This is a genomic window from Streptomyces sp. NPDC012935 (genome assembly GCF_042900345.1).
Classification (GTDB): Bacteria; Actinomycetota; Actinomycetes; order Streptomycetales; family Streptomycetaceae; genus Streptomyces.
Genome location: NZ_JBIBBC010000009.1, coordinates 1 through 56,316, shown reverse-complemented (window position 1 = coordinate 56,316; position 56,316 = coordinate 1). Strand labels below are relative to the sequence as shown.

The following is a 56,316-nucleotide window of genomic DNA, read 5'->3' as shown; positions in this document are numbered from 1 at the left end:
CTGCTCCTTGGCGTACGCCTCGACCAGCGCGAGCTGCTGGGCGTCACGGCCGGTCAGCTTCAGGTACTTGATGGTCTCGCCGTCGATCGGGAAGATCGCGGCGGTGGAGCCGAACTCCGGCGACATGTTGCCGATGGTGGCGCGGTTGGCGAGCGAGGTGGCGGCGACGCCCTCGCCGTAGAACTCGACGAACTTGCCGACGACGCCGTGCTTGCGGAGCATCTCGGTGATGGTCAGCACGAGGTCGGTGGCGGTGGTGCCGGGCTTGAGCTCACCGGTCAGCTTGAAGCCGACGACGCGCGGGATGAGCATGGAGACCGGCTGTCCGAGCATCGCGGCCTCGGCCTCGATGCCGCCGACGCCCCAGCCGAGGACGCCGAGGCCGTTGACCATGGTGGTGTGCGAGTCGGTGCCGACGAGGGTGTCGGGGTAGGCCTGGCCGTTACGGACCATGACCGTGCGCGCCAGGTGCTCGATGTTCACCTGGTGGACGATGCCGGTGCCCGGCGGGACGACCTTGAAGTCGTCGAACGCGGTCTGGCCCCAGCGCAGGAACTGGTAGCGCTCGCGGTTGCGGCCGTACTCCAGCTCGACGTTCTGCGCGAAGGCGTCGTTGGTGCCGAACTTGTCGGCGATGACGGAGTGGTCGATGACCAGCTCGGCCGGGGAGAGCGGGTTGACCTTCGCGGGGTCGCCGCCGAGCTCCTTGACGGCCTCACGCATGGTGGCGAGGTCCACGACACAGGGCACGCCGGTGAAGTCCTGCATGATCACGCGGGCCGGCGTGAACTGGATCTCCTGCGACGGCTGGGCCTGGGAGTCCCAGCTGCCGAGGGCGCGGATGTGGTCGGCGGTGATGTTCGCGCCGTCCTCGGTGCGGAGGAGGTTCTCCAGCAGCACCTTCAGGCTGTAGGGGAGGCGCGCGGAGCCCTCGACCTTGTCCAGCCGGAAGATCTCGTACGACTCGTCGCCCACCTGCAGCGTGCTGCGGGCGTCGAAGCTGTTCGCCGACACGACAGTCTCCTTCATTGATGTGCGCGTACCACCACGATCCTGCCGCCACGGCTACTTGGCCGATCCGCTAAGGTAAGGCTAAGTTAGGTAACCCTTACCGGTGGACCGGTGGCGCCGCGCGGCTGCGGTGCACCTCGGCAGATATCTCGATGTCGAGATAACTCTAGTACATAGGGCCGAGATGGTCATGCCCGGGCTTCGGCATGCCTCATTTCCTTGGGTTTCCCCGGGTTCCGCATGACCCCATTGCATGACCATGCGAGATGATGCATACTCTTCCTATGAGCAAGGTCCTCACCTCCCTCCCCACCGGCGAGCGCGTCGGCATCGCCTTCTCCGGCGGCCTCGACACTTCGGTCGCGGTTGCCTGGATGCGCGACAAGGGCGCCGTTCCGTGCACCTACACCGCCGACATCGGCCAGTACGACGAGCCCGACATCGCTTCGGTGCCCGGCCGCGCGAAGACCTACGGCGCCGAGGTCGCGCGCCTGGTCGACTGCCGCGCGGCGCTGGTCGAGGAGGGGCTGGCCGCGCTGACCTGCGGGGCGTTCCACATCCGTTCGGGCGGGCGGGCGTACTTCAACACCACGCCGCTCGGCCGCGCGGTCACCGGCACCCTGCTCGTGCGCGCGATGCTGGAGGACGACGTCCAGATCTGGGGCGACGGCTCGACCTTCAAGGGCAACGACATCGAGCGGTTCTACCGCTACGGCCTGCTCGCCAACCCGAACCTGCGGATCTACAAGCCCTGGCTCGACGCGGACTTCGTGACCGAGCTCGGCGGCCGCAAGGAGATGTCGGAGTGGCTGGTCGCGCACCGGCTGCCCTACCGCGACAGCACGGAGAAGGCCTACTCCACGGACGCCAACATCTGGGGCGCCACCCACGAGGCCAAGACGCTGGAGCACCTGGACACCGGCATCGAGACCGTCCAGCCGATCATGGGTGTGCGGTTCTGGGACCCGTCGGTCGAGATCGCCGCCGAGGACGTGACGATCGGCTTCGAGCAGGGCCGCCCGGTCACCGTCAACGGCAAGGAGTTCGCCTCCCCCGTCGATCTGGTGATGGAGGCCAACGCCATCGGCGGCCGCCACGGGCTCGGCATGTCGGACCAGATCGAGAACCGCATCATCGAGGCCAAGAGCCGCGGCATCTACGAGGCGCCCGGCATGGCCCTGCTGCACGCGGCGTACGAGCGCCTGGTCAACGCGATCCACAACGAGGACACCCTCGCCCAGTACCACAACGAGGGCCGGCGCCTCGGCCGCCTCATGTACGAGGGCCGCTGGCTGGACCCGCAGGCGCTGATGATCCGCGAGTCGCTGCAGCGGTGGGTCGGCGCGGCCGTCACCGGCGAGGTCACCCTGCGCCTGCGGCGCGGCGAGGACTACTCGATCCTCGACACCACCGGCCCGGCGTTCAGCTACCACCCGGACAAGCTGTCCATGGAGCGCACCGAGGACTCCGCGTTCGGCCCGGTGGACCGGATCGGCCAGCTCACCATGCGCAACCTCGACATCGCCGACTCGCGCGCCAAGCTGGAGCAGTACGCCGGAATCGGCCTGATCGGCACCGGCAGCCCCGCCGTCGGCGCCGCCCAGGCGGCCGCGACCGGCCTGATCGGCAGCATGCCGGAGGGCGGCGCCGAGGCCATCGCCTCGCGCGGCGAGGTCTCCGAGGAGGACGCGCTGCTGGACCGCGCCGCGATGGAGTCCGGCACGGACTGATCAGGTACGGACGGATCCGGCTCGAGGGAACGGACCCCCGGAAGGGCCGGCTCGGCGCATACAACGCCGAGCCGGCCCTTCTGCTGTTTCCGAGATGCCATCAGTTCGCCAAGTCGGGGTAACCGAGAGGTACGCATCACAACCCCGAACGGAGGCGTCCATGCCCCTCACATTCCGCAAGAGTTTTCGGATCCTGCCCGGAGTGCGGCTGAACATCAACCGGCGCTCCTGGTCCATCACCACCGGTGGCAAAAACGGACCGCGCCGCACACACAGCAGTACCGGACGTCGTACGACATCGATGGATTTGCCCGGACCTTTCGGATGGCGTCGCACCCGTAACACCAGGCGGCGTTGACGGCACGTCACCCGAATGGCTCCCCCTGCGATCCCCCATCTCATATCTGAGATAACCTCAACCTCATGGCAGACGACTACCTCGTACGCATCGGCAGGCTCATCCGTGACGCCCGGCAACATCGGGGCTGGACACAGACGCAGCTGGCCGAGGCGCTCGGCACCTCTCAGAGCGCCGTCAATCGCATCGAGCGCGGCAATCAGAACATCAGCCTTGAGATGATCGCCCGAATCGGTGAAGCCCTGGACAGCGAGATCGTGTCGCTGGGCTACGCCGGTCCGATGCATCTGAGGGTCGTCGGCGGGCGTCGGCTGTCCGGCTCCATCGATGTCAAGACCAGCAAGAACGCCTGCGTGGCCCTGCTGTGCGCCTCGCTGCTCAACAAGGGGCGCACAGTGCTGCGCCGGGTCGCCCGCATCGAGGAGGTGTACCGCCTGCTGGAGGTGCTCAACTCCATCGGTGTGCGCACCCGTTGGGTCAACGACGGCGTCGACCTGGAGATCGTGCCGCCGGCCGAGCTGGACATGGGCGCCATCGACGCCGAGGCGGCCGTGCGCACCCGCTCCATCATCATGTTCCTCGGCCCGCTGCTGCACCGCATGAGCCACTTCAAGCTGCCGTACGCCGGCGGCTGCGACCTCGGCACGCGGACGATCGAGCCGCACATGATCGCCCTGCGCCGGTTCGGCCTGGACGTCGCGGCGACCGAGGGGCAGTACCACGCCGTGGTGGACCGTGGCGTGCGTCCCGACCGGCCGATCGTGCTGACCGAGCGCGGCGACACCGTGACCGAGAACGCGCTGCTGGCCGCCGCGCGGCACGACGGCGTCACGGTCATCCGCAACGCCTCGTCCAACTACATGGTCCAGGACCTCTGCTTCTTCCTGGAGGCGCTCGGCGTCCGGGTCGAGGGCATCGGCACGACCACGCTGACCGTGCACGGCGTGCCGAACATCGACGTCGACGTGGACTACTCGCCGTCCGAGGACCCGGTCGAGGCGATGAGCCTGCTGGCCGCCGCCGTCGTCACCGAGTCGGAGCTGACGGTGTGCCGGGTGCCGATCGAGTTCCTGGAGATCGAGCTCGCGGTCCTGGAGGAGATGGGCCTCGACCACGACCGTACGCCCGAGTACTTCGCGGACAACGGCCGTACCCGGCTGGTGGACCTCACCGTCCGGCCCTCCAAGCTGGAGGCGCCGATCGACAAGATCCACCCGATGCCGTTCCCGGGCCTGAACATCGACAACGTCCCGTTCTTCGCGGCCATCGCCGCCGCCGCACAGGGCAAGACGCTGATCCACGACTGGGTCTACGACAACCGCGCGATCTATCTGACGGACCTCAACCGTCTCGGCGGCCGACTGCAGTTGCTGGACCCGCACCGCGTCCTGGTCGAGGGCCCGACCCGCTGGCGCGCCGCCGAGATGATGTGCCCGCCCGCCCTGCGGCCCGCCGTGGTCGTGCTGCTGGCGATGATGGCGGCGGAGGGCACGTCCGTGCTGCGCAACGTCTATGTCATCAACCGCGGTTACGAGGACCTCGCGGAGCGGCTGAACTCCATCGGGGCGCAGATCGAGATCTTCCGGGACATCTGACGTGCGATGCCACCGCGCCCTTCCTGACCTGCAGTGAACCGGGTCAGGAAGGGCGCGGCGGTGTCACGCCTGAGGCTGGTCGGTGGTTTCGATGACGCACTTGTGCTGGACCACGTCCAGCAGTTCCTCCGCACTCTGAGCCGTCTCGCACGCGAAGTACGCGGTGAGGACCGTCTCGACGTTGAGCGGGGGAGCAAAGACGAACTGGCCGTTCTCGCGGTACTGCAGGATCGTGTCGGCCGACAGGTCCTCCAGGAGGGCCACCGTGTCCTCAAGGCGCACCAGGTGACCGTTCTTGGCTGCGCAGAAATCGTACTCCAGCGCGGCACTGCGCCTGATGGGCGTGAGGTCGACCTGCTCGCGACCGAGGCGGTGCTGGACTCCGTACGCGTCGAGGCCGGTGCAGATGCGCAGGAGGTTCTGCACCGACGCGCCACCGCCGGAGATGCGCGGGGCACACTCCAGGATGTGCAGGCGGCCGTCGCCGTCGTAGCGGAACTCCGCGTTGAACGCGGAGTTGTCCAGGCCGACGCCGCCGATGACGCGCTCCAGCATCTCCTGGAACTCGGGGCCCTTCTCGCCGTCGAAGGGCTGGGTGACGCAGCCCGTCTCGTGGAAGGACGGCAGACCCGTCAGACGCGGCAGCTTCATGTGGAACAGGAGACAGGTGACCTTGCCGTCGACGACGAAGCCGTCGACCATCACCTCGTCGCCGTCCAGATAGCGCTCCGCGATGATCTGGGAGGGGCCGCGGCTGTCGCGCAGCAGGCCGCAGACGCGCCTCACCGACAAGAAGGCCTTGCGGAAGTCCTCGGGCCGGTCGACGCGGACGACGCCCGCACTGTAGAAGCCGTTCGAGGGCTTCAGTACGACCGGGAAGCCCAGCGTCGTCTGGACCTGGCCCAGCGCCTCGCGCGGGTCGGTGGTCTGCGGAATCTCGATGTGCTGGGCGACGAACTCCCGTACCGCCGGGTGGGACTTGAAAAGCGACTTGTCAGTGAGGCAGTTCACCGCGTCGATGTCCCGGACCGGCCAACCGCGGTGGTGGCGCAGCACATCGGTGTGCACCTGGTAGCCGTCCCGGAAGGAGACGATCTCGTCGAAAGAGTCGAGCTCGACCGTCCCGGCCACCAGGGCGGGCAGGGCCTCCTGCCATGCGTCCCGGTCGATCTCGGCCAGCGAGGGCGGCTCGACGAACGTGGCCTCGATGCCGTGGTTCTCGCAGTACCGCAGGTAGTCGAGGGAGTCTTCCTCGCGGCCGAGTACAAGTACCTTCATCGAAGCTCCAGAGTGCAGCACTTGACGCTGCCACCCGCCTTCAGAAGTTCGGACAGCTCCACGCCGATGGGGTTGAAACCGACGTTCTTCAGCCGCGCGACGAGGTTCGTGGCCGCCTGCGGCAGCAGTACGTTGTAACCGTCGCTGAAGGCGTTGAGGCCGAACACCGCGGCGTCCTCGGGGCGGGCCAGGATCGCGTCCGGGAACATCGCCTTCAGTACCGCCTGACTGCCCTTCGAGAAGGCCTCCGGGTAGTACATGATCTCTGTGTCCGAGAGCACCGACAGGGCGGTGTCCAGGTGGTAGTGGTTCGGGTTCACCAGGGTGAGCCCGGTGACCGGCAGGCCGAAGAACTCCTGGGCCTCTGCGTGCGAACGCGGGTCCGTCCGGAAGCCGGTGCCGGCCAGGATGCGGCGGCCGACGACGAGGTAATCGCCCTCGCCCTCGTTGATGAACTCCGGCCACAGGGTCTCCTGGAAGCCCTGCCGCTCGAACCAGTTGAGGTACGCGGGGCCCTCGGCCGTGCGCTCCGCATGCCGGAAACGGGCGCCGAGTACCTTGCCGTCGACGACAGTTGCGCCGTTGGCCGCGAACACCATGTCGGGCAGGCCGGGGATCGGGTCGATGACCTCCACCGTGTGGCCGAGCGACTTGTAGAGCTCGTACAACCTCTCCCACTGGACCAGCGCGAGACCGCCGTCGCAGGGCTTGTCCGGGTGCATCCACGGGTTGATCGAGTACGTCACGTCGAAGTGGCTGGGGCGGCACATCAGAAGACGGCGCGGGGTTGCCACGCGACCGGTGACGGGCTGGCCGGTGCGCGGTGCCGGATGGATCGCATCGGTGATGGGCACGGGACTTGCTCCTCAGGTGTGGGTCAGTCGGTGTTCTCTGGTGCACGGGAGATCAGCGTCATGTGCGCCGTCACGACGGGCTCGCCGCTCTCCGTCGCCACGTCGCTGCGCGTCGAGACGATCCCGTTGCCCGCCAGCTGCCTGGCCGCCTCGATGTGCACGGTGACGGTGAGCCGGTCACCGGCCCGTACCGGGCGGTGGAACTCGAGGCGCTGGTCGCTGTGGACCACACGGTCGAGGTCGAGGCCGATCGCGGGGTCGCCGCGCACCTCGGCCATCGCCCGATGGACCACAGCGAAGACGAACGTGGGTGGTGCGATCACGTCGGGGTGACCGAGCGCGCGGGCGGCCCCGGCGTCCCGGTAGGCCGGGTGCGGGTCGCCGATGGCGGCCGCGAACTCCCGGATCTTCTCCCGGCACACTTCGTACGGTGCGGTGGTCGGGTAGCGCCGCCCGACCAGGTCCGAGGTCACCGGCATCGAGGGCCCCCGATCGCGTACCTACCGGCCGTGGCAGTCGGTCGCATGATCCGGTCCCTCGGTCAGGAAAGCCTCCACCGAGCGGCGGTGGTCCTCGCTCCTCGCCACCGAGGCGGCAATGCCGGGCAGGGCCGCATCCGCCGCCTCGGTGCCGCCGGCCAGGTAGTGCGCGACGACCTGCTTGGTCGCCGCGTACGCGACGGTGGGCCCGGTGGCCAAGTCCATCGCGTAGGCGTGGGCGTCGTTCTGGAAGGTGGCCAGTTCGAAGATCTGGTTGACAACCCCCCAGCGTTCCAGGGTGGTTGCCCGGTAGAGCTTGCCGGTCATCACCAGCTCGCGGGCCCGGGCCGGGCCCGCGAGCGCGGCGAGGCGCTGGGTGCCGCCCATGGCGGGGGTGAACCCGACCACCCGCTCGACCAGGCCGAACCTTGCCGAGCCGGTGGCCACGATGAGGTCGCAGGCGAGGGCGAGCTCGAAGGCGGCGGTGAGCGTCAGGGAGTGTGCCGCGAACACGGTGGGGAAGGGGAGCCGCTCCAGTGCCCGGGTCGTGGCCAGCTGCTCGGCCCAGAACGACTCGGCCTCCTCCAGGGCCATTCGGCGGAAGACCTCGACATCGACCCCGGCGCTCACGACGGTGCCGCTGGCCCGGATCAGCAGCCCTCGCGGCGGGTTGTCGCCGAGCCACTTCAGCGCGGCCTTCCAGGCGTCCCACATCGCGATGTCGAAGAGGTTCTTGGGCGGACTGTCCATGGTCAGGACGGCCAGCGGACCGTCCATGGCCAGCTTGAGAGGGGCTCCCTCGGAGAACAGCTCCGTCACGAGGTGCTCCGGAAGATGCTGATCGCGTTGTTGCCGCCGAAGCCGAAGGCGTTGTTCTGTACGTGACGCAACCGGGGCAGCGCCAAGGGGCTGTCGGTGACGAGGTTGATGTCCAACTCCACGTCCTCGCGGGCGATGTTGGTCGGCGGCACCAGGCGCCGCTCGATGGCCATGCAGGACGCCACGGCGCCCACTGCTCCGGCGGCGCCCATCAGATGGCCGACGGTTCCCTTGATGGCGGTGATCGCCGCGCGCGGGTAGCGCTCCTGGAAGATGGCGCCCTCGATGGTGTCGTTGGCGCGGCTGCCGGTCCCGTGGGCGAAGATCACGTCGATGTCGGCTTCTTCGAGGCCGGCCTGGGCGAGCGCCAGACGGTGGCAGGACGCGACGCCTTCGGGGTCGGGCGCGGTGGGGTGGCTCGCGTCGTTGTTGACCGCGGAGGCCAGCAGCTCGGCGTAGGGCGGGCGGACGCCGGTGAGGGACCGTTCGGTCTGCAGGACCAGGAAGCCGGCGCCCTCGGAGGGCGTCACGTACCGCCGGTCCTTGGCGAATGGGCGGCAGGCGTGGGGCCCGATCGCCTGCAGCGTGTTGAAGCCGATCAGGTTCTTCTCGGAATACGGGTCGACTCCGCCGACGACCGCGGTGTCGGCCACCCCGGCCTGGAGCATCTCCAGCGCGCACGACAGCGCCACATTGGCAGAGGCGCAGGTGTTGTGCACGGTGAAGGTGGGGCCTACCGAGCCGACGGTGCGGGCCACGTCGTCCGAGATGGAGTAGCTGGAGTAGCCGCCCGAGGTGGCGGAGTCGCAGCGTCCGGCGACGACGTCCTCGAGGGCGTCCGCCTGGCCGTCGCTGCTGCCGACGCACACCACCGCGTCGAGCAGCGCCGGGTGCCCGGGGGTGAGCCCGGCGTCGGCGAGCGCCTCCCGGGCCGCGTACTCGGCGAACAGGGAGGCCGAGCGAGCCGTCCCGTACCGGGTGCGGTGGCCGGTGAGTTCATGGGCGCGCTCGCGGGCCGCGTCGGGGACGCGGCCGCTGAGTATGCCCGGCTTCATGCCCGGGTAGATCGGCTTCAGCTCTTCGAAGCGGGCCGTGGTGGAGCACAGGTCGTCCCAGAGACGCTCCTTGCCCGCTCCGGCGGGCGAGATCGCTCCGAGCCCGGTGACGAATACGGGTTGAGTTCCTCCGGCCATCACGAGCTCCTCTTCGTTACGGTCACACTGGCGCGCTTGCCGGATGTGGCGCGGCATTCGACGACCGCACTCCCGCCGGGGGCGAGCTCCTGCACCATCCGGAGGAAGTCGGCGGTGATGAACGCGCCGTTCCTGCCCAGGTGTTCCTTCGGTTCGGCGACCGCTTCGGGGGCCGCCCCCCGCGGTACGGCCCAGGCCCGGCCGCCCGCCGGGAAAGGCTCGGCCGAAGCCGCGTCCTCCTGCCAGAAGTCGAAGCGCGCCGAGTAGTCGCCACCCGCACGCAACCGGGCATACGCGACACCGGATTCGCAGCGCAGGGCGGCGTCCTCACGCCGGGCGTCGCCCAGGGCCTCCGGGGAGTAGACGTCGCCGATCAGGAGGTGGCCCGTCGACGAACTGCCCTTGCTGAGCGCGGACAGCATCTGCCAGAGGGTGATGACCGGGGTGAGCTGAGCGGCGTTCAGGGTCATGTTGCGGCCGGTGGCGCCGATCGCCAGGTTGACGAAGGCCGACGCGGAACTGGTCAGGGCGTTGGGGAAGTACTGGGCCGACATCAGCCGCCCCTTGGCCGCCGCCGTGCGCTGCAGCCCCGCCATGGCACCGAAGTTCCCGTACTCGGTCCCGATGATCACCGTCTCGCCGCTCTCCCGCTCGTACTCGTCCTGCAGTACGAGGTACAGACACAGCCGGGTGAACCAGTCGCGGAACTGGTCGCCGGCGGTCTTGACGATGAGGTGAAAGTCGTCGGGCGCGCCCACGGGAACGCCGTCCGGTGACTGTGCCTGATCCACCGCACATATAGCGACCCGGTCAAGGCTGAACTCAAACACGTGTCTCTCCATGGCAGAGCCGCTGATACCGCAAAACGGGTGCAGCAGCGGGTGCGGTTACTTGGCGGCGATGCCCGCGATGTACTTGTCGAGGTCCTCCACCGTCACCAGGTCGCGCGAGAAGTCGTCGCCGAGCTCGATGTCGAACGCCGCCTCGACGTGGACGATGACATCGATGAACTTCAGCGAGTCGATTCCAAGGTCCGCGTTCAGGCGCTGTTCACCGGAAATTTCGAACGAGTCGTCGCGCTCGGCAACGCTGCGCAGAACATCAGAAATCCTGGAGTCGATCGTGTTCGACATCTGAAATCCCCTCAATATTTGAAACTGTGATCGCCGATATGGCAAGACCGTCCCCAACGGTCCAGCGCCCGTGGAACCTGTCGATTTCGCGTCCTGCGACGAGCGGCCCCGGTACGCGGAGACGGGCCTCGAATGTACCCCGTTCGGGGTGCAGGGTTATTTCCGCGTCATTGAACCCGAGTGGACTTCGGGCCAGCGGGAACCATGCCTTGAACGTCGATTCCTTAGCGGTGAAAAGAACTCTGTCCCAGTGGATACGGGGATCTCTCGCAGAGAGCTCGTGCAGCATGGCACGCTCCGAGGGAAGCGCCACTTTGGCGAGGACCCCGCCGGGCAGCGGACCGTGAGGTTCCGCATCGATGCCGATGCTGTGCAGGTCAGAGCTTCGAGCGAGCGCCGCGGCCCGATAGCCGGAACAGTGGGTCATACTGCCCACGACCCCGGCGGGCCACTGCGGCGCGCCATCCAAAGACGGCACGACCGGTGCCGCCGGAAGGCCCAGCCCGGCCATTGCCCGTCTCGCGCAATGCCGGACCGAGGCGAACTCCATTCGCCGCCCATCCGATACCGCACCCAGCGCGGCAGCTTCGACAGCATAGAGGCCCGCTGCTGGCAGGTCAACGAAGAGTTCCTCCCCGAACGCCCCCACGGGAAGAATGCTTTGAATCAAGTGTGTCCCCCGACGTTTTCGCGAATCAGGTGTATCACAAGGAACGCCTGACGCCCCGTCACCGTACCAGCCGTTCGAGGGTGTGCGGAACGTGCACGCAAGGAGTGCCCGGGTGAGGTTTGCGCCCAAATGTCCAACCCTCATTTGCCGGTTCATGCGCATCTCGGTGCCGCCATTCCAGCAAATCACACCAACCGGACATCCCGGCTCGGTGGGCAAGATCACACAGGGTTTGCGGAATTCGATGGGCTGTGATCTTCTTGCGGCGGTTCAAATGTTTGTGAATCTAGGGGGATTTACACAGTGTCCGTACTGGAATCGGAACTCTCCAAAAATGGCTTCGCCAAGTGGAACCTCGCCGACGTCTTCGGCATCTCGGAGAGTGACAGTAATTACCAGGCGCTGGCCGGCGAGTACGACAACCTTCCGGAGGACCCGTACGCAGCGGGCTCCGGGCGCTATCGCCGTTACGCCCGCGGTCTCTACCTGCCGTGGTCCAAGGAGTTCAGCTGGATTCCGGCGACCGAGGACCAGTCGCGCGACGGAATGAACGGTTACTACCAGGGCAACCACAACCCCGAGTACGTGGGCGTGGTGCGCAACCTCCCCGCCATCAGCGAGCGGGCCCGCAACAACCAACTCCTGCTCGACATCATCGACTTCGACTTCCAGCAGACCCGTTGGAACGACGTCGACGCGGTGTGGCCGCTGCATGTCGGTGTGCACTTGATCAAGCTCTCGATCGACGAGGACGGCGGCGAAGCTGTCTCGTCCCCGAACGAACTGCACCAGGACGGCGAGCCGTTCGTCTTCGCCCACCTGATGTACCGGCGCAACGCGGAGGGCGGCGACAACGTCATCGCCCCGCCCAAGTACCGCGGCATGCAGCCCCACCAGGTGCCCGACGACGAGGTCATGGCCTCCTTCGAACTGACCCGCCCGCTCGAGGCGTACGGCATCACCGACAAGCTGGTCAGCCACTACGTCGGTCCGATCAGGAAGAGCGACGGCGAGGGTCCGGGCGAGCGCGCCATCCTCCTCACCGACTTCGTTCCGATGCGGCAGCTCATCTGATGCGGTTCCACCACGCCCGGGCGACCGACGAGTCGGCGCTGCAGGAGCTGCGGAAGGCGCTGGTCTTCTTCTACGGCGACGCGACCGTGGAGGAGACGGCCCCGGGATTCACCGTCACTGTGCCCGCGGACCTCTCCGAGAAGGAGCTGGGGGATGTCGTACGGCATTTCCTGCGAGGTCAGCGCGTAGTGCCCGGCAAGACCGTGGCGGAGAACGGCGGCCGGCCGGGCGCCCGGTGCGGGCTGCCGCACGACGACCGGTTGGAGGTCGGCCCCGGGGCGTACCTCCAGGGACCCGAGTGGACCGACGCGATGGAGGCCACCCGTGCGCTGGTGCGCGGACACCTGGCGGCCCGGTTCGACGTGCCGCAGCTGCGGGGCTCCGCGCTGATCTCCCGTGACGTCCTGGTCAGGGCCGGGTATTACCGCAAGTTCCCGAACCTGGTGAACGCGGTCTCCCGGATCAGGTCCGACTACTGGGACGGCGTCTCGGTGGCCCAGCTCCGGCCCGGTCAGGATGAGGCGCTGGCGTCGTTCTACGTGGCGTCGGACATGGTCCTCAACCCGGTCACCTGCTACCACGTGTACGCCAAGGCGCAGACGCTGATGGAGCGGTACCCGGTCGGCCTGTTCGGCATCGAGGGCCCGGTGTTCCGCCACGAGTCGCACAACCACTCGGCGACCCGGCTCGCCGAGTTCACCATGTACGAACTCGTCGGCATGGGCACGGAAGAGGAAGTGGAGAAGTACTTCCACAGCCTCATCGAGGCGTACACCGAGCTCTTCGCGGCACTCGGCCTTCCGCACCGGATCGTCAGTGCGTCCGACGCCTTCTTCGGCGACGACCCCACCCTCACGCGCAACGCGCAACTGATGAGCGGCAGCAAGTTCGAGGTGCGGATTCCCATGCAGGACGGCGAGCTCTCCGTCGCCAGCGTGAACTCGCACGGGGCGGCGTTCGTCGACTCCTTCGAGCTGAGCCAGGGCGGCAAGGTCCAGGCGACCTGCTGCGCGGGCATCGGGCTGGAACGGCTCACGTACGCGCTCAAGGCGTACGACCTGCTTCCCTGAACGACTCGCCGAGTGGCGCACCGGCAGGGGTGCGCCACTCCCCCATACCTGTAGGGATTCTTGGCAATGCAGAACATCGCAGTACTCGTGGACGAACTGCTCGCGCAGCTGGCGGCGGCCCGGGACGTCCCCGGTGACTCCGACCCGACCGAGATCGTCGTCAGCTCGCTCGACCAGATGCGCTTCCTGGTCGCGGTGGAGGAGCGCCTCGACACGGTGCTCGAGGTCGGGGAGGTCTTCCCCTTCGACCTGACCTCCCGCGAGAACCTGGTGAAGAGTGTCACCGAGCTGGTCGCGGAAGCCTCGGAATGAAGGCGCCGCGGACCTGGGTCGACCTGTCCATCGCACGTGACGTCGTCAAGGTGTCGCTTCCCCTGATGTTCGGCATGGCCGGCAACCTGGTGATGATGCTGGTCGACCGCATCGCGCTGGCCCGCTACTCGGAGGCGACCCTCATAGCCTCCGGCCCGGCCGTCTTCACCGGCATGACGATCATCATGTTCGTCACCGGGATCGCCGGCATCACACGTTCCTACGTCGCCCAGGCCCATGGCCGCGGCGACCACGAAGGGACCGTCGACGAGGGCGCCGCAGGGGTACTCCTCGCCGTGGGCCTGGCCGTGCTGATGCTGCTCGCCACCCCGCTGATCACCAGGATCCCCGAGCTCAGCAACCGGCCGGCCGGCAGTGTCGCGCTGGAGTCGGTCTTCCTGGAGTGGTCGGTCCGCTTCGGCGCCGTGATGACCCTCAACATGGCGCTGGCCTCGTACTTCAACGGCACCCGCAAGACCCGGGTGCCGATGGTGGTCGGCCTGATCGGCCAGGCTGTCGGCGTCCTCATGTGCATCGGCTTGATCTTCGGCAACTTCGGGCTGCCCGAACTCGGCATGCGCGGCTCCGGCATCGCCACCTTCATCGCCGTGTCCGTCATGTTCGTCGGGTACGTGGTCTGCCTGCCCCGCACGTTCTACGCGGGCTTCAGCCGGCTGTTCGGCAACGGCGTCCGCAAGGTCGCGACGCTGATCGGGCAGCGGCTGCGCAAGGGTGCACCGTCCGGCGGCTCCAGCGGTCTGGAGGAGATGGGCCACACGTCCTTCGTATGGATCGCCGGCATCCTCGGACCGGTCGCGCTGGCCGCCAACAACACCGCCCTGTCGCTCAACTACGTGGCGATCATCCCGCTGATCGGCCTGGGCATCGGGTGCAGCATCCTGTCGGGCAACTCGGTCGGCGAGAACAAGCACGACCGGGTGCCGCACATCCTGCGGGCCGCCCTGGCGGTGGGCTCGGTGTACGTCCTGACCGTCGCCGTCTTCCAGATCTTCCTGCCCACCCTGCTGCTCTCCCCGTTCGGCCTCGACGGCGCCGACCCGGCGACGATGGACACGGCGGTCGACACCTCGCGGGTGCTCTGGATGTACTCGGTGGCCTTCATGTTCTCCATGTTCGGCGGCGCCGTACTGGAGAGCTTCGGGCTCCCCCGCTTCGTCTTCCTGACCCGAATCGGGGTCGTCTGGGTACTGAGCGTGCCGACCATCCTGGTCATCGCGTTGCTCAACGAGGACAAGTCCGGTGTTCTGGTGCTCATCTGGGTCGTGTACTCGCTCTTCGAGGGCGTGATGGGCGCGCTCTACTTCTGGCGCATCCGGCGGGCCGCCGCGTCAGGCGAGAACCAGCTCGTGCAGCCGCAGCCGGACTCGGCGCCCGCTTCCGAGTCCGATGCGAAGCCCGGTGCGAAGAGAAACGCGGAGGGCGATGTCCAACCCGTTTGACGCCGCGGATCGGGCCACCCTGGTTCTGGTCAACGACGAGGGCCTGCACTCCCTGTGGCCGGAGCACCTCGAGGTGCCGGCGGGCTGGCAGGTCGATTTCGGCCCGGCCGGCCGTCAGGAGTGCGTCGAGCGCATCGACCGGCACTGGACCGACATGCGGCCCCGTTCTTCCGCCTCTCGCCCGTCTGTGAAATGAGGAAACCTTGTCACGCTCCGCTCTGGTGATCGGCGGAAACCGAGGGATCGGCCGAGCCGTCGCGCAGCGCCTGACCGAGCGCGGCGACCGGGTCGCGGCCACCTACCGGACGGGCGGCTGCCCGCCGGGAACGCTCCCCGTGCGGTGCGACGTGACCCGCTCCGAGGACCTCAAGCGGGCCGTCAAGGAGGCCGAGGAGGCGCACGGCCCCGTGGAGGTCCTGGTGGTCAACGCCGGCATCGCCCGGGACGGACTGCTGTTCTCCCTGACGGAGGCGGACTTCGAGGCCACCCTGCGGACCAACCTCACCGGGGCGTTCCTGGCCGCCAAGCACGCCGCCCGCGGCATGATCAGGAGCCGCTTCGGGCGGATCGTCTTCATCTCCTCCGTCGTGGCCCTCTCCGGCGAGGCGGGGCAGGCCAACTACGCGGCCTCCAAGGCGGGGCTGATCGGGATGGCGCGCTCCCTGGCCCGGGAGTTCGGCGGTCGCGGCATCACGGTGAACGTCGTCTCGCCGGGGCTCACGGACACCGACATGGTGGCGGTGCTCTCCGCCGAGCAGCAGGGCAAGCTGCTCGGCCGGGTCCCGATGGGCCGGATGGCACAGCCCGCCGAGGTCGCCGCCGCAACGGAGTTCCTGACCAGCGACGAGGCCGGCTACATCACCGGGGCGGTCCTGCCGGTCGACGGCGGCATGGGCATGGGCCACTGAACACGGCCTCGCCCTCGGCCCCGCTGATGATGGTCGAGGACAGCCGCAGCGTGCTCCGCGGCACGACGTCGTACGGCACCGGTATCGACTCGTACGAAACCGTGCTGACCCCCCTGGAGCGCGTCCGCGCCGCGCTGCTCGTCGGGATGGACCGGCTCGACTACGTGGCCGCACACCTGCTGGTGCGGATCTGCGCGGCCCGGCTCGCCCAGGTGCCACCGTGGTCGCTGGTGATCGACCAGCGGTGTCCCGGGTGCGGGGCCACAGACCATGGGAAGCCGTTCGTCCGGGACCACCCCGGCCTCTCGGTGAGCCTCTCGCACACCAGAGGAACTGTCGCGGCCGCCGCCGGCTGGTCGGTCGTCGGCGTCGACGTGGAGACCACGGCCGGATTCATCTACGACCGGCGTCTGGCCGAGCGGGTCCTCGCCCCCGAAGAGGTCGCCGCCGTCGACGCGGCACCCCACCCCGCACTCGCCTTCCTTCGCCGCTGGGTCCGCAAGGAGGCGCTGGTGAAGGCGGGACACGGGTCCCTGCTCGGGCCCCCGACAGCAGGATCCGGCGCAGCCGACGCCGGTCGGCGGGTGCGCGAGTGGACCGCCGGGGACTCGGGGGCCGTCGCAGCCGGGGTCTCGGAGCAGCCGCTCACTCTTCTCCGCGCGCAGGACCGGCCGTACGGACAGCCGATCCCCGACGACAGGCCAGGAGGGCCCTGATGGACAGCCATATCATCGAGCAGTACCCCGAATTCGCCGTGAACTGCTTCACCGGCAGCTTCAGCGCCCTGGCTGGTATGAAGGGCCACCCCATCGCCGAACAGAGCCTTTTCGAGCGGGGCGACGCCTACCTCTTCCAGGCCGGTCTGGACGAATCCGGTTACCCCGAGTACATCTTCCCGGTCGAAGAGGCCGGCCTTCTCGGCATGCGCCGCACGGGGTTTGAGATCCAGGCCGTTCCCATCTCGTACGGAGATGTTGGCACCCAGCTCAAGGGGCTGGTCGACCGGTTCGGCGGGGTGGTCGTCTGGGTGAACACCTCCCACCTGGGCTATGCCGAGGTCTATGGGCGCACCAGCTCCTATCTGCACTCCATAGTGATCGACGAGGTCGCCGAAGACCTCAGTGACCTGCGGGTATTCGACTGCATGGTGGTCGACGCAGAACGCTTCAGCTGCCGGGCCCGGCTGGATTTCGCCGAGTTCGAGAAGGCCATCAGCGACCGCATCAAGAGCGACGCCCACGACTGCATGGGCTTCTTCTACGTAGTCACCGGGACGGTCGTGGCCGAGGGCCGGGGCGGGCTGCAGGGGAGCCTGCGCGAGCAGGCCCGGCGCTTCGCGGAAGAGGACCGGTTCCGCGATGCGATCAAGGAATACCAGCGGCTCTGCGTGGAGTGCTTCGTCGACCCCGACCGCAGTACCGAATTCGGCGCGAGGCGGCTCTTCATCCACAGCACGGTTCTCTACTCCGTGCCGAGCCTGACTTTGATGAGCCGCTCTCTTGATGCGGCCGGCGCGTCCGAGGCGGCGAGGGAACTCTGCGAGGAGGCGATCCGCCACTGGCGTGCCCTCGGAGTGCTTGCCCTCCGGTACGAGGCGACCGGCTCCGACGCCGTGATGGGACGCCTGAACCAGCGGTTCGCCGTGCTGGACGACGTCACGGCACGTCTTTGGGGAGAACTCGCGTGAGCAACGCCACGAAGACCGCACCGAGTGGCCCGGACGGCCCGGGCGAGGAGCGGCTGCCGCTGCTGCCCGCGCAGAAGGGCCTGTGGTTCGTCGAGGGGGCCAGGCCCAGCTCCCACAACGTGTCCTTCGCCCTTCACCTCGACGGCGCTCTCGACCGCACCCGCCTGACGTGGACACTGCGGGAGCTGATCGGCCGGCATGCCGCGCTGCGCGCCCGCGTGGTGGCGGAGTCGGGCGAACCGATTCAACTCATCGCGACCGCCGTGCCGTCGGAGTTCGCCGACGTCGAGGCAACGGAAGAGACGCTCGACCGGCTGATCGCGGCAGAGCAGGAGCAGCCGTTCCGGCTCGACGAGGGGCCGCTGTTCCGGGTGACGCTCTATCGCTCGGCGGAGCAGCGCCACATCCTGCTCTTCGTCATGCACCACATCGTCTCGGACGGCGCCTCCTGCGACGTCCTGGCCCGCGAGTTCGCCGCCCTGTACGGGGCCCGGGCCGAGGCGGCCCCCGTCCCCGCGCCCCGTCTGAGCTACCAGGAGCACGTGCTCCAGGAGCAGAAGCGGTCCACCGGGCCCCGCGCGCAGCGGGCATTGGCGTACTGGCTGGAGGAGTTCCGGACCGTACCGCCGCCGCTGCAACTGCCCTTCATGCGCACCCCACCGCCGGACCGTGACCGCCGTGCGGTCACCCACCGCCAGGACATCCCGGCCGAACTGATCCGGCAGCTGAGCGAGTTGGCGCGGCAGAAGTCCGCGACCCTGTTCATGGCCCTCGCCGCGGGGGCATTCACCCTGCTGCACCGCTACACCTCACAGAGCGACCTCGTCCTCGGCGTGCCTTTGTCCAGCCGGATGACGCCGGGCACCGACGAGGTGGTCGGCCTGCTGGTGAACACCATGCCGGTGCGCGTGGCCATCGGGCCCGACACCTCCTTCAACACGCTGGTCGAGCAGGTGCGTTCCAAGGTCGTCAAGGCGCTGCAGCACCAGGGGACCTCGTTCGGCCGGCTGGTCCAGGAGGTCAACCCGCCGCGCGCGGCCGACCGCCACCCGGTGTTCCAGATGGTGATCAACCACTGGGAGCACGGCGAGAGCGGCACCGTCGCCGGCGGCCTCGCGATGGAACGGCGCCCGCTGCCGAACCCCACCGCGGCCTTCGACGTCATGCTCAGCTTCGTCGAGGAGGCGGGCGCTGTACGGGCGTACTTCGAGTACGACAGCGACCTGTTCGAAGCGGTCGCGGTCGAGCGGCTGGCGGCGCACCTGGTGCGGCTCCTGGAGTGCGCGACAGCGGCGCCCGGCGCGGCGATCGGTGAACTGCCCCTCCTCACCGCGGCGGAGGAGCAGGCGTTCGAGGACCGGTGGCGCGCCGTGGACCGCTCGCCCACCGCCGGTACACTCCCCGAACTGTTCCGGGCACAGGCCGCCCGCACCCCCGAAGCCCCGGCCGTGAGCATGGGCGACGAAACTCTCAGCTACACCGAACTGGACGCCAGGGCAACCAAGTTGGCGCGGCGTCTGGCCGCCGAGGGGGTACGGGACGAGACCCCGGTGGTGCTCTTCCTCGACCGCTCGGTCGACCTTGTGACCATCGTCCTCGGCGTGCTGATGGCCGGCGGCGCCTACGTTCCGCTCGACATCCGGTACCCGAAGTCCCGGATCGAGACCATCCTGCGGACCTGCGCGCCGCCCCTCGTCATCACCGACCGCGCCCTCGGCGACCTGGACCTCCCTGAGGCCTGCAAGGTGCTCGGGCTCGCCGAGTTGTTGTCCACGGCCAACGGCTCCCCCGTGGCGCCCGACGCACCGCGGCCGCCCACCCACCCGGACGGGCTGGCCTACGTGATGTTCACGTCCGGCTCCACCGGCACCCCCAAGGGGGTCGCCGTCACCCACCGCAACGTCGCCGAGCTGGCCGCCGACTCGGCCTTCGCCGCCGGTGACCACCGCCGAGTGCTGCTGCACTCCTCGCTCGCCTTCGACGCCTCGACATACGAACTGTGGGTGCCGCTGCTCTCGGGCGGCCAAGTGGTCGTGGCACCCCCGGGCGACCTGGACCTCGAGGTGCTGGGCAAGGTGATCGGCGAGGGGCGCGTGACCGCCGCGTTCCTCACCACCTCCCTGTTCAACCTCTTCGCCGAGGAAGGCACTTCGACGCTGGCCCTGCTCAGCGAGATCTGGACGGGCGGCGAGGCGGCGTCGCAGGTCGCGATGCGCCGGGTCGCCGAGGCCTGCCCCGGCACGGCGGTGAACAACGGATACGGCCCGACCGAGACCACCACCTTCGCCACCAGTCATCGTCTGCGCACACCCCATGACTACCGGGGTGCCATCCCGATCGGCACCCCGCTGGACCACACCCGCAGCTACGTCCTCGACGACCGGCTGCGGCCTGTCCCGGTGGGCGTGACCGGCGAACTGTACGTGGCAGGCGCCGGGTTGGCCCGGGGCTACCTGGGCCGCCCGGGGCTGACCGCGGAGCGCTTCGTCGCCGACCCACACGGCCCGGCCGGGACGCGGATGTACCGCACCGGAGACCTGGTACGCCACACCGAGGACGGGGAGCTCGAGTTCGTCGCCCGGGCCGACCAGCAGGTCAAGATCCGGGGATTCCGGATCGAATTGGGGGAGATCGAGACGGTGCTCGGCTCCGCCCCCGGGGTGGCCCGGGCCGCCGTGGTCGTGCGCGAGGACCGGCCGGGCGACCGACGGCTGGTCGGCTATGTGATCGCGGACGGACCGCCCGCCGACCCCGCCGCGCTGCGCCGGCACATGGCGGCCGCGCTTCCCGAGTACATGCTGCCCACCGCGTTCGTCCCGGTCGATTCGCTCCCGCTGACGGCCAACGGCAAGCTGGACGTGAAGGCGCTGCCCGCACCGGCCGCCGGGGCCGACCTGGAGCCGGGTCGCCCGCCCCGCACGCCGCAGGAGAAGTTGCTCTGCACGCTGTTCGCCGATGTGCTCGGCGTCCCGTCGGTCGGCATCGACGACGGGTTCTTCGAACTGGGCGGCCACTCCCTGCTCGGCATGCGGCTCGTCGTGGCGATCCGCGACGCGCTCGGCGCCGAGCTGACGATCGGCGACCTGATCAAGGCTCCCACGGTGGCCCGGCTCGGCGACGTGCTGAGCGCCGTTCCAGGTGGGGAACAGCCGGAGATCATGCTTCCGCTGCGCACCAGGGGGAGCCGGCCCCCGCTGTTCTGTATCCACCCGGCCACCGGCATCGCGTGGTCCTATGCGGGGCTCAGCCGCCACCTCGGCCCGGACCAGCCGCTGTACGCCCTGCAGGCCCCCGCTCTGGCCGGGCGGCCCACGGCACGGTCCATGGCCGGGCTCGCCGAGGAGTACCTCGACCGGATCCGGCTGGTCCAGCCCGCCGGCCCCTACCATCTGCTCGGCTGGTCGTTCGGCGGGAACGTGGCACACACGATCGCCTCCCGGCTGCGCGAGCAGGGCGAGGAGGTCGCGCTGCTGGCCATGCTCGACTCCTTCCCGCCCGAGTGGCAGGAGCTGGCGGCCTCCCTCGACGAGCCGGACCTGCTGGCCGAGTTGCTGACCAGTCTGGGGCTCACGCCCGCCGACTTCGGCGACGGCACTGTGGGCCGCGCCCAGTTCGTCGAACGGCTCAAGGCCGCCGACAGCACGGTGTCCAGTTTCGGGCCCGAGACGCTCGCCGCGCTGCCGGACCTCTACACCCGCCATGTCCGGTTGCTGCAGGAGCCGCTGGACCGACGCTTCGACGGTGACCTGCTCTTCTTCACCGCGGACCACAGCCGTCCCGTCAACGGCGCCACTTACGAGGCCTGGCGCCCGCACGTCACCGGGAACCTGGAGAACGTCGTGGTGGGCGGCCCCCACGACGGCCTCATGCAGCCCGGCCCTCTTGCCGAGATCGGCACGGTCCTGGCAGCGACCCTGGACGAACTGGCCGGCCGGATCGCCACGCGGCCACCAACAGGTGACGCCACAGGCTGAGTTCGCGGGCGCTGGCCCTGTCCCATGGGCCCCCGTGGGCGCCCCCGCACGCCCTTGATCCGCTGCGGCGCACACTGCGGAAGCTGTCCGAACCGGCCCCGTACGGGGGCGCTCACGAGGTGGGCGCCCCCGTCCGCTGCCATGCTCAGTCGTCCGGGATCCCGCTGCCACTGAGGGCCGGGACGGTCCGCTCCGGGCGGGCCAGGGAGCGGGCGCCGACGCGGAACTGGTCGAGCTTGTCGACGATCGTCTGCCCGACCGGGGTGTGGCCCCAGACGCTGATGCCCTGGTGGGTGCTGGGCTGCCAGGTGGTCTCGTCGATGACGATGGGGTTCCAGCCGACCTCCCACTCGAAGCCCGAGGGGGTGCGGGCGTAGTAGGAGAGCTCCTTGTCGTTGGTGTGCTGTCCGACGGACAGGGCCATGTCGAAGCCGAGTTCGTGGACACGGTCGTAGCTGCGGGCGAGGTCGTCCAGTGCGGCCACCTGGACGTTGAGGTGCTGGACGCGGGTGCGGACCGGGTCGATGGGCAGGCCCCGGACGGCGGCGATCGCGATGGAGTGATGGCGTTCGTTGACGCGCAGGAAGCGGATCTTGAGCTTGACGCCGCTGATCGTCTCGTCGATGTAGTCGGTGAGGCGGGCGTCGAAGACGGTGTTGAAGTAGCCGCGCATCAGGGTCGGTCGGGTCGAGGTGATGGCGACATGGCCCATGCCGGAGTCGCCCGTGACCCAGCCCGAGGCCGGCATCCGCAAGGGTTCCGGGGAGATCACCGGGGTGGTGTAGATCTCCTGGGTGATGCCCTTGGGGCCGGGGAAGCGCAGGAGGCGTTCGACACCGCGCAGCCTGGCCTCCTCTGCGCTGCCCTCCGCGGTGGGGACGCCGTGGGCGCGGACGCGGGCCTCGATCTGCTCGAAGGTGATGTGGTCGTCCAGATGCCAGCCGATGGCGACGACATCCTCGGCGGGGCCCCGGCGCAGCAGGAAGCGGCACTCGTGGTCGTCGATGCGGAAGCGCATCAGGCCGGTGTCCAGGTCGTCGAGGTGCATGCCGATGGCGTCGGTGCCGAAACGGCGCCAGTCGGCGAAGCGGTTGGTCTCGATGACGAGGTAGCCGAGGTGGACGGCGCCGAAGACGGACGCGGCGTCATACCCCTGGTGTGCGGTCATCGCCGGCCGGCCAGGAAGTCGGCGCAGATCCGGTTGAACAGCTCGGCCCGCTCGAACTGCACCCAGTGCCCGGTGTTGGCGACCTCGTACAGATCGCAGTCGGGCATGCGGTCCGCCAGCATCCGGCCGCCCGAGGGGCGGTTGACCTTGTCGGCCGCGCCCCAGAGCACCAAGGTCGGCACGGGCAGCCGGGACAGGCGGTCGTCGCGGGTGAAGTCCATCTTCCACAGCGTGCGCAGCGCGTTCGGGCCGGACGGCCGGCGCAGCGGCGGGGCCGCGATCACCTCAGGGTCGATGCTCGCCTCGTAGCGGGCGTCGATCACGGAGTCGGGGACGTCGGCGGCGTTGAAGACGAGGTAGGTGCGGATGAACCTCTCCAGTTTCAGGCGTGAAGGGCCGTCCCCGGCGTAGTACGCGAGGAGGCTGTTCAGACCTGGGGTGGGCAGGGCCCGGGTGGTGCCGATGCCGCCGGGGCCCATCAGCACCATGCGGTCGACCCGGTCGGGCGTGTCCAGGGCGAGGCGCAGGGCGCAGGCACCGCCGTAGGAGTTGCCGACCAGGTGGGCCTTGTCCAGGCCGAGTTCGTCGAGCAGTCCGCGGATGCCGGCGGCGAGGTGCCCGAACGGGTCGGCGCCGTCCACGCCCTTGGTGCTGCGTCCGTAGCCGGGCAGGTCGGGGACGATGACCCGGTACTCCTTGGCCAGCTCGGCGATGTTGCGGGTGTAGTTGGAGACGCCGGAGGCGCCGGGGCCGCCGCCGTGCAGCAGCATGACGGGCGGGCCGTCGCCGGTCTCCGCGACGAAGATCTTCCTGCCCAGGACGTCGAGCAGCCGTTCCCGCATCGGCGGGGGTGAGGTGTGTGTGGTCATGGCGTTCCTTGGGTGGCGGGCGAGGTGGCGGTGCGCGATGCCGGTGCGAACCCGGCCGGGGGCGGCGGGAGTCGGGCGGCCGAGGGAGCGGCGGCGTAGACGTAGGCATCGGGGCGCAGGGCGAGGGTGGCGGCGCGGTGCTCGGTCATCCAGGGCCGCAGCACGTCCTCGTCGTCGACGACCGCGCCCCTGGTCGGACGTGAGCCGGCCGGCAGGACGGTCAGGGAGGGGACGCCGCAGCGGTCCCACGCGGGCTGCGGGGTGGGCGGTCCGCCGTGCAGGAGCAGCCAGCGCCCGGCGAGTACGTCGTCCAGGCGGGCCCGGATGCCGTCGGGGCCGGTCACCCAGGGCTGGGGTATCTGGTGCCCGCAGGCCTTGGTGCGGGGGCGGGCCCGCAGGCCCTCGGCGTAGTGGGCGGCGGGGATCCAGTTGGAGTCCTGAAGGAGGCGGGCGAAACCTGGCACGCGGTTCAGGATCGGAAGCGCGAAGTCCCGGACCCGGGTGACCGCGCGCCGCCGTTCGGTGATGATCCGGCCGACGAACACCGCCCGCTCGGTGATCTCCTTGACGTGCGGCTTGCGCTCCGTCTCGTAGCTGTCCAGCACCGATTCGGGCAACTCGCCGCGCAGCACGGCGTCGAGCTTCCAGCACAGGTTGGCCACGTCACGCACCCCGGCCGCCATGCCCTGGCCGATCCACGGCGGCATCGCGTGGGCCGCGTCGCCGGCGAGGAAGACCCGGCCCACCCGGAAGCGGGCGGCGAAGCGGACGTGGTGGCGGTAGACGGTGGCTCGCAGGATCTTGATCTGGTGCTTGCCGATCCCGTACCGGGACACCAGCGCGTGGATCGCCTCGTCTGTGGTCAGGTGCTCCTCGTCGTCGCCCGGCAGGATCGGGAACTCCCACCGGTGGTGCCCCAGCGGAGTCGGACAGTCCACCGCCGGGCGGTTCGCGTCGCAGCGGAAGCGCAGCCGGTCGTGGTCCGGCCACGGCTCGATCATCTTCGTGTCGATCACGACCCAGCGGTCCTCGTACGTCCGTCCCTCGTAGCCCACGTTGAGCTGTGCGCGGGTGAGGCTGGAGCCACCGTCGGCCGCGATGACGTACCTGGCGCGCAGCCGCCGTACGGAGTCGTCGGCGGTGCCCGCCACCGTCAGTTCCACCCCGGCGCCGTCGGCGGACTGGTGCAGCCGCAGGCACTCGTGCCGCAGCAGCACCTCGACGTTGGGGTAACGGTCGACGCCGCCCCGCAGGACCTGCTCCAGCGCGGGCTGGTAGATGAACATCTGCGGCGGGTGACCGTGCCCGCGCGGCGTGGGGTGCGCGCTGAGGATCGTGCGGCCCCGCGCGTCGACGAAGTCCAGCGGCCGGTCGGCCAGCATGTCCAGCTTCAGCCGCTCGGCCAGGCCGGCGCGCTGCCAGATCCGCAGGACCTCCTCGTCGGTGGAGATCGCCCGGGCCCGGGAGTAGATCTCGGCGTCCCGCTCCAGCACGACGACCCGCAGGCCGGCCGCGCCCAGCAGGTTCGCCGCGGTCACCCCCGTCGGTCCGTAACCGATCACCGCCACGTCGTACGCGTCCTGGCCGGCTCTGTCGTCGGTCCTGCTCCCGGCACTGCTCCCACTCACCAGGCCACCTCACTGTCGTCCCTGTCGCGGCTCTTTGTTGTAGCGTTTACTCCAATTGGAATGACCGCTACGGTAAGCTCGGCTTCCGGGACGGTCAAGTGCCGGCACGACGGGAAGGGCGTCTCCCATGACCAGGCCGCACACGGCGCGCAGGAAGCGTGCGAACGGGTTGGAGTCGCGGCGGCGCATCCTCGACGCCGCCGTCGAGATCGCGGGCGAGCGCGGATACGAGGGCACGTCGATCGCCACGGTCAGCGCCCGGTGCGGGCTGCCCGCAAGCTCGATCTACTGGCACTTCGAGGACAAGGACGACCTGATCGCGGCCGTCATCGAGCGCGGCTTCACGGCCTGGCTGTCGGCCGCCGAACTGCCCGGCGAGGACGCCGGCACACCCCTGGAGCGGGTCATGACGATGGCCGCGAACGTGGCGAAGTCCCTGGTCGACGCCCCCGACTTCCTGCGTCTCGGTCTGATGCTCGCCCTGGAGCGGCGGCCTGCCGAGCGCCGGGGACGCACCGTGTTCCTCCAGGTCCGTGAGCTCTCCCGGCAGCGGATATCGGAAATGATCGGCGCCCTGTTCCCGGCCCTGGACGAGGACGCCGTCCGCCTCCTGACCACGTACTCCGTGGCCTGTGCCGACGGGCTGTTCGTGCAGCGCGAGGTGGAGGGCGACTGCGTCGACCTGGTGGCGATGTTCGAGCTGCACGCGCGGCTCGTCCATGACGCGGCGGTCCGGATGGCGGGGAGGAGCCAGGGATGAGCCTGACCTACGTCCAGCGCGAGGAGGCGGCGCGGCTGCTGCGGGAGGCGGAGCACCGTGCGGTGCCGATCGACCCGCTGTCCGCCCGGCTTCCCGGCCTCGACGTGGCCGGCGCCTACGCAATCCAGCGCGACAACGTCGCCTGGCGGCTGGCCGACGGGGCGACGGTCATCGGGCACAAGGTCGGCCTGACGTCCCCGGCCGTGCGGCGGCTCCTCGGCGTCGACGAACCCGACTTCGGGCATCTGCTGGACGACATGGTCCACCGTGACGGTGCCCCCGTCTTCGCGGCACATTACTGCCGGCCCCGGATCGAACCGGAGATCTGCTTCCACCTCACCGAGCGGCTGTCCGGCCCGGGCGTCACGGTCGAGGACGTGCTGAGGGCGACCGACGCCGTCGCGCCCGCGCTGGAGATCGTCGACAGCCGGATCCGGGACTGGCGGATCACCCTCGTCGACACCGTCGCCGACAACGCCTCCTCCGCAGGCCTCGTCTGCGGCCCCTGGATCCCGGTCCGGGACGCGCCCGACCTCGCCGCCGTCACCGCCGACCTGATCGTGGACGGCGAGTTGGCGGGGTCGGGCAGCGGGCGCGAGGTGCTGGGCCACCCCGCGGCCGCGGTCGCCTGGCTGGCCGACACCCTCGCCGCGTCCGGCGCCGCTCTGGAGCCCGGCCATGTCGTGCTGCCGGGCGCCATGACCACCGCCCCCTTCGTCAGGGCCGGCCAGAAGGTCGAGGCAAGGTTCGACGGCCTCGGGCCGGTGTCGGTGACCTTCGTGTGACGGCGTGGAACTTCCTCCCACGGCCGCGGAGTTCCTCCCGGCCCGCGCAACAGCCCCACTCCCCGAGCAGCCGAGAGCCGAGAGAGCCGAGAGAGCCGCCCATGACCACCGCATCCCGCCGGATCGACGTCCACCAGCACCTCGTCCCGCCCCTCTACCGCGATGCCCTGGCCGAAGCCGGTATCGCCGAGGCGGGCGGCCGTGCCCTGCCCGGCTGGAGCGCCGGCGCCGCGCTGGAGGCGATGGACCTGCTGGGCACCGAGACGGCGATCCTCTCCGTCTCGACCCCCGGCACCGGCTTCCTCACCGACCCCGACGAGGCGGCCGGCCTGGCACGGCGGCTCAACGACTTCTCCGCCGGCGTCGCCGCCGAACACCCGGCCCGCCTCGGCTGGTTCGCCACCCTGCCCATGCCGGACGTGGCGGCGGCGGCGAAGGAGGCCGAGCGGGCCCTGGCCGAGCTGGGCGCCGACGGGGTCACCCTGCTCGCCAACAACCGGGGCGCCTACCTCGGAAGCGAGGACCAGGAGCCCCTGTGGCAAGTCCTCGACGAACACGGAGCCGTCGTGTTCGTCCACCCGGCCGACCTCCCCGCCCCCGCCGTCGACGGCATTCCCCCGTTCGCCGCCGACTTCCTCCTCGACACCACCCGCGCGGCCTACCTCCTGGTCCGCAACGGCATCCCGCGCCGCCACCCGAACATCCGGTTCGTCCTCAGCCACGCCGGCGGCTTCGTGCCGTACGCCTCCCACCGCATGGCCGTCGCCCTCGCCAGTGACCTCGGACGCAGCCCCCTCGACGTCCTGGACGACTTCCGCGGCTTCTACTTCGACACCGCGCTGTCCTCCAGCCCCGCCGCCCTGCCCACCCTGCTGGCGTTCGCGCGCCCCGGACGCGTCCTTTTCGGCAGCGACTGGCCGTTCGCGCCCGCACCCGCGGGCCAGTACTTCGCGGGCGGCCTCGCCGCCGGCGTCGACCCCGGCACCCTCGCAGCGATCAACCGCACCAACGCCGAGGCCCTGTTCCCCCGTCTGGCGGGCGGCACCCCCGCCCCGGCCCCGTCCCGTCCCCTCCCGGCACGTCTACGGCATTCCGCCCGGCGAGCCGCCGCCCGCGCCCTGTTCAAGCTGGTCCAGCCCGGCACCTACTGAGCGCCCGACAGCCGTACGCCCTACCCGATGGCCAGTGCCGGGAACTCGACCGACTCATCCAGCTCGGCCCAGACCGTCTTGCCACGCCGGGCGTGACGCGTCCCCCACTGCCCGGCGAGCTGCGCGACCAGGAGCAAACCCCGCCCGCCCTCGTCCAGTACGCGGGCCCGGCGCAGGTGTGGGGTGGTGCTGCTGGCGTCGGAGACCTCGCACAGGAGGGTGCGGTCGTGGATGAGGCGCAGGCTGATCGGCGAACGGCCGTAGCGGATGGCGTTGGTGACGAGTTCGCTGACCACCAGCTCGGCGGTGAACTCGAGGTTCTCCAGCCCCCAGGCGGCCAGTTGGCGGGAGACGTCCGAACGTGCCCGGGCCACCACCGCCGGGTCGGCTTCCAGGTCCCAGGTGGCGACCCGGTCGGCTCCGAGCGCGCGGGTGCGGGCCAGGAGCAGGGCTATGTCGTCGTCGGGCCGGGCGGGCAGCAGAGCATCCAGCACGGTGTCGCAGGCCGCCTCCAGGGAGGTCGCCGGCCGGGCGAGGATCTGCCGCAGCGCGGTCAGCCCCGCGTCGGCGTCGTGGTCGGGGGCCCCGATCAGACCGTCGGTGTACAGAGCGAGCAGGCTGCCCTCGGGCAGGTCGACCTCCACCGTCTCGAAGGGCAGCCCGCCCTGTCCGAGCGGCGGGCCGGGCGGCGGATCCAGCAGCTCCGCCGTGCCGTCCCGGACCACCACGGCCGGGGGCACATCCCCCGCGCGGGCCAGAGTGCAGCGGCGGGAGACGGGGTCGTAGACGGCGTAGAGGCAGGTGGCGCCGCTGTCTCCGCCGACGTCAGCGCCGGGCTCGGCGTCGGGGTCCGTGCACGCCTCGGTGGCCACGCGCACGACGACGTCGTTCAGGTGGGTGAGGAGCTCGTCGGGCGGCAGATCGATGTCGGCCAGGGTGCGTACGGCTGTCCGCAGCCGACCCATCGTGGCGGCGGCCCGGATACCGTGACCGACGACGTCGCCCACCACGAGGGCGACCCGGGCGCCGGACAGCGGGATGACGTCGTACCAGTCGCCGCCCACGCCGGCGCCGGAGCCGGCGGGCAGGTACCGGTAGGCGACGTCCACGGCCGACTGCTCCGGCGCCTCCTGGGGAAGCAGGCTGCGCTGAAGGGTGACGGCGGTGGCGCGGGCGTGGGTGTAGCGGCGGGCGTTGTCGACGGCGACGGCGGCCCTCGCGGCGATCTCCTGGGCGAGGAGCAGGTCCTCGTCGTCATAGCGGGCAGGGTTGCCGAGACGGTGGAACTCGGCCACGCCCAGCGTCATGCCGCGGGCGCGCAGCGGGACGGCGAGGGTCGAGTGGGTTCGCGCGGCGCCCCGGGCCCTGCCGTGCTGGTGTCGCGAGGGACGCCCACTGGCCAGGGCGTGCGCCGACGGCGAGCCGTCCGCCGGGGTGTGCAGCTGCTGCGGTGCGATCGCCCCCTGAGGATCGCTCCCGTCCGCCGGTCCCCGGGCCATCCGGCGCAGCACGGGCGGGCCCTCCTCCACCACGTCCTCTCCTCGCAGCACGGCGTCGAGCAGGTCCACGGTGACGACGTCGGCGAAGTGGTCGGTGGCGAGGTCCGCCAGCTCCTGTGTGGTGCGGGCGATGTCGAGGGTGGTGCCGATGCGCATGCCCGCCTCGTTCACCATCGCCGACCGCCACCGCAGCCGCCGGTCCCGCTCCTCCTGGAACGCCGCGACGCCCTGCTCCGAGACCCGGTCCACATACATCGTCGACATCGCGTTCAGCTGCCGGGCCGCCTCGGTGACCTGCTCGGCGTCGTCGCTGAGCCGGGACAGCTCCGTGAGCAGCCGGTCGATGACGATCTCCTCCGCCAGCCGGAAGGCGCGCAGCATCTCGCTGAGCGGTGTGCCGTGCCGGGCCAGCACCTGCGCGCGTTCGACGTCGGCGGGCGGCAGTTCGATCAGACTCGGCTCGATGGCGCGCTCCAGGCCGGACAGGGCCGCGGCGATGTGCTCGGCGACGTTCTCGCCGGCGATCCGGGCCACGTCCGGGTCCTCCCACAGCGCGGGGAGTTCGCGCAGCAGGCGCCGTTGCACGTCGGATGTGAGCTCGTCCGCTCGCGAACCGAGCTCGCGCGCCGCACGCGAGAGAAGACCGTCGGGGGTGGGCTCCACACACACGACGTTACGCCGCTCACGCGGGCGCCTCAGTCCGTACGGCGCGCGCGCCGGCCGCTGTCAGCCGCCCCCGCGCAGCACCCGGGACAAACCCAGGGCCGCGGTCCGTACCGCGGGTGCCAACTGGGCGGGGCTGAACCGGGAGCGCGGCACCGCCACCGAGAGGGCGGCGACCGTGGTGCCGCCGGCGAAGACGGGAGCCGCGATGCAGGCCACGCCGAGGGCGGCCTCCTGCTCCTCGTAGGCCAGGCCGGAGACCCGGATCTTCTCCAGGGCCATGCGCAGCCGGTCCGGGTCGGTGATGGAGTGCGGCGTGAGGCTCGGCAGCGGCCGGGACAGCACCTCCTCCGTCAGCTCAGCGCCGGAGAAGGCCAACAGGGCCTTGCCGACACCGGTGCAGGTCAGCGGCAGGCTGCCGCCGATGCGGGAGGGCAGCTGGAGAGCCTCGTGGCCGTGGATGCGTTCGAGATAGACAACGTCCAGGCCCTCCCGGATCCCGAGGTGGACGGTCTCTCGGGTGGCCTCGAACAGGTCCTGGAGGAACGGCAGGGCCGCCTCGCGCAGATCGAGCCGGTGCGGCACCAGCGAGCCGAGCTCGAACAGCTTCGCCCCGAGCCGGTACTCGGGCCCCGAGCGCTCCAGCCAGCCCAGCCGGACGAGGTCCGCAGCCAGCCGGTGGACCGTGGGCTTGGGAAGGCCGGTGCGCTCCGAAAGTTCCGACAGACGGTACGGGCCGCCACTCGGACTGAAGCACTCCAGGATAATCGCGGCCTTCTCCAACATGCTGCCGCCCGCGTTGTTCCGTGTCACGGAACAAAGTTTGTCGCTTCACGGCAGGGCGTGTCTATATCGGTGTCGAGCCGCTGCGAGTGCCGACCGGCTCCTTCCCATCGGTTCACCCGCCACTGCGCCTTCCCCGGAGGTATCCCGTGTCGACCCCACCCGACGGTGTCCGCCCGGACGCCGCCCCGCCGACCGTCGTCAAGGCCGCCGATCTGCTGACGGAGGCCGCCCGCACCGGTACCGCCTGCCCTCCGGTGCGTGACCTGTTCGACGCCGGCGCCGATCTGGAGACCGCGTACGCCGTGCAGCAGCTCAACGTGCGGCGCGGACTGGATGCCGGCCGCCGGATCGTCGGCCGCAAGATCGGCCTGACCTCCGTGGCCGTACAGCGCCAACTCGGCGTGGACCGGCCCGACTTCGGCGCGCTGTTCGCGGACATGGCCGTACCGGACGGCGATGAGGTGCCCGCCGGGCGGCTGCTCCAGCCGAAGGTGGAGGCCGAGGTGGCGCTCGTCCTCGGGCGGGACCTGCCGCACCCGGCGTGCACGGTCGTCGACGTCCTGCGCGCGGTCGACTTCGCGCTGCCCGCGCTGGAGATCGTCGACAGCCGGGTGCGGGGCTGGGACATCTCCTTGGTCGACACCGTCGCCGACAACGCGTCCTGCGGCCTGTACGTCCTGGGCGCGACTCCCGTACCCCTCACCGCCGTCGACCTGCGGACGGTGACGATGACCATGACGCGGGGCGGCGAGACCGTCTCCGAGGGCACCGGCGCCGACTGTCTCGGGAGCCCCCTCAACGCGGCCGTGTGGCTGGCCTCCGCGCTCGCCGAGCGGGGCGATCCGCTGCGCGCGGGCGACCTGGTGCTGACCGGCGCGCTCGGTCCGATGTCGCCAGCGGCTCCGGGCGACGTGTTCGAGGCCCGTGTCTGCGGGCTGGGTTCCGTGCGGGTCGGCTTCGCGAAGGAAGGGGGCGGGCTGTGAGCACCAAGGTCGCCGTCATCGGCTCGGGCAACATCGGAACCGACCTCATGATCAAGATTCTCCGGCTGTCGGAGTCGCTGGAGATCGCCGCGCTGGCCGGGATCGACCCGGACTCCGACGGTCTGGCCCGCGCTCGCCGCCTGAAGGTCGCCACGACCCACGAGGGCGTCGAAGGGCTAGTCGCGCTGGACGAGTTCGCCGATGTGGAGATCGTCTTCGACGCGACCTCGGCCGGCGCGCACCGCCACCACGACGACGTGCTGCGCCCCCTGGGCCGCACTCTGGTCGACCTCACCCCGGCCGCTGTCGGCCCGTACGTCGTCCCGCCGGTCAACGGCGACGCCCACCTCGACGCCCCGAACGTCAACATGGTCACCTGCGGCGGCCAGGCCACCATCCCGGTCGTCGCGGCCGTGAACGCCGTCACGCCGGTGCACTACGGCGAGATCGTCGCGTCCATCGCCTCCCGCTCCGCAGGCCCCGGCACCCGCGCCAACATCGACGAGTTCACCGAGACGACCTCGTCCGCCATCCAGCAGGTCGGCGGCGCCGCGCGCGGCAAGGCGATCATCGTCCTCAACCCGGCCGAACCGCCTCTGATCATGCGGGACACCGTGCACTGCCTGGTCTCCGACTGCGCCACGGAGGCGGTCACCGCGTCGGTCGAGGAGATGGTCGGGCGGGTGCAGTCGTACGTGCCCGGATACCGGCTCAAGCAGAAGGTGCAGTTCGAGCGGGTGCCGTCCGACGACCCGCTGCACACCCTCGTCCCCGGCGCGGGCGAGGCCCTGAAGGTCTCCGTCTTCCTGGAGGTCGAGGGCGCCGCGCACTACCTCCCGGCGTACGCCGGGAACCTCGACATCATGACCTCGGCCGCGTTGCGCACCGCGGAACGCATGGCCGCCCACTCTCGGCTCCGCTCCAGCGGGGGGACCCCCGTCGCCACGGAGGTGGCCTCCCGATGACCCGGCTGTACGTCCAGGACGTGACCCTCAGGGACGGCATGCACGCCGTCCGGCACCGCTACACCGTCGACCGGGCCCGCGCCGTCGCCGCCGCGCTGGACACCGCCGGGGTCGCCGCGATCGAGATCGCCCACGGCGACGGCCTCGCCGGCTCCAGCATCAACTACGGCGTCGGCGCCCACACCGACTGGGAGTGGATCGAGGCGGTGGTGGACGCCGCCGAACGCGCGGTGCCCACGACTCTGCTGCTCCCCGGCATCGGCACGCTGCACGACCTCCGGCGGGCGCACGCCCTCGGTATCCGCTCGGTGCGCGTCGCCACGCACTGCACCGAGGCCGACATCTCCGCACAGCACATCGCCGCCGCGCGGGAGTTGGGCATGGACGTCGCCGGGTTCCTGATGATGTCCCACATGGCCGAACCGGCCGAACTGGCCCGCCAGGCCAAGCTGATGGAGTCGTACGGCGCCCACTGCGTCTACGTCACCGACTCCGGCGGCCGCCTCACCATGGACGACGTCCGCGACCGCTTCCGCGCCTACCGCGACGTCCTCGACCCGGCGACGGAGCTGGGCATCCACGCCCACCACAACCTGGCGCTGGGCGTCGCCAACACCGTCGTCGCCGTCGAGAGCGGCGTGACCCGGGTCGATGCCTCGCTCGCCGGGCAGGGGGCGGGCGCGGGCAACTGCCCGCTGGAGGCGTTCGTCGCGGTCGCCGACCTGATGGGCTGGGAGCACGGCTGCGACCTGTTCCCCCTGATGGACGCGGCCGACGACCTCGTACGCCCGCTGCAGGACCGCGAGGTGCGGGTGGACCGCGAGACCCTCAGCCTCGGCTACGCGGGGGTGTACTCCAGCTTCCTGCGGCACGCCGAGACCGCCGCCGCCCGCCACGGTCTGGACACCCGCAGCATTCTCGTCGAGGCCGGCCGGCGCGGAATGGTCGGCGGCCAGGAAGACATGATCACCGACATCGCGCTGGACCTGGTCGCCCGCGCCTGCGCGACATGACCGCGCCCCTTCCGGTCGGCCGGAAGGGGCGCGGTCGCGGGGGGGGCGACGGGAGGCCGTGCAACCGTCACACCGTGGGCTTCGACAGGGTGATGTCCTTCTTCAGTACCGCGTGGAAGTGCGGCAGGGGCAGGCCGCCCAGGCCGCCCACGGGGCGCAGCTCCACGACGGTGACCTCGACGTTCGCCTTGCCGTGCTTGAGGGTGGCGTCCGCGGGGGCCTTGCTCTTGTTCTGCCAGCGGTGCTGCTTGCCGTCGCACTCGGCGACGGTGCCACCGATGGCGTACCGGGTGGTGGAGTCCTTCTGGCCGATGGAGGCGCTCACGAACGTGGGTCCCGTGCTGTCGATGCAGCGGTAGGTGCCGGAGACGGTGATGGTGCCGTCCGCGGCCATGGGGGTCTTGGTGACGACGGTGACGGTCTCCTCGGGCTCGGTGGGAGCGTCGGAGTCGGCGGGCGCCGAGGGCGCGGCGAGCAGCAGGAACAGCGCGGTGCCGACGGCGGTGGCGAGAGCGGGGCGCAGGGGCATGGGATGACCTCCCGGTGGGCGGAGTGGGGGCTTCCACTGGTACCCGGCGGGTGTGCCGTTGGGCGTGACCGTCACCCCTTCGGTGGCGAGTCCGCTGCGACCTTCGTGGATCGGTCAGAGAGTTGTCCGCGTGTTGTCACGGTTCACAGCGCGCCGTTCCGATGAGTTCGCGGCGGGAGCATGGTCTACCCATATGGACGACGCATACGGTTCGTCCGCCCGATATGGAGGTGCGCCATGTGTTCCTACCAGCCTTCGTGCCCTTCCTCCGAAAGCCGCACCGCACATGTGGTGGCCGCCCACCCCGAGCAGGGCTGGAGCCTCCTGTGTGACGGCGCCATCGTCTTCGACGACAGCGGTGAGCTGCTGCCCGACGGCAGCGTGGTCGCCCCGCACCGGGTGCCGGCCGACCGGCTCGCGATGGCCGCCTGAACACGGCCTACGGCAGCACCGCGAACCCGTCCAGCTCCACCATGGCCTCTTCGTCCCAGAGCCGTACGACCTCGACGACGGCCATCGCCGGGTAGTCCCGTCCCGCCAACCGCCGCCAGATCCGGCCGAGTTCTGCGACCTGGGTGCGATACGCCGCGACGTCCGTGGCATAGACGGTGACCCGCGCGAGGTCGGCCGGGGCGCCGCCGGCCGCCGCCAGCGCGGCCAGCAGATTGCCGAGCGCCCGCTCGAACTGCTCCGGCAACGTCTCCCCCACCACCTTGCCGTCGGTGTCGAGCGCGGTCTGCCCGGCCAGGAACACGACCCGGGACCCGGTGGCGACGACCGCGTGGGAGAAGCCAGTGGGCGGGGACAGCTCGGGCGGGTTGACACGCTCGGTGCTCACTGACCGGCCTCCATGTTGGTGTACAGCTCCTTGGCGATGATGCCGCGTTGGACCTCGCTGGCCCCTTCGTAGACGCGCGGGGCGCGCACCTCGCGGTAGAGGTGCTCGAGCAGATGGCCGCGGCGCAGGGCACGGGCACCGTGCAACTGGACCGCCTTGTCGACGACATACTGCGCCGTCTCCGTCGCCAGCAGCTTCGCCATCGCCGCGCGCTTCGGGACGTCCGGGGCGCCTACGTCGTACGCCGTCGCCGCCGCGTACACCATGAGACGGGCCGCCTCCGTACGCAGGGCCATCTCGGCGACCTGGTGGGCGACCGTCTGAAGGTCCTTCAACTTGCTGCCGAACGCGTCCCGTCGGGCGGTGTGGGCGAGGGTTGCGTCCACAGCCGCCTGCGCCATACCGACGGCGAAGGCACCGACGCTCGGCCGGAAGAGGTTGAGGGTGCCCATCGCGACCCGGAAGCCGCGATCGGGCTCGCCGAGGACATCGTCGGCGGTTACGGGAACGGCGTCGAAGTCGAGGGTGCCGATGGGGTGCGGGGACAGCATCTCCAGGCCTGCTCCGGTGAGACCGGGACGGTCGGCGGGGACGAGGAAGGCGGTGACGCCGCGGGCACCGGCGTCGGGGGTGGTCCGGGCGAAGACGGTGTAGAAGTCGGCCTCGGGGGCGTTGGAGATCCAGCACTTCTCACCGGTGAGGCGCCAGCGGGCGGGGCCGTCGGGTTCGGCGGCGACCGAGGCGACCGAGGCGACCGAGGCAGCCGGCGTCTCCCCCGGCCCTCCCGGCCGCGAGGTGTCCCGCTCCGCCCGCAGCTCCAGCGCCGCCGCGTCCGACCCGGCGCCCGGCTCGCTCAGCGCGAAGGCCGCCACCGCGCTGCCCTCGGCCACCCGGGGCAGCCAGCGCTCCCGCTGGGCGGGGGTGCCGTGGGCGTGGACGGGGTGCGCGCCCAGGCCCTGGAGGGCGAGCGCGGTCTCCGCCTCCGTGCAGGCGTACGCGAGGGTCTCCCGCATCAGGCACAGGTCGACCGCGCCGGCACTGAAAAGCCGCCGCAGCAGCCCCAGTTGACCGAGCTCGGCGACCAGCGGGCGGTTGACCCGCCCGGGTTCCCCCTTCTCGGCGAGCGGGCTCAGCCGTTCGGCGGCCAGGGTGCGCAGCTCGGCACACCAGGCGGTTTGCGCCGGATCGAGCGAGAATGCGGGCATTGCCGACCTCCCTGCGGGGCCGTGCGCGACGGACCCTCTCGACGGACCTCCTCGACGATATCGCGCACCATTGACTGTCGTCACCAACACGATACGCTCCCTGTGCTGGGACCCGCTCAGGGCCGCTTTCGCAACAGGCCCTGGCCCACCACGACGCCCACAGGCAGCCCACAAGGCAAGGGGGCGAACCGCCATGGCCGGTCTGCACCGCTCCGCCCACGTCGACACTTTCGCCCGCGAGCATCTGCCACCGCCCGACCAGTGGCCCGAGCTCCGCTTCGACCTGCCGGGGCTGGACTACCCCGATCGGCTCAACGCGGCAGCCGAGTTGCTCGACGGCCCGCCCGACGAGCGGCCCGTGTTCCACACCCCGTCCGGCGACACATGGACGTACGGCACACTGCGCGCCCGCGTCGACCGGCTCGCGCATGTCCTCACCGGCGGCCTCAACGTCGTCCCGGGCAACCGGGTGCTGCTGCGCGGCCCGACCACGCCCTGGCTGGCCGCCTGCTGGCTTGCGGTGCTGAAGGCGGGGGCGGTCGCCGTCACCGTGCTGGCCCAGCAGCGGCCGCACGAGCTGAAGACCATGTGCGAGATAGCCCAGGTGCGGCACGCGCTGTGCGACATCCGGGCCGTCGACGACCTCGCCAAGGCCGAGATACCCGGGCTGCGGATCGCGACGTACGGCGGCGACGCCCCCGACGACCTGCTGCACCGATCGGCGCCCGACACGCCGTACGCCGCCGCCGACACGGCAGCCGACGACGTGGCCCTCATCGCCTTCACCTCCGGGACCACCGGACGGCCCAAGGGCTGTATGCACTTCCACCGGGATGTGCTCGCGATAGCCGACACTTTCTCGGAACATGTGCTGCAACCACATGTGGACGATGTCTTCGCCGGCAGTCCCCCACTCGGCTTCACCTTCGGCCTCGGCGGACTCGTGATCTTCCCGCTGCGGGCCGGCGCCGGCTCCCTGCTCCTCGAACAGGCCGGCCCCAAGCAACTGCTGCCCGCGATCGCCGAGCACCGGGTGTCCGTGCTGTTCACCGCGCCGACGGCGTACCGCGCGATGCTCGACGAGCTCGACTCGCACGACGTCTCCTCACTGCGCCGCTGCGTCTCGGCGGGCGAGAACCTGCCCGCCGCCACCTGGCAGGCCTGGCGGGAGCGGACCGGGCTGCGCATCATCAACGGCATCGGCGCCACCGAGCTGCTGCACATCTTCATCTCCGCGGCCGACGCGCACATCAGGCCCGGGACGACAGGGGTGGCGGTGCCGGGCTGGCAGGCACGCGTGGTCGACCACGAAGGTCAGGCGATGCCCGACGGGGAGCCCGGGCTGCTCGCCGTGCGCGGGCCCGTCGGCTGCCGTTATCTCGCCGATCCCCGGCAGCGCGAGTACGTGCGCCACGGCTGGAACATCACCGGCGACACCTACGTCCGGGAGAGTGACGGCTACTTCCGCTACGTCGCCCGCGCGGACGACATGATCATCTCGGCCGGCTACAACATCGCGGGCCCGGAGGTCGAAGAGGCACTCCTGCGCCACCCCGACGTGCTGGAAACGGCGGTCGTGGGCCGGCCCGACGAGGCGCGCGGACAGGTCGTGGTGGCATACGCGGTGCTCAGGGAGGGTGCGCGCCAGGACGCGGAGGCGTTGCGCGCGTTCGTGAAGGCAGAGCTGGCGCCGTACAAGTGCCCGCGTGAGATCGTCTTCCTGGAGGCGCTGCCACGCACCGCGACCGGCAAGCTCCAGCGCTTCCGTTTGCGCGACGGCGGTGACCCGCCGGGTGACCAGCAGTGATCCGTACGACCTAAGATGATCAACGTGTCCGACCAGCATGCACCACGGTCTCTCATCGTCACGCTCTACGGCGCCTACGGCCGCTACATGCCCGGCCCGGTGCCGGTCGCCGAGCTGATCAGACTGCTGGCCGCGGTCGGCGTGGACGCTCCTTCGGTACGTTCGTCGGTGTCGCGGCTCAAACGGCGCGGGCTGCTGCTGCCGGCCCGCACGGCACAGGGCGCGGCGGGCTACGAACTCTCCCCGGACGCCCGCCAGTTGCTCGACGACGGCGACCGGCGCATCTACGCCACCGCGCCGCCCGAGGACGAGGGCTGGGTGCTCGCGGTGTTCTCGGTGCCGGAGTCGGAGCGGCAAAAGCGCCATGTGCTGCGCTCCCGGCTGGCCGGCCTCGGCTTCGGAACGGCCGCACCGGGCGTGTGGATCGCACCGGCGCGGCTCTACGAGGAGGCCCGGCACACCCTGCAGCGGCTGCGCCTGGAGGGGTACGTCGACTTCTTCCGCGGCGAGCATCTCGGCTTCACGCCGACCGCCGAGGCCGTCGCCCGCTGGTGGGACCTGGCCGCGATCGCCAAGGAGCACGACGCGTTCCTCGACCGCCACGCGCGCGTGCTGCACGACTGGGAGCAGCGGCGGGACACCCCGCCCGAGGAGGCGTACCGCGACTATCTCCTCGCCCTGGACTCCTGGCGCCACCTGCCCTACACCGACCCCGGACTGCCCGCCCGGCTGCTGCCCGCGGACTGGCCGGGCGCGCGCTCGGCCACCGTCTTCCGGGGACTGCACGAGCGTCTGCGGGACGCGGGAGCGGTGTTCGCCGGTCTGTGACCTCGCATGCGCCACTCACGGAACCCTCAGGTTCCTCTGTGTCTCCTCTCAACTTTCCTACCTAGCGTCCATGGAGTCGTCGCGAGGTAGGACGCGGAGTGAGAGATGAGGACTGGTGCGCATGACCACCACGGCCCGGAAGGCAGGCCCAAGGGCTCAGGGGGCCACCATCTGGCTCACCGGGCTGCCGAGCGCGGGCAAGACGACCATCGCCCGCCTGCTCGGTGCCCGTCTGAAGGCCGAGGGACATCGCGTGGAGGTCCTCGACGGCGACGAGATCCGCCGCTTCCTCTCCGCCGGCCTCGGCTTCTCGCGTGCGGACCGGAACACCAACGTGCAGCGCATCGGGCTGGTCTCGGAGGTGCTCGCGCGCAACGGCGTGCTGTCCGTCGTCCCGGTCATCGCCCCGTACGCCGACAGCCGCGAGGCGGTGCGCAGGCGGCACGAGGCGAGCCGGACGCCGTACCTCGAGGTGCATGTCGCCACCCCGGTGGAGGTGTGCAGCGAGCGGGACGTGAAGGGGCTGTACGCCCGGCAGGCCGCAGGACAGCTGTCCGGGCTGACGGGCGTCGACGACCCGTACGAGCCGCCCGAGGACCCCTGCCTCGTCCTTCCCACACAGCTCCAGACACCCCAGGAATCGGCGGCCGCCGTCTACGCCGTGCTGGCGGAGCGGGGGCTGGTGTGAACGGGTTCGGTCTCTCCCACCTGGACGCGCTGGAGTCCGAGGCCGTCCACATCTTCCGTGAGGTGGCGGGTGAGTTCGAACGGCCGGTGATCCTGTTCTCCGGCGGCAAGGACTCCATCGTCATGCTGCACCTGGCGCTGAAGGCGTTCGCGCCGGCGCCCGTGCCCTTCACGCTGCTGCACGTCGACACCGGGCACAACTTCCCCGAGGTCATCGACCATCGGGACCGTGTGGTGGCCGCACATGGGCTGCGGCTCCATGTGGCCTCCGTACAGGACTACATAGACCGGGGTGTGCTGCGTGAGCGTCCCGACGGGACGCGGAATCCGCTGCAGACGGTGCCGCTGACGGAGAAGATCCAGAGCGAGCGGTTCGACGCGGTCTTCGGCGGCGGGCGCCGGGACGAGGAGAAGGCACGGGCCAAGGAGCGGGTGTTCAGCCTGCGGGACGAGTTCTCGCAGTGGGACCCGCGCCGCCAGCGGCCCGAGCTGTGGAACCTCTACAACGGCCGCCACGTGCCCGGCGAACACGTCCGCGTCTTCCCGCTGTCCAACTGGACCGAGCTGGACGTGTGGCAGTACATCGCCCGCGAGGAGATCGAGCTGCCGGAGATCTACTACGCCCATCAGCGCGAGGTGTTCCAGCGGGGCGGCATGTGGTTGACGGCGGGTGAGTGGGGTGGTCCTCGCGAGCACGAGGTCGCCGAGAAGCGTCAGGTCCGCTATCGCACGGTCGGCGACATGTCCTGCACCGGAGCAGTGGACTCCGACGCCGACAGCATCGAGAAGGTGATCGCCGAGATCACCGCCTCCCGGCTGACCGAGCGTGGCGCGACCCGCGCCGACGACAAGCTGTCCGAGGCCGCGATGGAAGACCGTAAGCGCGAGGGGTACTTCTGAGCATGACCGTGAACACACTTCGGTTCGCCACGGCAGGGTCCGTCGACGACGGCAAGTCGACCCTCGTCGGACGTCTGCTGCACGACTCGAAATCAGTCCTCACCGACCAGCTCGAGGCCGTGGAGCACGCCTCCCGCAACCGCGGGCAGGACACCCCCGATCTCGCACTGCTCACCGACGGCCTGCGCGCCGAGCGCGAGCAGGGCATCACCATCGACGTGGCCTACCGCTACTTCGCCACACCCCGGCGCCGCTTCATCCTCGCCGACACGCCCGGCCATGTGCAGTACACCCGCAACATGGTCACCGGCGCCTCCACCGCCGAGCTGACGATCATCCTCGTCGACGCCCGCAACGGCGTCGTCGAGCAGACCCGCCGGCACGCCGCCGTGGCCGCCCTGCTGCGGGTTCCCCATGTGGTCCTCGCCGTCAACAAGATGGACCTGGTCGGGTACGGGAAGCCACAGTTCGACGCGATCGTCGAGGACTTCGCCGCTCACGCGGCCGAGTTGGGACTGCCCGGCTTCACCCCGATCCCGGTCTCGGCGCTCGTCGGGGACAACGTCGTGGCGCGCTCGGCCCACCTGGACTGGTACGGCGGCCCGGCGCTGCTGGAGTTCCTGGAGAACGTCCCGGTCGGCACCGACCCCGCCGACGCCCCGGCCCGCTTCCCCGTGCAGTACGTGATCCGGCACGGTGAAGCCCGTCACTACGCGGGCCAGTTGGCGTCCGGATCGCTGCGGGTCGGCGACCGGCTGACCGTGCACCCGTCCGGCGCGACATCCGAGATCACCGGCATCGACGTACTCGGCCGGGACGTCGACGTGGCGTACGCGCCGCAGTCGATCAGCGTGCGCCTCGCCGACCAGCGGGACATCTCGCGCGGCGACCTGATCACCACGGGCGTCGATGTCCCGGCGCTCACACGGGACGTCCGGGCGAGGGTGTGCCATCTGGCCGACCGCCCGCTGAGGGTCGGCGACCGGGTGCTGGTGCGGCACACCACCCGAACCGTGAAGGCCGTGGTCAAGGACCTCGGCGGGGCTGCCGAGTTCAGGGCCAACGACCTGGGACGGGTCACCCTGCGCACCGGCGAGCCACTCGCCCTCGACGACTACGCGGTCTCCCGGCGCACCGGCGCGTTCATCCTGATCGACCCGGCGGACGGCGCGACGCTGACCGCCGGCATGGCCGAGATCAGCTCCCCAGACTGAGCCGGGGTCTGGGTGCGTCGGTGCGCCCCGTCTGCGGACGCCGGCTACCCGCCCGGTACGGCGCCGGCCAGACGACACCCGGGCCGTCGTAGCCCTGCTCGGCCGCCGCGTGCAGTGTCCAGTGGGGGTCGTAGAGGTGGGGACGGGCGAGGGCGCACAGGTCCGTACGGCCCGCAAGAATCAGGGAGTTGACGTCGTCCCAGGAGGAGATCGCACCGACCGCGATCACCGGCAGGCGGGTGGCGTGGCGGATCCGGTCCGCGTACGGCGTCTGGTACGACCTCCCGTACTCCGGCTGCTCGTCGGCCACGACCTGTCCGGTCGACACGTCGATCGCGTCGGCGCCGTGCGCGGCGAAGGCGCGGGCGATCTCCACTGCGTCCTCGGCCGTCGTCCCGCCCTCGGCCCAGTCCGTGGCGGAGATACGGACGGTCATCGGCCGTTCCTCCGGCCAGACGGCCCGTACGGCGTCGAAGACCTCGAGCGGGAAGCGGAGCCGTTTCTCCAGGGAGCCGCCGTAGGCGTCGGTGCGTTGGTTGGTCAGCGGGGAGAGGAAGCCGGAGAGCAGGTAGCCGTGTGCGCAGTGGAGTTCGAGGAGGTCGAATCCGGCGCGGGCGGCGCGCCAGGCGGCGGCGGTGAACTGCTCCCGGATGTCGGTGAGTTGGGACCGCGTCAGCTCACGCGGTGTCTGGCTGTACGGCTTGTAGGGGAGCGGGGACGGGGCCACCAGCGGCCAGTTGCCGTCCTCCAACGGCTGGTCGATGCCCTCCCACATGAGCCTGGTCGAGCCCTTGCGCCCACTGTGGCCGAGCTGCACACCGATCGCGGTGCCGGGTGCCTGCGAGTGCACGAACCGGACGATCCGCCGCCAGGCCTCGCCCTGCTTGCCGGTGTAGAGGCCGGTGCAGCCGGGGGTGATACGGCCCTCCGGGCTGACGCACACCATCTCGGTCATCACCAGCCCGGCGCCGCCGAGGGCACGCGCGCCGAGGTGGACGAGGTGGAAGTCGCCGGGGACGCCGTCGGTGGCCGAGTACATGTCCATCGGGGACACGACGACCCGGTTGCGCAGGGTCAGGCCGCGCAACCGGAACGGCGTGAACATCGGGGGCGTGCCGGCCGGGCAGCCGAAGTCGCGCTCCACGGCCTCGGTGAAACCGGCGTCCCGCAGGCGGAGGTTGTCATGCGTGACGCGGCGGCTGCGGGTGAGGAGGTTGAAGGCGAACTGGCGGGGCGGCTGATCGAGGTGGAGGGCGAGGTTCTCGAACCATTCCAGGCTGGCCCGGGCGGCGCGCTGCGTGGAAGCCACGACGGGCTTGCGCTCCTCCTCGTAGGCCCTCAACGCGCCGGCGACGTCGGGCTGTTCCTCCAGGCAGGCGGCGAGCGCGAGGGCGTCCTCGACGGCCAGCTTGGTGCCGGAGCCGATGGAGAAGTGGGCGGTGTGGGCGGCGTCGCCGAGCAGGACGACGTTGTCGTGCGACCAGCGCTCGTTGACGACGGTGCGGAAGGTGGTCCATGCCGACTTGTTGGACTTGAGGGGCCGCCCGCCCAGTGCGTCCGCGAAGATCTTGGCGCAGCGGGCGATCGACTCCTGCTCGTCGAGCTCGTCGAATCCGGCGGCTCGCCACACGTCCTCGTGCATCTCGACGATGACGGTGGAGGCGTCGGGCGCATAGGGATAGCCGTGCAGCTGCATCACGCCGTGCTCGGTCTCGGCGATCTCGAACCGGAAGGCGTCGAAGGCGAAGTCGGCGGCCAGCCAGATGTAACGGCAGTGGTGGGTGGCCACATGGGGGCGGAACACATGGGCGTAGGCCTCGCGGGTGGTGCTGTTCACACCGTCTGCGGCGATGACGAGGTCGTACGTCTCTGCCAGCCAGGCCGGGTACGGGGCGTCCGAGCGGAAGCGGAGCTCCACGCCGAGGGTGCGGCAGCGGTCGTGGAGGATCTCCAGGAGGCGTTTTCTGCCCAGTGCCGCGAAGCCGTGTCCTCCGGAGGTCTGGCGGGTGCTGCGGTGGACGATGTCGATGTCGTCCCAGCGGATGAATTCGTCGCGGAGGGCCTGGTAGACCTGCGGGTCGGCGTGTTCGATGCCGCCGAGGGTTTCGTCGGAGAGGACCACTCCGAAGCCGAAGGTGTCGTCGGGGGCGTTGCGTTCCCAGACGGTGAGTTCGCGGGTGGGGTCGAGGCGTTTGAGGAGGGCGGCGGCGTAGAGGCCGGCGGGGCCGCCGCCGATGATGGCGACTCGTTGGGGGTGGCTGGCCACCGCGGGCGGCTGCGGGTTGGCGGGGGCTGGTCGCGCCCGCGCGGCGGTAGCCGCAGATTCAGTACAACCCCGCGCCCCTGGGGTTGGGACGGTCCCCTGGGTCGAGAGCATCCCTACCTCCCCTGCCATTTGGGCGGGCGCTTCTCCGTGAAGGCCGCGTGGAACTCCGCGTAGTCCTCGCCGTTCATCAGGAGGGCCTGCGTCGAGGCGTCCAGTTCCACCGATGCCGCCAGTGGCATGTCCAGCTCGGCTGTCAGGAGGGCCTTCGTCTGGGCGTACGCCAGGGCCGGGCCCTCGGCCAGGCGGCGGGCGAGCGTCTGCGCGGCCTCATCCACGCTCCCCTCCTCCGCGAGCTCGCTGATCAGACCGATGCGCTCGGCCTCCGGTGCCCGGACCGGCTCACCCAGCATCAGCAGCCGGGTCGCATGACCCAGACCGACGATCCGGGGCAGCAGATACGCGGCGCCCATGTCGCCGCCGGACAGGCCGACCCGGGTGAAGAGGAAGGCGAAGCGGGCGGTGGGGTCGGCGACCCGGAAGTCGGCCGCGAGCGCCAGTACCGCCCCGGCCCCGGCCGCCACCCCGTGCACCGCCGCGATCACCGGGAACGGGCACTCCCGTACCGCCCGCACGACCTGCCCGGTCATCCGGTTGAAGTCGAGGAGCTGGGCGGTGTCCATGGCCAGGGTCGCGCCGATGATCTCGTCGACGTCGCCGCCGGAGCAGAAGCCGCGGCCCTCGCCGGCCAGCACCAGGGCCCGCACCGCCCTCTCCCGGGCCAGCTCGGCGAGCAGATCGCGCAGGTCGGCGTAGGCACCGAAGGTCAGCGCGTTGAGCTTCTCGGGACGGGCGAGGGTGACGGTGGCGACCCCGTCGGCATGCTCGACGCGCAGATGTTTCCAGTCCGGGGTGCGGGCGGCGGAGCCGGTGAAGGGACTCATGACGTGCGGCCTCCTCGGGCGGACGGCGGGCACTGCCTCGCTGAGCTCTGTCCTGCGAGCTCTGTCCTGCGAGCTCTGCCCTTCGAAGCTATCACTCAACTTTGACTGTCGTCACGAGCACGCAATAAGCCAACCGGGTGTGACCTTGCCCGGTCACATCCGTCACGGATCGTCGACACCCCCGTAACGACGGGATCAGCCGCGCGAGGTCGGCCGTTCACCTGGGTAAGTCGCCCAGCAGTCGGGGCCGAAGGTTCCGAACGGTGCCCTCCGGAGGCCCTTCACCGGGTGGCGCCGTACCATTCATAAGGTTGAAAGCAGGACAGCCTGCTCATGAACGGACCCGCCTTGCAAGATCGCCCCTCAGCCTCCGCCTCCTGGCGCATCGCGCTGCCGCACACGGTCGCAGCCGTGCCCGTCGCGCGTGCCCTGGTCCGTACGGCGCTGGCCGAGCTGCAGCACGCCGCCGACAGCGACACCGCGGAGCTGCTCACGGCGGAGCTGGTCGCGAACGCCGTGGAGCACACCGCGGGCGACGGCCCCATAGAGCTGGTCGTGGAGCTGCTGCCGTCCGGCTGCCAGGTCGAGGTCCACGACCCGGACCCGGCCCCGCCCGGCGATCTGACCCGTCCCACCAACGGCGAGCCCGACCCCTGGCAGGAGCACGGCCGGGGCCTCCTGCTGATCCGCACCCTCAGCTCGTCCTGCGGCCACCGCCCGACGGGCTCCGGCAAGGCGGTCTGGTTCAGACTGCCGGTCGTGCCGGCTCAGCGCCGCCCGCTGTAACCGTCTCAGGCCAGGGTCGCCACCAGAACGGCCTTGATCGTGTGCATCCGATTCTCCGCCTCGTCGAAAACGACGGAGTGCACCGACTCGAAGACCTCGTCCGTGACCTCCAGCGACTCCAGGCCGTGCCGCTCGAAGATCTCGCGGCCGACCTTCGTACCCAGGTCGTGGAAAGCCGGCAGACAGTGGAGGAACTTCACGTCCGCGTTGCCGGTGGCCCGTAGGACATCCATGGTCACGGCATACGGAGCAAGCGCAGCGATCCGCTCGTCCCACACCTTCTTGGGCTCCCCCATGGAAACCCAGACGTCCGTGGCGACGAAGTCCGCCCCGAGGACCCCCTCGTCGACCTTCTCCGTGATCGTGATGCGGGCCCCGCTGGTCTCGGAGAGCTTGAGGGCCTGCCCGATGACCGCCTGGGCGGGCCAGTACGCCTGGGGGGCGACGATCCGCACGTCCATGCCGAGCAGCGCTCCGGTGATCAGGTACGAGTTGCCCATGTTGAAGCGGGCGTCGCCCAGGTACGCGAAGGCGATCTCCTTCGGGGGCTTGGCGCTGTGCTCCGTCATCGTCAGCACGTCGGCCAGCATCTGCGTCGGGTGCCAGTCGTCGGTCAGACCGTTGAAGACGGGCACTCCCGCGTACGCCGCCAGCTCCTCCACGTTCGCCTGACTGTCCCCGCGGTACTCGATCCCGTCATACATCCGCCCCAGCACCCGCGCGGTGTCCTTCACGGACTCCTTGTGGCCGATCTGCGAGCCCGACGGGTCGAGGTACGTCGTCGAGGCACCCTGGTCGGCGGCCGCGACCTCGAACGCGCAGCGCGTGCGCGTCGAGGTCTTCTCGAAGATCAGCGCGATGTTGCGGCCCCGCAGGTACTGCGTCTCGGCCCCGGCCTTCTTGGCGGTCTTCAGCTCGGCGGCCAGCTCGACCAGCCCGAGGAACTCCTGCCCGGTGAAGTCGAGCTCCTTGAGGAAGTGGCGCCCGGCGAGGGCGGTCGGGACAGTCGCCATGGGGGCGCTCCAGAGGTACGTGAACAGGGACCTTGGAAGTCTATACGACCATCGGCATTTATATACAGACCAGTCTCCGGCCCTGCCGAGCAGCTCTCGGCCCCATGTGCAGCCGTCGGCCTATACGGCCTCGCGCTCGACAGGGCAGCTCATGCAGCGCGGCCCGCCTCTCCCCCGCCCCAGTTCGCTCCCCGGAATCTCGATCACTTCGATGCCCTGCTTGCGCAGATGCGTGTTGGTGGTGGAGTTCCGCTCATAGGCGACGACCACACCGGGCTCGACGGCCAGCACATTGCAGCCGTCGTCCCACTGCTCACGCTCGGCCGCGTGGACGTCCTGGGTCGCGGTCAGGACGCGGATCTCACTGAGGCCGAGCGCGGCGGCGATCGCCCGGTGCATGTGCTCCGGCGGGTGGTCGGTGACCTTGAGCTCCTTGTCGCCGGCGCCCGGTTCGATGGTGTACGAGCGGAGCATGCCGAGCCCTGCGTACTGGGTGAAGACGTCACCGTCGACCATGGTCATGACGGTGTCGAGATGCATGAGGGCGCGCCGCTTGGGCATGTCGAGGGCCACGATCGTCTGCGCCGACCCGGCGGCGAACAGCTTGTGGGCGAGCATCTCGACCGCCTGGGGCGTGGTCCGCTCGCTCATCCCGATGAGCACTGCCCCGCTGCCGATGACCAGGACGTCCCCGCCCTCGATGGTGGAGGGATAGTCGGCCTGCCCCTCGGACCAGACGTTGAACGTTTCGTCTCGGAACAGCGGGTGATGCCGGTAGATCGCCTCGAAGTGGACCGTCTCGCGCTGCCGGGCGGGCCAGCGCATGGCGTTGACGGAGACGCCGTCATAGATCCAGGCGGAGGTGTCCCGGGTGAAGAGGTGATTGGGCAGAGGCGCGAGGAGGAAGTCGTCCAGCTCCATGACATGGAAGCGCACGGAGATCGGCTCGGGGTGCGCCTCCAGGAACTCCCGCTTGGTCATGCCGCCGACGAGCGCCTCGGCGAGTTCGGGCGAGGGCAGGCTTTCGAAGGCCGCGCGGAGGTGGTCGGTGGCCAGCACCCCGTACTCCTTCTCGTCGAAGACCCTGTCCAGGACGAGCTTCCGGGCCGCCGGGATCTCCAGGGCCTCGGTGAGCAGGTCGCCGAACAGGTGGACGGTGACCCCACGGTCGCGCAGGACGTCGGCGAACCCGTCGTGCTCGGCGCGCGCCCGGCGCACCCAGAGCACGTCGTCGAAGAGCAGGGCGTCCTTGTTGCTGGGGGTGAGCCTCTTGAGCTCGAGATCGGGCCGGTGCAGGATGACGCGGCGCAGCCGCCCGGCCTCGGAGTCGACATGGAATCCCATGCCTCCATCCTGACCATCGCCGACCGGGTTCACCCCCTGCTTGCCCGTTTCTGTTTTCGTCCTCTTGACGACAAGCAAGTCCCACCGTTATCGTCTGCATGACGAAAAGCGAGGGGGTCCCATGGCCGACATCACCCGGCGCCTCGGCTGGCGCCATCTGCGCGGCGCGCCCACGGCGCACATCCGCCATCACCGCAGCGGCAAGCTGCTGCACGACGGCCCCGGGCTCAGCTTCTGGTTCCGGGCGCTGACCGCCGCGCTCTCCGAAGTGCCGGTCGACGACCGGGAGTTGGCGATGACCTTCCATGCCCGTACGTCCGACTTCCAGGACGTGGCCGTGCAGGCGACGGTCACCTACCGGATCAGCGACCCGGCGGTGGCCGCCTCGCGCCTGGACTTCTCCATCGACCCGGACACGGGCGCATGGCGGGGCACGCCGCTGGAGCAGTTGGGGACGCTCCTGACGGAGACGGCCCAGCAGCACGCGCTGGACGTCCTGTCCCGGACGCCGCTGTCGGCGGCGCTGGTGGACGGCGTGTCGGCGGTGCGGGAGCGGATCGCGGCGGGCCTGGCCGGCGAGCCTCGGCTCCCGTCGACGGGCATCGAGGTGGTCGCCGTACGCGTCATGGCACTGCGCCCCGAACCGGAGGTGGAGCGGGCGCTGCGCACCCCGGCCCGCGAGCAGATCCAGCAGGAGGCGGACCGGGCGACGTACGAGCGCCGCGCGGTGGCCGTCGAGCGGGAACGCGCGATCGCCGAGAACGAACTGGCCAGCCAGATCGAACTCGCCCGCCGCGAGGAGCAGTTGGTGGACCAGCGAGGCACCAACGCACGGCGGGAGGCCGAGGAGCACGCGGCGGCCGACGCGGTCCGGGCCGAGGCGGAGGCGGCACGGACGGTACGGCTGGCCGACGCCGAGGCGGCTCGGTCCGTACGGCTGGCCCGGGCGGAGGCCGAGGGCGCCCGCGAGGTCGGTGAAGCGCGGGCTCAGGCGCAGGCGGCCTGGCTGCGGGTGCACGGCGACGTGGACGTGGCGACGCTGCACGCCCTGACCGGGACGCGGCTCGCGGAGAACCTGCCGCGCATCGACAGTGTGACGGTGTCGCCGGACGTGCTGACGGGACTGCTCGCCAGGCTCGGCACCCAGGAGCAGGCGTGAGCCTCGCTCCCCGGGTCGTCCTCGTCCATCGCACCACAGAGTACGAGGAGTTGGTGGCCCGGCACGGCACGCACGGCCAAGCCGCCTTCTTCCTCGCCTCCCGGAACCGGGACATCGCGGAGGTCGCCGAACGCCACCACCGGACGGGCCGGGCCATGGCGGAGGTGACGTCGGCGATCCCCCTGACCTGGCGTCAGAGCCGGGTCGAGCGAGCCGACTTGGACCGGTTCCTGTTCGCGCCGGAGGACGTGGTGGTCGTGGTCGGGCAGGACGGCCTGGTCGCGAACGTGGCCAAGTACCTCGCCGGGCAGCCGGTGGTGGGCATCGACTCGGACCCCGGCCGCAATCCCGGAGTCCTGGTGCGCCACCGCCCCGACGACACCGGCCCGCTTCTCACCGCAGCGCAATCCGGCAGGGGCACCTTCGACGAACTCACCATGGTCGAGGCCGTGGCCGACGACACGCAGCGGCTCGTGGCGCTGAACGAGATCTACCTGGGCGCCGTCGGACACCAGACGGCCAGATACCGCCTGGGCCTGGAGGACGACGGGGGTGTCGTCGAGGCCCAGGCCTCGTCCGGGGTGCTGATCGGCACCGGGACGGGGGCGACCGGCTGGCTCCGGTCGGTGTGGCAGGAGCGGGGAGGGCAGCTGCGGCTGCCCTCCCCGACAGAGGAACGCCTGCTGTGGTACGTCCGCGAGGCCTGGCCGTCCCCGGCCACCGGTACGTCCCGGGTGGCTGGGGAACTCGCCGCCGCGGCCCGTCTCCACCTCACCGTCGAGTCCGAGCGGCTCGTCGCCTTCGGGGACGGGATGGAGACGGATGCGGTCGAGCTGACCTGGGGGCAGACGGTCCGGGTCGGCGTGTGCCGGGAGCGGCTGCGGCTGGTCGGCTGAAGCCGCTCCCCCGGCTCACAGCCGGGGGTCCACCGGCTCCGACTCCAGCGCCAGCACCCCGAACACCGCCTCGTGCACCCGCCACAGCGGCTCGCCCTCCGCCAGCCGATCCAGAGCCTCGAGGCCCAGCGCGTACTCGCGGATGGCGAGGGACCGCTTGTGGTTGAGGAACCGCTGCCGCAGCCTGGCCAGGTTGTCCGGCCGCGTGTACTCGGGACCGTAGATGATCCGCAGGTACTCACGGCCCCGGCACTTGATGCCGGGCTGGACCAGGCGCCCTTCCGTACTGCGCACGACCGCACCGAGCGGCTTGACGACCATGCCCTCGCCGCCGCGGCCCGTCATCTCCAGCCACCAGTCGACGCCGGCCTGCGCCGACTCCGGGTCACCGGTGTCGACATAGAGACGCCGGGTCGTCTGCAGCAGGCCGGTGCTGTCGTGCTCCACCAGCCGGTCGAGGAGGGCGAGCTGCTCGTTGTGCGGGAGCGCGGCCAGGCTGCGGCCCTGGACCGCCAGGATCTGGAACGGCGCCAGGCGTACGCCTTCCAGGCCGTCCGTGGTCCAGCAGTAGCGGCGGTACGCCTCGGTGAACGCGGCGGCGTCCGACGCCCGTCCGCGCTGGCGGGCGAGCAGGTCCGACACGTCCACGCCGCGCGCCGCCGCGCCCTCCAGTGCGGCGAGCGCACCCGGGAACACCGCCCCGGATGCGGCGCCGACCGCGGCGTACTGCGACCGCAGCAGACCGTGCGCCTTCAGCGACCACGGCATCAACTCGGCGTCGAGCAGCAGCCAGTCGGTCTCGAGAGCCTCCCAGAGGCCGGCCTCGCCGATCGCCGTCCGGAGCCGCTCCAGGATCGTCTCCGTCACGGACTCGTCGTCGAAGAACGGGCGCCCCGTGCGGGTGTAGAGCGACCCGGTGGGACCGTCGACCCCGAACCTCTTGCGGGCGGCCTCCTCGTCCCGGCACACCAGCGCCACGGCCCGCGAGCCCATGTGCTTCTCCTCGCACACCACCCGCTCGACACCGTCCTCCGCGTACTGCGCGAAGGCCTCCGCCGGGTGCTCCAGGTAGCCCTCGATGTGGCTGGTCGCCGTGGGTGCCATGGTCGGCGGGAGGTACGGCAGCAGACGCGGGTCGACGGCGAAGCGGCTCATGACCTCCAGGGCCGCGGCCGCGTTCTCCTCACGGACCGACACCCGCCCGGCGTGCCGGGTCTCCACCACCCGGCGCCCGTGGACGTCGTTCAGGTCGAGCGGCCGTCCGTCGTGCCCGCCCGGTGCCTCCGTACGCAGCGGCTTGGCCGGCTCGTACCAGACCTGCTCGGCCGGTACGTCGACCAGTTCCCGCTCCGGCCAGCGCAGCGCGGTCAGCTTGCCGCCGAAGACCGCACCGGTGTCCAGGCAGATGGTGTTGTTCAGCCAGGTGGCCTCCGGCACCGGAGTGTGGCCGTACACCACGGCCGCGCGGCCCCGGTAGTCCTCGGCCCACGGGTAGCGCACCGGCAGCCCGAACTCGTCGGTCTCCCCGGTGGTGTCGCCGTACAGCGCGTGCGAGCGCACCCGCCCCGACGTGCGGCCGTGGTACTTCTCCGGCAGACCGGCGTGGCAGACCACGAGCCGGCCGCCGTCGAGGACGTAGTGGCTGACGAGCCCGTCGATGAACTCCCTTACTTCGGCGCGGAACTCCTCGCTCGCGCCCTCCATCTGCTCGATGGTCTCGGCGAGTCCGTGCGTGTGCTGGACCTTGCGGCCCTTGAGGTAGCGGCCGTACTTGTTCTCGTGGTTGCCCGGCACGCACAGCGCGTTCCCCGACTTCACCATCGACATCACGCGGCGCAGCACGCCCGGGCTGTCCGGGCCGCGGTCGACGAGGTCGCCGACGAAGACGGCGGTACGGCCGTCCGGGTGCACGCCGTCGACGTAGCCCAACTTACCGAGCAGCGACTCCAGTTCGGACGCACAGCCGTGGATGTCGCCGACGATGTCGAACGGCCCGGTGAGGTGGGTGAGGTCGTTGAAGCGCTTCTCGGTGACGACGGACGCGCTCTCGACATCGTCCACCCCGCGCAGGACATGCACCTTGCGGAAGCCCTCGCGCTCCAGGTGCCGCAGGGATCGCCGCAGTTCGCGGGTGTGCCGCTGGATGACGCGGCGCGGCATGTCGGCCCGGTCGGTGCGGCCCGCGTTGCGCTCGGCGCACACCTCCTCCGGGACGTCGAGCACGATGGCTATCGGCAGCACGTCGTACTGCCTGGCCAGCTCGATCAGCTGCCGCCGGGAGTCCTGCTGCACGCTGGTGGCGTCGACGACCGTGCGGTGTCCGGCGGCCAGGCGCTTGCCCGCGATGTAGTGCAGGACGTCGAAGGCGTCCCTGGTCGCGCTCTGGTCGTTCTCGTCGTCGGAGACCAGGCCGCGGCAGAAGTCGGAGGAGATGACCTCCGTCGGCTTGAAGTGCCGGCGGGCGAACGTGGACTTGCCGGAGCCCGAGGCGCCGACGAGCACGACGAGGGAGAGGTCGGTGACGGGGAGGACCCGCCCCTTGGTCGCCTGGGTGTTCTCGCTCATGCCGCCTTCGCCTCCTTCTCGTCGTTCACACTGCTCTTCATGCCGGCTGTGCTGATTTCAAACAGGGCCATCTGCGTGGGCGGCCCCACCTCCGGGTCGTCCGGTCCGACCGGTACGAACTCCACGCCGTACCCGTGCCGGTCGGCCACCGCCTGCGCCCACGACCTGAACTCCTCGCGCGTCCACTCGAACCGGTGGTCACCGTGCCGGACGTGGCCGGCCGGGAGGGACTCCCAGCGGACGTTGTACTCGACGTTCGGGGTCGTCACCAGCACCGTCCGCGGACGCGCGGAGCCGAACACCGCGTACTCCAGGGCAGGCAGCCGCGGTAGGTCGAGGTGCTCGATGACCTCGCTGAGCACAGCGGCGTCGTAGCCCTTGAGGCGGCTGTCGGTGTAGGCGAGGGAGCTCTGGAAGAGCTGCACGCGCGAGGCCTGCCGCTCCCCCATCCGGTCCAGCTTCAGCCGCCGCCCGGCGATGGTCAGCGCTCGCATCGACACGTCCACGCCGACGATCTCGGTGTACGCCGCGTCCTTGAGCAGCGCCTGCACCAACTGCCCCTGCCCGCATCCGAGATCGAGCACGCGCGCGGCGCCGGACGCCTTGAGCGCGGCCATGATCGCGTCCCGGCGCTGCACGGCGAGCGGCGTCGGCTTGTCCTCGGTCTCGCTCTCCGCCCCGACGGCGTTGTCGATGTCCTCGACCTCGCTGTCGTCTGCCTCCGCGAGCCGCACCAGCTCCAGCCGCTCCATCGCCTGCCGGGTCAGCGACCAGCGGCGCGACAGATACCGGCTGGTGATCAGCTTCTGCTCCGGGTGCTCCGCCAGCCAGCCCTCACCGGCTCGCAGCAGCTTGTCGACCTCCTCGGAGGAGACCCAGTAGTGCTTGGCGTCGTCAAGGACAGGGAGCAGGACATACAGGTGACGCAGGGCCTCGGCGAGGGTCAGCGCCTCCGACTCCAGCACGAGCCGCACGTACCGTGAATCGCCCCACTCGGGGAACTGCGCGTCCAGCGGCACGGGTTCGGCGCTCACCGCCCAGCCGAGCGGCTCGAACAGCCGCCGTACCAGCTCGGGTCCGCCCCGGGCCGGAAGCGCGGGCACTTCGATCCGCAGCGGCCGCGGCTGAGCCGGCAGGTCCGGTCGGGCGTTGCACACGCCCCGCATCGCGCTGGAGAACACGCCGCTGAGCGCGACCGCGAGCAGCGAGGAGGCGGCGTACGGCCGGTCGTTGACGTACTGCGCGAGAGCCGCGTCGGGCGCGCCGCCGCGCCCCTTGCCCTTGCCGCGCCGGACCAGTGCCACCGCGTCGACCTCCAACAGCAGCGCCGCCGTGCAGCGCTCGGCATCGGCCTCGGGGTAGACGACGTGCGCCTTGCCGTAGGAGGTGGAGAACGCCTGCGCTTTCTCGGGATGCTTGTGCAACAGGAAGCCGAGATCGGTTGCGGGGCGTTCTGGGGTGCCGGTGGCAGTGATGGTCAGGAACACGGTGGGTCGGCCTTTGGATAGGGTCTGAGCTGCGCATGTGCGCCGCCAGTACAACGTACAGAGCAGACGCCGCAACCACCCGGGGTTTTCGTCCCACCCGATGCCGCCCGCTCCCGGGCGTGTGAGTTTCGAACCCGAAACGGCCCCCGGAAGCCACGCTCCCGGGGGCCGCGAAGAGGTCAAACAGTTAAGAGCAGCTCAGGCAGTTCGGGCAGTTCAGGACAGAACAGGCTCTACGACAGCTGCGACTGAACCTGGGAGGAGATGAGCTCCAGGTGGTCCAGGTCGTCCAGGTCCAGGACCTGGAGGTAGATCCGCCGGGAGCCGATCTCCTGGTACCGGCCGATCTTGTCGACGACCTCCTGCGGAGACCCGGCGAGCCCGTTGACCTTGAGCTCGTCGACCTCCCGCCCGATCGCGGCGGCACGACGGGCGACCTCCTGCTCGTCCTTGCCGACGCAGACCACAAGGGCGTTGGAGTAGACGAGGTCGTCGCCCTTGCGCCCGGCGTCCTCGGCGGCGGCGCGCACTCGCCCGAACTGCCGCTCGCTGTCCTCGACCGAGGCGAACGGCATGTTGAACTCGTCGGCGTACTTGCCGGCCAGCCGCGGCGTACGGGTGGCTCCGTGCCCGCCGATCAGAACCGGAATCCTGTCCTGGGCGGGCTTGGGCAGGGCGGGCGACTCGGTCAGGTCGTAGAAGCTGCCGTGGAAGTCGAAGGTCGCGCCGGCCTCGGTCGCCCACAGCCCCGTGACGATGGCGAGCTGTTCCTCCAGCCGCGCGAACTTCTCCTTCGGGAACGGGATGCCGTACGCCTTGTGCTCCTCCTCGAACCAGCCCGCCCCGAGGCCGAGTTCGACACGGCCGCCGGACATCTGGTCGACCTGGGCGACCTGGATGGCGAGCACGCCGGGCAGCCGGAAGGTGCCGGCGGTCATCAGGGTGCCGAGGCGAATGCGCTTGGTCTCACGTGCGAGACCGGCAAGTGTGATCCAGGCGTCGGTAGGCCCGGGCAGGCCGTCCCCGGAACCCATCTTCAGATAGTGGTCGGACCGGAAGAACGCGTCGAAGCCGAGGTCCTCGGTGGCCTTCGCCACGGTGAGGAGGGTGTCGTAGGTGGCCCCCTGCTGGGGCTCGGTGAAGATGCGAAGATCCATGACTCCATCCTGCACGCCGCGGCACCCGTCAACCGCGCGGGTCCCCCTGCCCCCCGCCTCCCCGGTCGGGTGAATTCCGTCAACGCCGGAGCCGCCCCCCGCCCGGGCCAGTGACCGCCCCTCACGGTGATCGTTGGCTCGATCGGAGCCGGACTGCCCGGCCCTCGCGTCGGCCCCTGGCGGCCGGAGTGTCACCGTGTCGGCCCACTGCCACTGGGGGGCCGGAGGCCCGAGGAGGCCGTCATGTCCGAGGAATTCGCGCCACAGCAGACCACCAGCGGCGCCGGCCGGCCGAACGGACTGCTGCAGCAGATGGAGGAGCTGATGGCAGCCCTGAACGCGGACCTGTCGGCCCTGGACGCGGACCTTCAGTCGACCGGGGCCCAGCGGCAGGACGGCGACGCGGTCTGACACTTCAGGGGCCGCACCTTCGACTCCCTCGCCCCGCCGCCCCTACCCGTCCCATCCTTGAAGGGGCTCCGCCCCTTCGACCCCGCCAGGGGGCTGCGCCCCCTGGACCCCCATCGGCCTGAACGGCCTCGTCCTCAAACGCCGGACGGGCTGAAATGCCCGGACCCGGCACCGAGAAGTGCCGTCTGTGCCGGACTGGCTGAAAGGCCGGGACCGGCGCCGAGAAGTGGCGTCGGCACCCCCAACCGCCGGATTGCAGGGACCGGCGTCACACAGTGGCCATGGCGGTGGCGCACCCCCACCGGGCCGCACCCGCCCACGGCGGCAAGGGGACGTGCCGGGGGGTGTCCGCCCGCAGTGGCCGGCGTCAACACGCGGCCCCTCCTGGCTTAAGGCGACCGCCGGTCC

Annotated in this window: 52 protein-coding genes (1 of these 52 only partly in view); 28 read left to right on the top strand and 24 right to left on the bottom strand. The window is 70.6% G+C overall.

Translation table 11 applies throughout. From position 1 onward, the window contains the following. A protein-coding gene (gene acnA, locus ACFY5C_RS22435; RefSeq protein ID WP_389446788.1) for an aconitate hydratase AcnA crosses the window boundary here: on the bottom strand, positions 1-1,014 show its start. Its footprint begins 1,704 nt before the window's first position; the window shows 1,014 of its 2,718 coding nt (coding positions 1-1,014); the start codon lies at positions 1,012-1,014; its stop codon lies beyond the left edge, outside the window. Between the two features lie 281 nt (positions 1,015-1,295). On the opposite strand from acnA, the gene argG reads away from it, so the two are divergent. The 3 genes from argG to ACFY5C_RS22420 all read left to right on the top strand — a co-directional run bounded on the left by argG (position 1,296) and on the right by ACFY5C_RS22420 (position 4,694). After that, on the top strand, positions 1,296-2,741 hold the full coding sequence (argG, locus tag ACFY5C_RS22430) for an argininosuccinate synthase (protein ID WP_389446786.1): 1,446 nt from the start codon (positions 1,296-1,298) through the stop codon (positions 2,739-2,741). A 160-nt stretch (positions 2,742-2,901) separates the two neighbouring features. Beyond that, entirely contained in the window at positions 2,902-3,099 is a 198-nt protein-coding gene (locus ACFY5C_RS22425) for a DUF4236 domain-containing protein (RefSeq protein WP_389446784.1), read from the top strand. 65 nt (positions 3,100-3,164) lie between these two features. Beyond that, entirely contained in the window at positions 3,165-4,694 is a 1,530-nt protein-coding gene (locus tag ACFY5C_RS22420; RefSeq protein ID WP_389446782.1) for a helix-turn-helix domain-containing protein, read from the top strand. A 63-nt stretch (positions 4,695-4,757) separates the two neighbouring features. On the opposite strand, the gene ACFY5C_RS22415 is transcribed toward ACFY5C_RS22420, so the two are convergent. The 8 genes from ACFY5C_RS22415 to ACFY5C_RS22380 form a co-directional block, all read right to left on the bottom strand. Further along, on the bottom strand, positions 4,758-5,972 hold the full coding sequence (locus ACFY5C_RS22415; RefSeq protein WP_389446781.1) for an acetyl-CoA carboxylase biotin carboxylase subunit family protein: 1,215 nt from the start codon (positions 5,970-5,972) through the stop codon (positions 4,758-4,760). Then, complete coding sequence (ddaH, locus tag ACFY5C_RS22410; RefSeq protein ID WP_389446779.1) at positions 5,969-6,826, bottom strand: dimethylargininase; 858 nt, start codon at positions 6,824-6,826, stop codon at positions 5,969-5,971. The genes ACFY5C_RS22415 and ddaH overlap by 4 nt, the downstream gene beginning before the upstream one ends. Before the next feature lie 23 nt (positions 6,827-6,849). Next, a complete protein-coding gene (locus tag ACFY5C_RS22405) occupies positions 6,850-7,305 on the bottom strand; it encodes a MaoC family dehydratase N-terminal domain-containing protein (protein ID WP_389446777.1) in 456 nt (151 codons plus the stop codon). 21 nt (positions 7,306-7,326) lie between these two features. Continuing rightward, positions 7,327-8,124 carry an enoyl-CoA hydratase/isomerase family protein gene (locus ACFY5C_RS22400; protein WP_389446775.1) on the bottom strand — a complete coding sequence of 266 codons (798 nt, stop codon included), beginning with the start codon at positions 8,122-8,124 and terminating at the stop codon, positions 7,327-7,329. Further along, complete coding sequence (locus tag ACFY5C_RS22395; protein ID WP_389446774.1) at positions 8,121-9,317, bottom strand: beta-ketoacyl synthase N-terminal-like domain-containing protein; 1,197 nt, start codon at positions 9,315-9,317, stop codon at positions 8,121-8,123. The genes ACFY5C_RS22400 and ACFY5C_RS22395 overlap by 4 nt, the downstream gene beginning before the upstream one ends. After that, on the bottom strand, positions 9,317-10,108 hold the full coding sequence (locus ACFY5C_RS22390; protein ID WP_389446772.1) for a hypothetical protein: 792 nt from the start codon (positions 10,106-10,108) through the stop codon (positions 9,317-9,319). The genes ACFY5C_RS22395 and ACFY5C_RS22390 overlap by 1 nt, the downstream gene beginning before the upstream one ends. A gap of 96 nt (positions 10,109-10,204) precedes the next feature. Next, a complete protein-coding gene (locus tag ACFY5C_RS22385; RefSeq protein WP_383604461.1) occupies positions 10,205-10,450 on the bottom strand; it encodes an acyl carrier protein in 246 nt (81 codons plus the stop codon). Then, a complete protein-coding gene (locus ACFY5C_RS22380; RefSeq protein WP_389446770.1) occupies positions 10,419-11,099 on the bottom strand; it encodes a 4'-phosphopantetheinyl transferase in 681 nt (226 codons plus the stop codon). The genes ACFY5C_RS22385 and ACFY5C_RS22380 overlap by 32 nt, the downstream gene beginning before the upstream one ends. 324 nt (positions 11,100-11,423) lie before the next feature. Here ACFY5C_RS22380 and ACFY5C_RS22375 point away from each other — a divergent pair, with 324 nt between their 5' ends. The 9 genes from ACFY5C_RS22375 to ACFY5C_RS22335 all read left to right on the top strand — a co-directional run bounded on the left by ACFY5C_RS22375 (position 11,424) and on the right by ACFY5C_RS22335 (position 21,605). Next, positions 11,424-12,194: a 2OG-Fe dioxygenase family protein gene (locus ACFY5C_RS22375; protein ID WP_389446768.1), complete on the top strand. Its 771-nt coding sequence runs from the start codon at positions 11,424-11,426 to the stop codon at positions 12,192-12,194. Then, positions 12,194-13,264 (top strand): aminoacyl--tRNA ligase-related protein, encoded by a 1,071-nt coding sequence (locus tag ACFY5C_RS22370; protein ID WP_389446766.1) that lies wholly within the window; start codon positions 12,194-12,196, stop codon positions 13,262-13,264. The genes ACFY5C_RS22375 and ACFY5C_RS22370 overlap by 1 nt, the downstream gene beginning before the upstream one ends. A gap of 66 nt (positions 13,265-13,330) precedes the next feature. Continuing rightward, positions 13,331-13,576 carry a hypothetical protein gene (locus tag ACFY5C_RS22365; RefSeq protein ID WP_389446765.1) on the top strand — a complete coding sequence of 82 codons (246 nt, stop codon included), beginning with the start codon at positions 13,331-13,333 and terminating at the stop codon, positions 13,574-13,576. Then, complete coding sequence (locus ACFY5C_RS22360; protein WP_389446763.1) at positions 13,573-15,036, top strand: MATE family efflux transporter; 1,464 nt, start codon at positions 13,573-13,575, stop codon at positions 15,034-15,036. The genes ACFY5C_RS22365 and ACFY5C_RS22360 overlap by 4 nt, the downstream gene beginning before the upstream one ends. Next, positions 15,020-15,232 (top strand): MbtH family protein, encoded by a 213-nt coding sequence (locus ACFY5C_RS22355; RefSeq protein WP_389446762.1) that lies wholly within the window; start codon positions 15,020-15,022, stop codon positions 15,230-15,232. Before ACFY5C_RS22360 ends, ACFY5C_RS22355 begins: the two co-directional genes overlap by 17 nt. 7 nt (positions 15,233-15,239) lie before the next feature. Next, positions 15,240-15,944 carry a 3-oxoacyl-ACP reductase FabG gene (gene fabG, locus ACFY5C_RS22350; protein WP_389446760.1) on the top strand — a complete coding sequence of 235 codons (705 nt, stop codon included), beginning with the start codon at positions 15,240-15,242 and terminating at the stop codon, positions 15,942-15,944. Positions 15,945-15,994: 50 nt separating this feature from the next. Continuing rightward, on the top strand, positions 15,995-16,660 hold the full coding sequence (locus tag ACFY5C_RS22345) for a 4'-phosphopantetheinyl transferase family protein (protein WP_389446758.1): 666 nt from the start codon (positions 15,995-15,997) through the stop codon (positions 16,658-16,660). Beyond that, on the top strand, positions 16,660-17,631 hold the full coding sequence (locus ACFY5C_RS22340) for a hypothetical protein (protein ID WP_389446756.1): 972 nt from the start codon (positions 16,660-16,662) through the stop codon (positions 17,629-17,631). Before ACFY5C_RS22345 ends, ACFY5C_RS22340 begins: the two co-directional genes overlap by 1 nt. Then, positions 17,628-21,605 (top strand): amino acid adenylation domain-containing protein, encoded by a 3,978-nt coding sequence (locus ACFY5C_RS22335; protein WP_389446755.1) that lies wholly within the window; start codon positions 17,628-17,630, stop codon positions 21,603-21,605. The genes ACFY5C_RS22340 and ACFY5C_RS22335 overlap by 4 nt, the downstream gene beginning before the upstream one ends. A 145-nt stretch (positions 21,606-21,750) precedes the next feature. Here the strand turns inward: ACFY5C_RS22335 and ACFY5C_RS22330 are convergent, their stop codons facing one another. The 3 genes from ACFY5C_RS22330 to ACFY5C_RS22320 are packed head-to-tail and all read right to left on the bottom strand — an operon-like array spanning position 21,751 to position 25,270. Continuing rightward, the gene (locus ACFY5C_RS22330) at positions 21,751-22,773 is read right to left on the bottom strand and encodes a VOC family protein (protein ID WP_389446753.1); all 1,023 of its coding nucleotides are present in this window, start codon (positions 22,771-22,773) and stop codon (positions 21,751-21,753) included. After that, a complete protein-coding gene (locus ACFY5C_RS22325) occupies positions 22,770-23,642 on the bottom strand; it encodes an alpha/beta fold hydrolase (protein WP_389446752.1) in 873 nt (290 codons plus the stop codon). The genes ACFY5C_RS22330 and ACFY5C_RS22325 overlap by 4 nt, the downstream gene beginning before the upstream one ends. After that, complete coding sequence (locus ACFY5C_RS22320) at positions 23,639-25,270, bottom strand: bifunctional 3-(3-hydroxy-phenyl)propionate/3-hydroxycinnamic acid hydroxylase (protein WP_389446750.1); 1,632 nt, start codon at positions 25,268-25,270, stop codon at positions 23,639-23,641. Before ACFY5C_RS22320 ends, ACFY5C_RS22325 begins: the two co-directional genes overlap by 4 nt. Before the next feature lie 127 nt (positions 25,271-25,397). Between ACFY5C_RS22320 and ACFY5C_RS22315 the strand changes: the two genes are divergently transcribed. From ACFY5C_RS22315 to ACFY5C_RS22305, 3 genes are all read left to right on the top strand, one after another. After that, positions 25,398-26,030 carry a TetR/AcrR family transcriptional regulator gene (locus tag ACFY5C_RS22315; protein WP_389446748.1) on the top strand — a complete coding sequence of 211 codons (633 nt, stop codon included), beginning with the start codon at positions 25,398-25,400 and terminating at the stop codon, positions 26,028-26,030. Then, positions 26,027-26,815, top strand: coding sequence for a 2-keto-4-pentenoate hydratase (locus tag ACFY5C_RS22310; RefSeq protein ID WP_389446746.1), 789 nt, complete (start codon positions 26,027-26,029; stop codon positions 26,813-26,815). The genes ACFY5C_RS22315 and ACFY5C_RS22310 overlap by 4 nt, the downstream gene beginning before the upstream one ends. Before the next feature lie 101 nt (positions 26,816-26,916). Next, entirely contained in the window at positions 26,917-27,966 is a 1,050-nt protein-coding gene (locus ACFY5C_RS22305) for an amidohydrolase family protein (protein ID WP_389446744.1), read from the top strand. Between the two features lie 20 nt (positions 27,967-27,986). On the opposite strand, the gene ACFY5C_RS22300 is transcribed toward ACFY5C_RS22305, so the two are convergent. Further along, positions 27,987-30,128 (bottom strand): SpoIIE family protein phosphatase, encoded by a 2,142-nt coding sequence (locus tag ACFY5C_RS22300; protein ID WP_389446742.1) that lies wholly within the window; start codon positions 30,126-30,128, stop codon positions 27,987-27,989. Between the two features lie 63 nt (positions 30,129-30,191). Continuing rightward, positions 30,192-30,914, bottom strand: a complete 723-nt coding sequence (locus ACFY5C_RS22295; protein WP_389447184.1) for an IclR family transcriptional regulator — start codon at positions 30,912-30,914, stop codon at positions 30,192-30,194. Between the two features lie 146 nt (positions 30,915-31,060). Here ACFY5C_RS22295 and ACFY5C_RS22290 point away from each other — a divergent pair, with 146 nt between their 5' ends. Genes ACFY5C_RS22290 through dmpG form a run of 3 tightly spaced genes read left to right on the top strand, consistent with a single transcriptional unit; the run spans position 31,061 to position 33,875 of the window. Next, the gene (locus ACFY5C_RS22290) at positions 31,061-31,897 is read left to right on the top strand and encodes a 2-keto-4-pentenoate hydratase (RefSeq protein WP_389446740.1); all 837 of its coding nucleotides are present in this window, start codon (positions 31,061-31,063) and stop codon (positions 31,895-31,897) included. Then, the gene (locus ACFY5C_RS22285) at positions 31,894-32,862 is read left to right on the top strand and encodes an acetaldehyde dehydrogenase (acetylating) (protein ID WP_389446738.1); all 969 of its coding nucleotides are present in this window, start codon (positions 31,894-31,896) and stop codon (positions 32,860-32,862) included. The genes ACFY5C_RS22290 and ACFY5C_RS22285 overlap by 4 nt, the downstream gene beginning before the upstream one ends. After that, complete coding sequence (dmpG, locus tag ACFY5C_RS22280) at positions 32,859-33,875, top strand: 4-hydroxy-2-oxovalerate aldolase (RefSeq protein ID WP_389446737.1); 1,017 nt, start codon at positions 32,859-32,861, stop codon at positions 33,873-33,875. Before ACFY5C_RS22285 ends, dmpG begins: the two co-directional genes overlap by 4 nt. 67 nt (positions 33,876-33,942) lie before the next feature. Here dmpG and ACFY5C_RS22275 read toward each other — a convergent pair whose 3' ends face one another. Further along, positions 33,943-34,404: a DUF6299 family protein gene (locus ACFY5C_RS22275; RefSeq protein WP_389446735.1), complete on the bottom strand. Its 462-nt coding sequence runs from the start codon at positions 34,402-34,404 to the stop codon at positions 33,943-33,945. Between the two features lie 237 nt (positions 34,405-34,641). Here ACFY5C_RS22275 and ACFY5C_RS22270 point away from each other — a divergent pair, with 237 nt between their 5' ends. Further along, a complete protein-coding gene (locus ACFY5C_RS22270; RefSeq protein ID WP_389446733.1) occupies positions 34,642-34,836 on the top strand; it encodes a DUF5999 family protein in 195 nt (64 codons plus the stop codon). A 7-nt stretch (positions 34,837-34,843) separates the two neighbouring features. Here ACFY5C_RS22270 and ACFY5C_RS22265 read toward each other — a convergent pair whose 3' ends face one another. Next, positions 34,844-35,242: a RidA family protein gene (locus tag ACFY5C_RS22265; protein ID WP_389446731.1), complete on the bottom strand. Its 399-nt coding sequence runs from the start codon at positions 35,240-35,242 to the stop codon at positions 34,844-34,846. Then, positions 35,239-36,447, bottom strand: coding sequence for an acyl-CoA dehydrogenase family protein (locus ACFY5C_RS22260; protein WP_389446730.1), 1,209 nt, complete (start codon positions 36,445-36,447; stop codon positions 35,239-35,241). Before ACFY5C_RS22260 ends, ACFY5C_RS22265 begins: the two co-directional genes overlap by 4 nt. 202 nt (positions 36,448-36,649) lie before the next feature. Here ACFY5C_RS22260 and ACFY5C_RS22255 point away from each other — a divergent pair, with 202 nt between their 5' ends. The 5 genes from ACFY5C_RS22255 (at position 36,650) to ACFY5C_RS22235 (ending at position 41,883) form a co-directional block, all read left to right on the top strand. Further along, positions 36,650-38,254, top strand: a complete 1,605-nt coding sequence (locus tag ACFY5C_RS22255; protein ID WP_389447182.1) for an AMP-binding protein — start codon at positions 36,650-36,652, stop codon at positions 38,252-38,254. A 15-nt stretch (positions 38,255-38,269) separates the two neighbouring features. After that, positions 38,270-39,082, top strand: coding sequence for a PaaX family transcriptional regulator C-terminal domain-containing protein (locus ACFY5C_RS22250; protein WP_389446728.1), 813 nt, complete (start codon positions 38,270-38,272; stop codon positions 39,080-39,082). 121 nt (positions 39,083-39,203) lie between these two features. Beyond that, positions 39,204-39,770 (top strand): adenylyl-sulfate kinase, encoded by a 567-nt coding sequence (gene cysC / locus ACFY5C_RS22245; protein WP_389446727.1) that lies wholly within the window; start codon positions 39,204-39,206, stop codon positions 39,768-39,770. Beyond that, entirely contained in the window at positions 39,767-40,669 is a 903-nt protein-coding gene (gene cysD, locus ACFY5C_RS22240) for a sulfate adenylyltransferase subunit CysD (RefSeq protein WP_389446725.1), read from the top strand. Before cysC ends, cysD begins: the two co-directional genes overlap by 4 nt. A gap of 2 nt (positions 40,670-40,671) precedes the next feature. Further along, complete coding sequence (locus tag ACFY5C_RS22235) at positions 40,672-41,883, top strand: sulfate adenylyltransferase subunit 1 (RefSeq protein WP_389446724.1); 1,212 nt, start codon at positions 40,672-40,674, stop codon at positions 41,881-41,883. Here ACFY5C_RS22235 and ACFY5C_RS22230 read toward each other — a convergent pair. After that, positions 41,867-44,260: a bifunctional salicylyl-CoA 5-hydroxylase/oxidoreductase gene (locus ACFY5C_RS22230; RefSeq protein WP_389446722.1), complete on the bottom strand. Its 2,394-nt coding sequence runs from the start codon at positions 44,258-44,260 to the stop codon at positions 41,867-41,869. The two genes, ACFY5C_RS22235 and ACFY5C_RS22230, sit on opposite strands and share 17 nt — an antisense overlap. Before the next feature lie 2 nt (positions 44,261-44,262). Next, on the bottom strand, positions 44,263-45,090 hold the full coding sequence (locus ACFY5C_RS22225; protein ID WP_389446720.1) for an enoyl-CoA hydratase family protein: 828 nt from the start codon (positions 45,088-45,090) through the stop codon (positions 44,263-44,265). Positions 45,091-45,423: 333 nt separating this feature from the next. Here ACFY5C_RS22225 and ACFY5C_RS22220 point away from each other — a divergent pair, with 333 nt between their 5' ends. Next, entirely contained in the window at positions 45,424-45,876 is a 453-nt protein-coding gene (locus ACFY5C_RS22220; protein WP_389446719.1) for an ATP-binding protein, read from the top strand. Between the two features lie 5 nt (positions 45,877-45,881). On the opposite strand, the gene argF is transcribed toward ACFY5C_RS22220, so the two are convergent. Next, complete coding sequence (gene argF, locus ACFY5C_RS22215) at positions 45,882-46,889, bottom strand: ornithine carbamoyltransferase (RefSeq protein ID WP_389446717.1); 1,008 nt, start codon at positions 46,887-46,889, stop codon at positions 45,882-45,884. 120 nt (positions 46,890-47,009) lie between these two features. After that, positions 47,010-48,233, bottom strand: coding sequence for an arginine deiminase (locus tag ACFY5C_RS22210; RefSeq protein ID WP_389446716.1), 1,224 nt, complete (start codon positions 48,231-48,233; stop codon positions 47,010-47,012). Between the two features lie 121 nt (positions 48,234-48,354). Between ACFY5C_RS22210 and ACFY5C_RS22205 the strand changes: the two genes are divergently transcribed. Next, positions 48,355-49,392 carry an SPFH domain-containing protein gene (locus tag ACFY5C_RS22205; protein WP_389446714.1) on the top strand — a complete coding sequence of 346 codons (1,038 nt, stop codon included), beginning with the start codon at positions 48,355-48,357 and terminating at the stop codon, positions 49,390-49,392. Beyond that, positions 49,389-50,288, top strand: coding sequence for a hypothetical protein (locus ACFY5C_RS22200; RefSeq protein ID WP_389446713.1), 900 nt, complete (start codon positions 49,389-49,391; stop codon positions 50,286-50,288). Before ACFY5C_RS22205 ends, ACFY5C_RS22200 begins: the two co-directional genes overlap by 4 nt. Before the next feature lie 15 nt (positions 50,289-50,303). Here the strand turns inward: ACFY5C_RS22200 and ACFY5C_RS22195 are convergent, their stop codons facing one another. From ACFY5C_RS22195 to ACFY5C_RS22185, 3 genes are all read right to left on the bottom strand, one after another. Continuing rightward, a complete protein-coding gene (locus ACFY5C_RS22195; protein ID WP_389446711.1) occupies positions 50,304-52,853 on the bottom strand; it encodes a polynucleotide kinase-phosphatase in 2,550 nt (849 codons plus the stop codon). Continuing rightward, a complete protein-coding gene (locus ACFY5C_RS22190; RefSeq protein WP_389446710.1) occupies positions 52,850-54,340 on the bottom strand; it encodes a 3' terminal RNA ribose 2'-O-methyltransferase Hen1 in 1,491 nt (496 codons plus the stop codon). The genes ACFY5C_RS22195 and ACFY5C_RS22190 overlap by 4 nt, the downstream gene beginning before the upstream one ends. 233 nt (positions 54,341-54,573) lie before the next feature. After that, positions 54,574-55,497, bottom strand: coding sequence for an LLM class F420-dependent oxidoreductase (locus ACFY5C_RS22185; RefSeq protein WP_389446708.1), 924 nt, complete (start codon positions 55,495-55,497; stop codon positions 54,574-54,576). Positions 55,498-55,740: 243 nt separating this feature from the next. Here ACFY5C_RS22185 and ACFY5C_RS22180 point away from each other — a divergent pair, with 243 nt between their 5' ends. Continuing rightward, positions 55,741-55,908, top strand: coding sequence for a hypothetical protein (locus tag ACFY5C_RS22180; RefSeq protein WP_389446706.1), 168 nt, complete (start codon positions 55,741-55,743; stop codon positions 55,906-55,908). Positions 55,909-56,316 lie beyond the last annotated feature (408 nt).

What these genes read in the sequence shown, in the direction of transcription:
- ACFY5C_RS22180 (WP_389446706.1), top strand. Translation starts at nt 55,741, where the DNA reads ATGTCCGAGGAATTCGCGCCACAGCAGACCACCAGCGGCGCCGGCCGG.
- dmpG (WP_389446737.1), top strand. Translation starts at nt 32,859, where the DNA reads ATGACCCGGCTGTACGTCCAGGACGTGACCCTCAGGGACGGCATGCAC.
- ACFY5C_RS22220 (WP_389446719.1), top strand. Translation starts at nt 45,424, where the DNA reads ATGAACGGACCCGCCTTGCAAGATCGCCCCTCAGCCTCCGCCTCCTGG.
- ACFY5C_RS22340 (WP_389446756.1), top strand. Translation starts at nt 16,660, where the DNA reads ATGGACAGCCATATCATCGAGCAGTACCCCGAATTCGCCGTGAACTGC.
- ACFY5C_RS22365 (WP_389446765.1), top strand. Translation starts at nt 13,331, where the DNA reads ATGCAGAACATCGCAGTACTCGTGGACGAACTGCTCGCGCAGCTGGCG.
- ACFY5C_RS22230 (WP_389446722.1), bottom strand. Translation starts at nt 44,260, where the DNA reads ATGCTCTCGACCCAGGGGACCGTCCCAACCCCAGGGGCGCGGGGTTGT.
- ACFY5C_RS22295 (WP_389447184.1), bottom strand. Translation starts at nt 30,914, where the DNA reads ATGTTGGAGAAGGCCGCGATTATCCTGGAGTGCTTCAGTCCGAGTGGC.
- ACFY5C_RS22315 (WP_389446748.1), top strand. Translation starts at nt 25,398, where the DNA reads ATGACCAGGCCGCACACGGCGCGCAGGAAGCGTGCGAACGGGTTGGAG.
- ACFY5C_RS22370 (WP_389446766.1), top strand. Translation starts at nt 12,194, where the DNA reads ATGCGGTTCCACCACGCCCGGGCGACCGACGAGTCGGCGCTGCAGGAG.
- argG (WP_389446786.1), top strand. Translation starts at nt 1,296, where the DNA reads ATGAGCAAGGTCCTCACCTCCCTCCCCACCGGCGAGCGCGTCGGCATC.
- ACFY5C_RS22260 (WP_389446730.1), bottom strand. Translation starts at nt 36,447, where the DNA reads ATGCCCGCATTCTCGCTCGATCCGGCGCAAACCGCCTGGTGTGCCGAG.
- ACFY5C_RS22420 (WP_389446782.1), top strand. Translation starts at nt 3,165, where the DNA reads ATGGCAGACGACTACCTCGTACGCATCGGCAGGCTCATCCGTGACGCC.
- ACFY5C_RS22385 (WP_383604461.1), bottom strand. Translation starts at nt 10,450, where the DNA reads ATGTCGAACACGATCGACTCCAGGATTTCTGATGTTCTGCGCAGCGTT.
- ACFY5C_RS22235 (WP_389446724.1), top strand. Translation starts at nt 40,672, where the DNA reads ATGACCGTGAACACACTTCGGTTCGCCACGGCAGGGTCCGTCGACGAC.
- ACFY5C_RS22395 (WP_389446774.1), bottom strand. Translation starts at nt 9,317, where the DNA reads ATGGCCGGAGGAACTCAACCCGTATTCGTCACCGGGCTCGGAGCGATC.
- ACFY5C_RS22405 (WP_389446777.1), bottom strand. Translation starts at nt 7,305, where the DNA reads ATGCCGGTGACCTCGGACCTGGTCGGGCGGCGCTACCCGACCACCGCA.
- ACFY5C_RS22185 (WP_389446708.1), bottom strand. Translation starts at nt 55,497, where the DNA reads ATGGATCTTCGCATCTTCACCGAGCCCCAGCAGGGGGCCACCTACGAC.
- ACFY5C_RS22205 (WP_389446714.1), top strand. Translation starts at nt 48,355, where the DNA reads ATGGCCGACATCACCCGGCGCCTCGGCTGGCGCCATCTGCGCGGCGCG.
- ACFY5C_RS22270 (WP_389446733.1), top strand. Translation starts at nt 34,642, where the DNA reads ATGTGTTCCTACCAGCCTTCGTGCCCTTCCTCCGAAAGCCGCACCGCA.
- argF (WP_389446717.1), bottom strand. Translation starts at nt 46,889, where the DNA reads ATGGCGACTGTCCCGACCGCCCTCGCCGGGCGCCACTTCCTCAAGGAG.
- ACFY5C_RS22305 (WP_389446744.1), top strand. Translation starts at nt 26,917, where the DNA reads ATGACCACCGCATCCCGCCGGATCGACGTCCACCAGCACCTCGTCCCG.
- cysC (WP_389446727.1), top strand. Translation starts at nt 39,204, where the DNA reads ATGACCACCACGGCCCGGAAGGCAGGCCCAAGGGCTCAGGGGGCCACC.
- ACFY5C_RS22195 (WP_389446711.1), bottom strand. Translation starts at nt 52,853, where the DNA reads ATGAGCGAGAACACCCAGGCGACCAAGGGGCGGGTCCTCCCCGTCACC.
- ACFY5C_RS22275 (WP_389446735.1), bottom strand. Translation starts at nt 34,404, where the DNA reads ATGCCCCTGCGCCCCGCTCTCGCCACCGCCGTCGGCACCGCGCTGTTC.
- ACFY5C_RS22325 (WP_389446752.1), bottom strand. Translation starts at nt 23,642, where the DNA reads ATGACCACACACACCTCACCCCCGCCGATGCGGGAACGGCTGCTCGAC.
- ACFY5C_RS22425 (WP_389446784.1), top strand. Translation starts at nt 2,902, where the DNA reads ATGCCCCTCACATTCCGCAAGAGTTTTCGGATCCTGCCCGGAGTGCGG.
- ACFY5C_RS22360 (WP_389446763.1), top strand. Translation starts at nt 13,573, where the DNA reads ATGAAGGCGCCGCGGACCTGGGTCGACCTGTCCATCGCACGTGACGTC.
- ACFY5C_RS22310 (WP_389446746.1), top strand. Translation starts at nt 26,027, where the DNA reads ATGAGCCTGACCTACGTCCAGCGCGAGGAGGCGGCGCGGCTGCTGCGG.
- ACFY5C_RS22210 (WP_389446716.1), bottom strand. Translation starts at nt 48,233, where the DNA reads ATGGGATTCCATGTCGACTCCGAGGCCGGGCGGCTGCGCCGCGTCATC.
- ACFY5C_RS22355 (WP_389446762.1), top strand. Translation starts at nt 15,020, where the DNA reads ATGTCCAACCCGTTTGACGCCGCGGATCGGGCCACCCTGGTTCTGGTC.
- ACFY5C_RS22330 (WP_389446753.1), bottom strand. Translation starts at nt 22,773, where the DNA reads ATGACCGCACACCAGGGGTATGACGCCGCGTCCGTCTTCGGCGCCGTC.
- ACFY5C_RS22250 (WP_389446728.1), top strand. Translation starts at nt 38,270, where the DNA reads ATGATCAACGTGTCCGACCAGCATGCACCACGGTCTCTCATCGTCACG.
- ACFY5C_RS22225 (WP_389446720.1), bottom strand. Translation starts at nt 45,090, where the DNA reads ATGAGTCCCTTCACCGGCTCCGCCGCCCGCACCCCGGACTGGAAACAT.
- ACFY5C_RS22415 (WP_389446781.1), bottom strand. Translation starts at nt 5,972, where the DNA reads ATGAAGGTACTTGTACTCGGCCGCGAGGAAGACTCCCTCGACTACCTG.